Raw genomic sequence first — 57,671 nt, 5'->3', positions numbered from 1 at the left:
TCCATGTGATACTGTTCCCGAACCTCTAAATAGCCAACCTCCTGTACCAAATGCTCAAAATGTGCCTAGTGCAGTTGAGTTAGATAGTCGATAAACTGGTAAAAACCTGAAATAATACACACAAGGTAAAAGTTTTCCTAGGGGAAAATTGTTATTGAAAATTATTTGTTTTTACCTCTTAATTTCATGAATCCATGCCATCCCTGAACCTGGCGATCGCCCGTCTCATCAACACTGGCACAGATAACTTCGCTATTTGGGTGGTCAAAGCTCCCTATCCCAGTGGTTATGTTTTACATGACTGTGTATGGCCTTTTGAACTCACCCAAGTTTGGCAAGAATGGCAGCAGATGTTTACTGGCCACAGTGGCTTAGATATTTCTACAGGCTCAACTAGCAAGCGAGGAAACGCACTGCCAATAAATTTGGTTTCACCCCCTTCAAATCAAGGCTCTGGTTACAGCAGTCGTCTCATGCAATATTTGGGGATGAATTTGTGGCGTTGGGTATTCGATGGGCCAATTCTGGGTAGTTTAGAACGCAGTCGTGGTATTGCGATGGGTCAGCATACGCGTTTGCGTTTTCGGCTAGAAATTCGTGACCCAGATCTCATCGCTTTACCTTGGGAAATTATGCAGCGAGAGCCTGGTCAATCGGCAATGTCTCTCTCGCAAGATTTGCTATTTAGCCGTACCACTAGCGAAGTTGAACCCCTACCTTATTTACGAACCGATCAGGCTTTAAACATCTTGCTGGTTTTAGGACATGATGAGCATTTGCAATTGGCACAAGAAGCCACCATCCTAGAACAAACCCTCTCAAATGAAAATTCTGTCGGTAGCAATTATCAAGGATATGCACCTTGTATAGTGAAAACGCTGCTGCAACCAACTCCTCAAGAATTGATTCAAGAACTCGAAACTAAGGCATACAACGTCTTTTTTTATGCTGGTCACGGTCTACCAGGCCCAGATGGCGGCTTATTATTTTTGCGTCCCAGCATGACATTAAATGGCATAGAATTAGCACAAGTATTAACCCGTAGTGGCTTGAAACTGGCAGTTTTCAATGCTTGTTGGGGAGCGCAACCCGCCGCTATTAATCACCAAGCTATCCTTGCCAGCAGTTTAGCAGAAGTATTGATCCGTCATGGTGTACCTGCTGTTTTAGGAATGCGCGATGAAATTGCTGATCACGAAAGCCATAGTTTTATTCAAGCCTTTGCCAAAGCTTTGCGATCGCGTAAACCAATTGATGAAGCAGTGGCGGAAGCCAGGCAAGAGCTGCTAACAATATATAAGTTCAATCAACCTGCTTGGACTTTGCCTGTTCTTTATCTGCATCCTGATTTTAATGGTGAACTCATTAAAAGCTTTGATGAAGGTATTACCGAATTACCAGATACTGCTATCCCTAACATCAATTTTCCAGTTACTACAGCTTGTTTGCGATCGCTTTTACCAGGAGGCAAAATTTGGTCTTTGCGCTCTGGTGTGACTCGCATCGGCCGCACGAAAGATAATGATATTGTCATCCCCGAACCATCAGTTTCTAAGCGTCATGCCGAAATTTTATGCCGGAATACCCTCACAGGTACTACTCCGGTACGAACTTATTATCTACAAGATTTTTCTACTTACGGTACAACTTGGTGTTTAGGCCCTAACGGTTGGCAACAAATCCTCCGCGAGGAAGTTCCTTTGAAGTCGGGAATGCAATTAAAGTTTGGAAGTTCTAGAGGCGAGACTTGGGAATTTATTATTGAAGATTCCTAAGCTGAAGTATTCAATGAAGAGATAGCTTTGACAATGAAAAAAATAGAGGTTATGTCCGTGAAATTACTTGCATCAATACCAATCTGAAAAACCCAATTTTATCATTAGACAAAATTAACTTTTTTACGGAAATTTAATTACGACAGGTGTAGCTGTCAATAGCGTTAATTAATTCATCAGGAGATCACAAATGGCTAATAAAATCAACACTTCCGACACTTTAGCGTCTCAGATGGAATTAGAGCTGTTAGAGGTATTACTAGAACCAGAAGATGCTACTTATCCTTGGAATCCCGCTGATGATGAGTCTGAAGAATATTTTCGTGAACTAGAACAGCAGTTTGTGACGCGGGATTTACTCGATGAAGAATTAACTACACGATCGCAAAATTTTTATGAACAACTAGATACACTTTGGTCAGAAGTTTCAACTTCTTCATACTACAACTGTAATACGATTTGTGCAAGTGTAGATAGCCTTAAAGAAACTTTACATACAGCTTTTGTTGCTAGTGTACCTCAAGGTTGGCTGAATGCGATCGCCCAGAAAGCTACTGACATTTTTGCATCTCAACAATCTATGGGTGAGCAACTAGTGCAATGCGTTCAAGCTGTAATGCCCACCTGGGAAGCCGATGACTTGTTTGTTTTAGCCCGACCATTTGCATATAGTATGCGTAGCAGCGAACCGCAAAACCTCAAATCTATCATTAGTAATATTGAGAATCGGGATTGGACAAATTTATCAGAAATCGAGCAAGCTAAAATTAGTATCGCGATCGCTTACTACGCCTTGAAACAATTAGACAGCTTTCAGACTGAAGCCTAACTTCTATTTTCTGTCTGTGTCGTATCTTTTAACTTTGGTGAAATTCCACTGGCAATTAGTTTTGCTGGCAGTAATACTTAATATTATGAGTTTTGCAATAGCTCAATTTTGTGATTTTTAGGTAAAGACACCCTACAATAATCTAACCATAGATTGATTGCGAGGTTATGCCATCTATCTCCAGGCATAAAAAACAATCTTAGTTTCGCTCAAATTTATGAAGTTGGGTAGAAGCAACTGGCTGTCTCAACAACAATTTTTCTAAATGTTATTTCACTCCACGGGAAAAGCCTAATAAACAAAAGGCTGTTTTTGAATTTTGACTGTCGCTAAAAATCCATACTTATTTAGGGCCGAGAAAGCGGGTCGCAAAATTTTGCGATCGCGTCGGTGATAATGCCCGTGCCTTGAGAATTGCTGCCATCAAAAAAGCATAAGATAACACTCCAACTACCACCAACAGTAAAGCATTAATAGATCCTGTAGCGTTCCATAAAGCGTGGAGGGCGGCAGCACTCAGATAGCCAACGGCGAGAATTTGCCAACTCCGACGGGGCTTGAGAACAGCTAACCCAATAAAATACCCCAAATAACCGCTATAAGCCATGTGCCCTGCCACGGAACCGAGAATGCGTGGAATCAGCAGTTGTAAACCCACCAATTGACTAACAGCCCCCACACCCACCTGTTGGGCAACATTACGAGTGATGTCTGGTACATACTGCCCCAAAGTTTCCAATAAAGTGAAACCTACAGCAGAAGCTGTTCCCAAAAGAATGCCATCTAGAGGTTCCCAAACACCAATGCGTTCTCGCCAAGGTGAGGGTAAGCCGTTACCAATGAAATATGCCCCAATTACAGGCAAAGCCTTGAGTAATTCTTCCATCAACCCAGCCCCAAAAAACATTCGCACCAGTAATTCTGTGAAGGTGATAGATTCGTCAGGTGAGGGTAAGCTACCAGGCAGAATACTGCGAAATACAAAGATAAATAAATCCAATACAGGACTGAGCAAAATCAGCGCTGTACTCAAAGCCGCACCTATTAGCACCCACCACGGCTTTTGTTTCCCGCAAAGTTGGTAAACAAAATAGTAAGCAGCAAACGCTATGTAAATTGCCACGATTATTTGATTAGCTTGGGGCTGACCTACCGTAGCAAACATCAAGACTACAAATACTACAGTCAGTATTCCTGGCACAAGGTAAGCTTTGCGAGTTAAATCTTTGCCAGTGGAAATAATCGGAAATAGTTGAGTGAAACTGACCGAATCTGGTGGCTTTAAATAGGTGTGGTTTTGATAGTTCCTTGCTGAAGGTAACGCTGCGTCTTGATTACTCAACACCGTAGCTTGAGATATAGATTCATGCTCAAAAATAAATTGCGGCCCATCAGCACCTAAAGAAATGCGATCGCCTGAGTGCAATTCCTGACATCCATATAAACGTTGTCCATTTAAGTAAGTGCCATTGGCACTATTTAAATCACAAAGTAGCCAGCTAAATTTGCTATCTGGAGATGAAGAAAGGGGACGAACCACAGCATGACGACGAGATACCATCCGATACATCATGGCATCTAAGACAACTTGGCAACTGGGGTCGCGTCCAATTACTACCTCTTTACTGGTAAACAGCGGGTAGCGAGATTCCGTCCCCAAAGCTGCTCCATTACCAGACACCAGTCGCAGAAATGCGTTATGTCTTGCGTTTTTGCCTGTCATCGAGTTAGAGTGTCTTTCCAAACTAATTCATAAGATACTTTTGGCAGTAGGACTTGACCTTAGCCACACCAAGAGCAGGATTGCTAAATACACTATAGCTTTACTCCTGGCAAAGAAATTCAAATTTCGCTGATTCAAAATTTAAAATTGTCTAACCCAATTTTGGCAAGCATTCTGGCTAGGGTGAGTATTTTTTGTGTCTTATTTATCAGACATAGTAATCCGATTTGATTCCTGAATCTCTCATAAGAGGAGGGAACAGGCAACAAAGAACAATAAAGAAGGAATAGATGTTTACTGACTTTTGTTCAAAAATCAAATAAGAGTCCTATATCTTAATTCAGAGTACCTCACTGATGTACTTTTGACATTTTACTGCAAGTTTAATGGATAATAATTAGTTAAATATTTAGTAGTGTTTGCCACATTTATTAGCATTGAAAAAATATAGAATTGCCAAACGTATTTAATCCGAACTTTGGCAGATCACCCTCTGGTGTAAGTTTGGGAAAATGCAATCTACTGAGGTCAAATTTGCACCACAATTTTAGCTTCCTCAAGTTGTTGCTTTAACCAAGCAGAAAGCAAGTCTGCTAAAATCTGACAGCGCAGTGGTTCGTTTAATTGAGGTTGAATGATTTCTTCAACCCAAATGAGATGGACTCCTTTGTGTGTGACAATTGGCTTGAGTATCTGCGGTGGATGGGCAGTAAAGACACAAGCTGCAATCTGCGGGCTAAAATTGCTACGGTATCGTATCCCGCAATATCCGCCTACACGGCGCAGTTCTGGTTCTTGTATATATTTGTGGGCTATATCTTGGAAACAGATTTCGTTTTTTTGCAGTGCATAAAACAGTTCTAAAGCTAAGTCTTGGTCATCTAAAACAACTTCATACGTAACAGTTGCAGTATAATTGAGCCTATGTTCAATAAAGAAGGGTTCAACTTGCTCGGCAAATAAATAATTTGCTAATTTTACAGAGAGTAAGTAAATCTCTGCTAATTCTTTAAAGTCATTGAGAGAAAGATAATGTTTTTCGAGCCACGCTCCAGTATCTTTAGCTTTGACAAGATTTCTTGCTAATCGTATGTCGTCTGCCGCCTGTTGAAGCTCTGATTTTTCAACTTTTATACCTGCTTGAGCAGCAGCATCGGCAATAATTTTACGAATCATTATTGCTTCAATTATATCTGGAAGTTGGCAAGAAAGCTTGATTTGATAAATGATATCGTCAGGAGAAAGAATAAAATTTTTTATCATACTTCAATTCCTATGAATTAAAGATATTTATTATTTATTACTAAATTAATTTTTAGGAAGTAATGATCGGGAGTATCCACTCTTTGAAGAAACACCGAGCGATTGGAAATCGTGCGCCAGTTGCTACCCTGCGGGTTCCGCTTTAGCGGTACAAGTCGGCAGAGCCCCAGACTTCTGGTCTGTTCGCGTAGCGGGCTATCTGTCCAACCAGGATGCTCCCTAATGATCTTCGTAGATTTATATTAGCCCTCTTTTATCACTTTGGGAGAACCCAATCGCTGAAAGCCTTTCGAGGCTTTAATTTCTAAGTTTTGGCTATAAATTTTAGTTACTGTTAGAAAATAAAGCCTCAAAGCTTGGCTCAATCAAAGTTTCAGAATATTGCTTCGATTATTGTTTTCCGAGAGTGACAGAACAGGGTTAGTTTCAAAACTCGGCTAGTTCTGTTTATGCAAAAGTTACATCTAATACCATTTCACGAAAAATTTAATACAGATATAAACCTTGAAAAGTTTACTGTATCTAGGTTTTTTAATTGCGAATTGCGATCTTCGCAGCGTAAAGCCTGCGGCATAGCTACGCTTAGAGCGACGAAGGAGCGTCATTGCGAATTGTGAATTGGTATAAGGTTTTGCTAAATTGAGACACTAACTGTTGATGTAAAATTCAGGGGGTATATACTCTGTTTTACAACAAAATTAGTGATTGGCATTAATGAAATTAAGCGGCAATTGAAAACTATTAGATTCACAACTCAATTGTAGATCATCTATCATAATTTCAAAATCCTGATTATCATCAGTTTTTTGTTTAAGATTATTGTTTGTTTGTCTTGTAGATAATCCCATTTGTTTGAGCAGACGACTGATATGGCGATCGGTAATTTCAATCCCAATTTCACTGGCTAAATGTTTACTTAACCATTGCGCCGTCCAGTTTTTAAAGGGATAGCCATACTCACGAGGGCTATGGCTTACTAATTCCTTTAAGCGTTCAAGATACTGCTCGTTAACACTCTTTGGTCGACCTATTTGTTGCTCTTGCCATTGGTGAGCTAAACCAGCTTTTGCTAAACCACTCCAATATCGCGCCATATGGTAAGAACAGCCTAATATCTTACAAATTTGGGTTGGAGATTTACCTTGATCTGCCAACAACATAATTTCGATGCGACGGCGGTATTCTGGCTGTAAATTTGCTTGTACATTTTTCAGTAGAATTTTTTTTTGAAAAGGTGTTAAAAAATGGCTGGTATTAGCTTGATAGTTTTCAGGAGTTTGAAAAGAGTTAATATTTTTTGACATAAATACTGCAAACCTCACCCAACTAAAAAAAGTAAAAACTGAGATTTTGGTAATTATTCAAGTAGCTTCAATATTAGTTAAGTACTTTTGACAATTACAGCCATAAATAGTAGTAAATTAATTCCTTGATATTTTCTTTTGTTTATATCCCCAGACAGATTTAATTCCCAACTAGACCAAATAGATCATTTAATACTAAAAAAGCCTTTAGTATAAAATTAACAGTTTATACCAAGGGCAATGTAGGCTAACAATCATAAAAAACATGCAATTTAATCAGTTCAAAGATTTATAACTTTAAGGGTGTGTAAACATCCTGAGAGTTGGAATTGAGGTAAGGACAGTGCAATTCAATTCCCCGCAACGCGAATTGTTTAATAATCAAAGCCATCCGATTTTTTGTTGATTCATCTCCTTGTTGCCAAGCTTCTAGCAAACTACGAGTAACAATCTGGCAGCGGTTCAAACCAAAACTTTCTTTAGCTATAAATTTATTATTTGGCTCTTCTGCTAGAGCAAGTCCTGGTGCTAGAAATTTTGTAAATAGTAACATCTGCTCCCTAAAATGCGGCTTATACTTTACGTATAGCGATCGCAGCACCTGCCAAATAATTGGATAGTTGCTTTTGTCAAAGTAAAGCACGGCTGTATCATAACGGTCATAATCCGAAGGATTGTATAGTGCTTTGAAAGTGAAAGGAATAAACATAGTGTTTAGTTGGCATGTTAAACTGCCCATGACAGCAACCGCACCTTCAGGACTTACATTAAAGTAGACACGTACAAGTTGTGAATCGATGGCTGTATCAGTATGATTTGACAAGCCAGCATTACCAACTGCCATATAAAAACCGTTTTGTACTAGATTCGGTGGCATTTTGATGGCAACTAAATCATTAAGAGCCCATTTTTGTGTATTTTGAAGATGGCGTTTTGGCTCGATCTGTAAAGTCAACTCATCTTTTTTGACTACTAAATTACCATTGCTCTTTTCTCCAAGTACTTGCCAACCAGTTTCAAAATAACCTTCACCTTTATTAGACAAATGCAATTGATTATAAAAGTCTTCATCAACTCCCATAAAAGTGTTATTTTCTAAATTTTGACTGTTTTTTGAATGTGTATCCTCTGTATTTATAGCTAGAATAGTTCGTCCAGCGCCATTATAATAGATACTGTAGAGAAAATTGCACAGTTGAAAATTAAGAAATTTGTGTTGGAGATTTAATGGTAATCGCTCAAAGCGAGATATTGCCTCATCTGGAAGTTTTAAAGGTTTGTAATCTGGATGGTAAATACAAAAACGAGATTGAATCTCAACCTTACTAGCTATATCTTCTAAAGTTGCTAGTAATGGCTGGCTTGAAATGTGCGATGTATATGAATTTAGCAATTGCATAATTTTTTTACTTGTAATAAATTCACTTAGATAACTACAAAGCTGCCATACCAAATACAGTCTGGATGGATTGTTGTGGACGGCACAACAAAGTTTTAGCAATCTGAAGCATACAAATCTCTGAATTTCCGAAGGTTTTTTGATGCTGGAGTGTTGCTAAAATTGCCTGAATTAAGGCTAGTCCAGAAAATTGCATAACTCGCAACCAAAAATTAGGATGGCGCTGCAAAATTTCAGGAAAGTTACTTAAATAAGCATTTGCTATAGCAGCTAGCGAAGGTTGGAGGAGTTCTAAAGGAGTTGTGGCTAGATGTAAAGACTCTTCAATGGCTATATTTTTACTAGTAATCAAGCCATACAACCAGATTTGCAGATAACTAGCAATGAGCGCTCCTAAATCACTAGCCGGATCTCCCCAACATGACATTTCCCAGTCAATCAGGCGAATGATACTATTAGCTGGTTGTGATGTTTGAGAAAGTGCTTCTTCCCAACTATTGGATAGTAGAATATTATTCAGTTTCAGGTCGTTATGAATTAAACAACAAGGTTCCATAACATTGCTTAACTCTGCAAGCGCCTGTTTCAAACTAGAGTAGCGCTGATAAAGTGCAAAGAATTTCAAAGCATCATCAGGATACTGACCAAAAATTTCTGGAGTCAGTTGTTCTAAACTAAAAAGCATCTTAAAAGCTGCGTTACTAAATGCTCCTGTCTCAGATTCAAACAATTCTTGATAGTCTCGACGGTCTAAAGTTAAGCGATGAATTGAGGCAACTATTGCACTACTTGCGGTTGCAACAACAGGAGGAAAGACGTTATCTCTACTGTAGAAATCTGCCAAATCACAATAATCTTGGAGATAATCAAAAACAATAATTGAATTCTCAATATCAAAGTAAATTGCTTGCGAAAATGAGGAACGAATATCTCTAAATTCTGAAAAATTTTGTAGCACCTTTTGAAATTGCCACTCTTTCAACAAGTTACCTGCTGCTTTTCCTTGACGATTGTGAGGCTCTTGCTTAACTAGAAATTTATCACCTTCTGGCAAGGTAAGTAATAAATTAAAGTTTTTAGCAGGTTTTAATTCAACTTTACTTCTAGACTTGCTCTCTTCAGTACATATACCTTTGTCAAACAGATATTCAAAAACATTTTTATTACTTAATAGAAATGTCATATTTTTAAGTCTCATTCTAGCTGGAAAAATTGTGAAAAAAAATTAACCTCTCACTGAGGTTGAGGCCGATTAATAAATAATTTGACTAGTGAGACAATGTTATAGATAGCAAATCCCACTAATGCATACTCCAAAGCTTTTGTGCCAAAATCAATATTTTCATTCAATACATTGTTTTTGCCACCATGTACAAGCATGGATTCTATATCGGATAATTCTTGTAAAATGTGTTCGGTATCTTGTAATCTTTCAGGAGATATATAGTGTAAATCAGCGATAGAACTTTTAGCCATTTCTTCTACTCCTTAAAAAAATTATTAATGTTATTTATATACTGGATTAATTGAGCAAGATTAAACCCTTATTTTTTATCCTGTTCACTAACAAATTTGAGTAGGATTCAGCTTTTGATAACTGAATCCTATTCAAAAGTAAGATATAAACTATTGACGTTTGCCTAAATCAGCGCTGAACTAAATTGGTCTTTAGCCCGGATCAGCCACCCTCTTCGCCACCAGCACCACCACCTGGAGCAGCACCGCCACCTGGAGCAGCACCGCCACCTGGAGCAGCACCAGTAAATGTCTTCACTATGGAGACAATATTATTAAGTGCATACACGTTTATACCAAACTCAAGCAACTTATTGATGTCGGGGCCTTCTCCTCCCTGCACAGCCATAGCATCTGTATCAGATAGGTCTTGTAGAAAGCTCTCAGAATCCACAAATAGTTCAGAACCAGCAGAATTCAGTGCAGAATACTTGATATTTTTCATTGATTTCATCTCCTATGAAATTTAGAAAAACAGTAGCATTTGTGTAAGATTAAGCTTTGATTGCTTAACCTTACATTTGCAATTATTAATTGCTTAAACTTAATTTTCAACTCTGTTTGGTTGATTTATTCGACGTTAACTGAATAATTATGTCTTTATCAGTTTTTTCAAAAATAGCCGATAAATTATAGTTAGATTTTTATTTTGTGAAATTTTGATTAATTAATAAAGCTAGGTTAAATCTCGGTCTTGATTTCGGAGAAAATTTTACCATCAATAAATTTATTCGAGTAATTTTTAGGAATTTTTGAGATAAATGGTTAGTTTTGTCATCTTAATTATTGATTCCTAAAATATTATTCATAGGCAAAGAAGGTAATATTCTCAAAAACCAGATTCCACTGATATATCTATCCTCGTATCAAGTGCCACCACCCGCGATAATATTATGGAAATGTGTCACAAACACATTCTCCAATTTGATGAATATTAAGCCGAAATAGACATAAAAACCTGATAAGACTACCAACATCTAGCTTTTGGTAAGCTGTGTATATTGCAGATAAATTTTAAAGACATAATTAGACAAGTTTTGTCTTTAAAATGGTCAGATAGCACAAACTCGCTAGGTAAACAGCATTAGCAGAACTGTTTCATTCTCGCAAAGCCTAACAGGCTTCCACTCTAGGACTACAAGAACGAAGCCTATCTCTGTAGGCTAGAACGATTTTCCGTTATTTAGTCAGCTTGTGCGGCGATACTAGCGCTGTGGAAGGATTAATAGGTCTTAAACTTTTGACTTCAAACTCTTAACCATGTACTAAAGCAGATGAAATTCTGCTAGAGCTAGGGGAAAGTTTTTATTTTCATGTCCAGAACGACTAAGTTTAATCAGAGCAAAACGCTGTAAGGGAGTTAGAGTCTGCCACTGTTGCAGTGTGAGGTTAACATCTATTTCTTGAATTTTTTCTTGGAGACTAACTGGCACCTTGCTAGAGTCCATCCATGCGGGACAATCCTCAATGGGCAACTTTGAAGCTGGTATACCCGTGCGTTCTAAAATTAGCTGTTGAAGATATTCTTGATAAAGTTTAACTTCTGCTTCCTTTGTGCAAGGTAATTCAACTAAAGTTTCACGCTCAGCTTGAGTCATTTGGTTCCAGTCAGACAGTTTTAGCTTAATACCGCAGGTATCTAGTTTGTAACGGACTTGCATAGGTATGCAACGCAGAGAATTGACAAAATCTGCTTCGAATTCAAAAAAACTAGTCATATTAAGTAATTCAAGAATACATTGGCAAATATTTTTATATCTTTATATAAATTTAAAACTTTGCTCAAAATTGAAAAATTAGCGCGAGCGACTGGAACTACTACGAATTATCAAATAACTGATTGATAAAGCCAAAATAGCAATACCTAATCCAATTATATCAATACCAGAAACTTTTTCTAAATCAAGAATAATAATTTTTCGGGCTACAGCAATTAAAGAAGTGACAATAACTAGCTCGACTTGAAAAACATGTTTTCGCAAATAAGCTGTAATGTTTTCTAAAATTTCCAAGGCAATTAAAATATTTAAAAATAAGCCGAATATTTGAAATAAAGTCGTGTTGAATTTGCCGTAAGGCGTATCAAATAATTCCTTAATTAAGAAGACTGCTAAATCTCCAATTGCAACTATAATTACCAGCACCATTAAAAGTGATAAAACTTTAGAAACTATTACTTCAACATTTTCAATAGCGTGCATAAAGTTTTCATCTTTGCTAGCTCCCAAGATTGTTTTAATTAATTTTCTCATCTGCTGCACCCTGATTTTAACGAAACAAAAAATTAGTAATAAAGCAGAGGTAATAGATAACTATCAATAATTAATGGTAATGATTTAAAAATCTAATCATCACCATTGAGTCTAGGCTGTTAATTTAATAACCAAATACCAAGTATTAATTACCAATTTCTTGTTTAGTTTAAGGATATAACAAGCAGATCACCATTGTGAGGATTGGAGTTGATAATTTTTGATTGGAACTTCTGCAAAAACTGGAATCAGTTGCACTGCACAGGCTTTTAATTCTGGTTGCAGAGAATCAGGACAAGATTCGGGATGGGTAAGGGCGTTGGCTTCGGCATCTTTTGCCCACAGCGCCCCCCAGTGCATGGGGACAAATACTGTACCAGGAGCGATCGCCTTTGTCACTTTCGCCGGGAAATTTGCTTTTCCTCGGCGCGATCGCACTTCCACCAACTGTTTATCAATAATTCCTAAAGTAGCAGCATCACGGGGATGAATCTCAATAAATGGTTCGGGGTGCATGGAGCGAATTTTTTCAATGCGGCCAGTACGTGTCTGGGTATGCCAGTGTCCGTAAAGCCGCCCATTAGTTAGCACAAATGGATAATTGGGATCGGGTGGTTCTGCCAATCCCTTTGAATAATAAGCCCCAAATCGAGCGCGTCCGTCAGAGGTATGGAAGCGTAAATCCGTATAAAGACGCTTTGTGTCTCTCTTACTTCCTTCTTTGTGTGGCCATTGAATTGGGCCTTGATACTGTAATTGCTCGTGATTAATACCCGTCATATCACAGGGGCGATCGCCTGTTAATTGGACAAACTCGGCATAAACCTCAGCCGAATTGGCAAAGGCAAATTCTTTGGTAAAGCCTAGCCTACGTCCCACTTCTGCAAAAATTTCCCAATCTGCTTTTGCTTCTCTTGGTGGTTGGCGGAAGGCTTGACACAGAGTTACCATCCTTTCGGAGTTTGTCATCACGCCAGTTTTTTCACCCCACTGAGCAGCTGGGAGCAGAACATGAGCATAAGCTGCGGTTTCTGTGGGGTAATAAGCATCTTGGTAGATCGTAAAAGGCGATCGCAATAACGCCTTTTTAGTCCGTTCTAAATCTGGCATACTTACAGCTGGGTTAGTAGCAGCAATCCACAGTAAGCCTACATCGCCAGTTTCCAAGCCAGTAATCATATCCCAAGCAGTTAAACCAGGATTGGGGGAAATTTGGCCGCGCTTTAATCCCCAAAAATCTTCAACTTCTGCACGATGCTGAGGATTTTTCACCACCCGATAACCGGGTAATAAGTGTGCCAAACCTCCAGTTTCTCGTCCTCCCATCGCGTTCGGCTGACCTGTGAGAGAAAAAGGGCCGGCTCCAGGTTTACCAATTTGTGCAGTCATCAGGTGCAAATTAATGATTGTTCTAACCTTAGCTGTACCTTCCGATGATTGATTCACCCCCATTGACCACAACGACAGTACTCGCTGCGATTCACCCCAGTAGCGGGCCGCTGTTTCTAAATCTTCAATACTGATATCACATTGACGAGCTACCACTTCTGGGGAGTAGTGACGGATCACTTCAGCATAAGCTGGGAAGTTACTAGTACAGTCGTCAATGAACAGCGTATCAATGTAGCCCCAGCGCATTAACAAATGGGCGATGCCATTTAACAAGTCAATATCTGTACCAGGACGAATCGCTAAATGTAGGTCGGCGGCTTCGGCGGTTGGTGTGCGACGAGGATCGACCACAATCATTTTGACTTTACGGTTTTTTCGGTGGTATTTCTCTAGTCGATTGAAAACTATGGGATGACATTCAGCGGTATTCGTACCAATTAAAAACGCACAATCAGTTAATTCCAAATCTTCGTAGCAACAAGGTGGGCCATCAGAGCCGAAGCTTTGAATATATCCAGCCACAGCACTAGACATACATAAACGTGAGTTGGCATCAAAGTTATTGGTTCCTAGACAGCCTTTGAAGAGTTTTTGGGCGGTGTAGTAGTCTTCAGTTTGAAACTGACCAGAACCATACATACATAAGGCTTCTGGCCCTTGGGTGAAGCGTACCGTTTGAATACGTTGGGTGATCAGATCAAAAGCTTCATCCCAACTAACTTGCCGAAACTCCTGATCTAAAGAGTCTCGGATCATTGGGTAGTGTAATCTGTTTTTATCTAAAGATTCTGCGATCGTTGCACCCTTGACACAAACCATACCCTGACTGGATGGGTGGGCTTTGTCACCCCGCACGCGCCAAATCGGATTTCCTTTGCTATCTCGATTGGTGGCTTTGTTAGGCTGTGCTGGGGGTGAAACTTCTAGACCGCAGCCAACACCGCAGTATGGACAAAGAGTTTTTGTAAATTCACTCATAAGGGAAATCTTAAAGGTCTCTGCTATTTGTTAAAGCTACGCACTTGAAGTTTGAAGCGCTAAAAAATGCAAAACTTATTTTTTGTAGGGGATTGACACAATTAGAAAAGTTATGAAATAAACCGCCGAAAAACACCGAGAAACGCCGATATAGACAACAGCGTTATGCACTAAGTAAGTCAGTGGGAAAAAACACAATTATGTTAAGTAAGAAAGATAAACAAGACTAAAACCCTCTTCTCTCCTACCAAATCCCCTTGTGGGTGGGGCATTTGACTGAGGATGCTTTCGGTATGTATGTTTAAAAAAGTTAGGTTAAAGAGAAAATCAATCCCTTTAACCTTCCCCTATTGTTATTCTTCAGTTATGAAAGGAAACGCTTCTGCTGAATCCATCGCCAATTCTGGTTCTTCACCTTCATGGTGTTCAGCAAATGAGCCTTTGGGTTCTTTGAGAAAGAACCAGCAAAGGAAAGTAACAATCAAGGCACTAACTCCCAGAGTTTGGAAGAAGATTCTGTTACCGATATCACCCTCAGGTAACAAACTGAAGAGAGTCAAATAAGCCACTGCTCCCACGTTGCCATAAGCACCGACGTTACCAGCAATCTGGCCTGTAATTCGCCGCTTAATTAAAGGTACGATCGCAAAAGTTGAACCTTCCCCAGCTTGAACGAAGAATGAGCAAGCCATAGTTAACAAAATTGCTATGGGTAGCCACCAATTGCTGTTAACGCCGCCCATCAACAGATAAGAAAGACCCATACCACCGGTAAGTACAGTCATTGTCCATCGGCGGCTACCTAAAGTATCAGAAATCCAGCCTCCACCAGGACGAGCTACTAAGTTCATAAATGCATAGCTAGCTGCAATCATCCCTGCTAAAACTTTACTGAGGCTGAAGGTTGACTCAAAAAATGCCGGGAGCATGGAAACAACTGCTAGTTCCGAACCAAAATTCACAAAGTAAGTTAGTTCTAATAAAGCCACCTGAGAAAATTCGTAGCGTTCTTTAGGGGGATATTGCTTCTTACCTGTCATCAAATCCCGATTGACATCCCAGCATTTGTAGGCTTGGAAAACATACAGACCAGCTAACAACAGGTAAACGATTAGCAGTTGAGTCTGATTCAGTAAACCAAAATTACTAATGCGCCACGCTAGTACAGCTAATATTCCAACAAGGGGAATATTCATCAACATCAACAGCCAAAAGCTTCTTTTGCTGGTTACTTCTATGCCGCCGTGGCGGGTGGGTCGTTGATAGACTTTGCCAGAAGGAGTATCTTGGGCACTGAACAAATAAATAAATCCGTAAACAGCAGCGACGATTCCAGTCAGAGCGATTGCTAATCGCCAGTTAATTTGACCAGCAGCCACAAAGGCAGTTGCCGCAGCTAAAGAAGGTAAGGTAAAAGCCGCAGCAGCCGAGCCAAAATTACCCCAACCACCATAGATACCCTCAGCGATGCCAATTTCTTTCGGTGGGAACCATTCGGCAACCATGCGGATACCAATCACGAAACCAGCACCCACAATACTCAATGCCAAACGGCTAATCACCAACTGAGTAAAGTCTTGTGCCATTGCAAAGGCGATACAGGGAATAGCAGCATAAATCAGCAGCATTGAGTAGGTAATTCGTGGCCCATATTTGTCTAAAACCATGCCAATAATGATGCGAGCTGGCACAGTAAGGGCAACGTTACAGATCGCAATGGTTCTGATTTGTCCTGGACTTAAACTAAAAGTTTCTTGAATCGCTGTAGAAAAGGGGGCAAAGTTAAACCAAACTATGAATGATAGAAAGAACGCAAACCAAGTCAAATGCAAGATACGGTAGCGTCCATTAAACGAAAATAATCCTTGGAGCATGAAGCCTTCCTCACTAAAAATTCAAAAAATTGCATAGAGAAATCTATGGACAATGATGCGATCGCCCAGATTGGGTATTAAAAAACTTTTCTTTAGTCCCTAATCCCTAGCCCGTAACTGTGACTACTTCTCGCAAGCGTGCGCCGAAGTTTTCAATGAGTAGTTGTCGCAATACTGATTGCAAGTCTTCGCAGGGAATGCCTTTAGTAACACAAGTTCCTAAATGAGCGTCTTTACCCACTTTGCCACCCATGTAAATGTCAACTCCTTCAACGGTTTTGCCATTTTTACGAGTTTTAGTCCCCATTAAACCAATGTCTGCAACTTGCGGCTGTCCGCAGGAGTTAGGACAACCTGTCCAATGAATGCGTACTGGAGAAGTGAGTATTAACTCGGCTTCTAAAGCTTTAACCATTGCTAGGGCGCGGTTTTTGGTTTCTATAAGGGCAAAGTTACAAAATTGTGCGCCTGTGCAAGAAACAAGCGATCGCGTCAGTAAATCAGGATTTATTGAAAACCTTTCTAGAAGATTTTCTGTCAAAAATGTTGCTAAGCGTGAGTCAGGGATGTTGGAGATGATAATATTTTGTTCAACAGTTAGACGGATTTCACCACTGCCGTAAACTTCTGCCAGACTGGCAATTTCAAACATATCCTCGGCATATAACCGACCAACAGGAATGTGCAAGCCTACGTAATTCAATCCTGGTTGTTTTTGTTTATATACCCCAATATGATCGCGTTTTTCCCAATCAATTTCATCTTTTAGCGCTGCGGGTAATAATGACTTACCTAAACGTTTTTCTATTTCCGAGCGGAACTTTTCTAAACCCCATTCATCAATTAGCCACATCAGCCGAGATTTTAGCCGATTTGCACGTAAGCCGTGGTCACGATAAACTTCCAAAACTGCTCTACATACGCTGACCACCTCTTCTGGAGACACCCAAGCATTGAGAGGAATTGCCGCCTCACAGCGTTTAGCTGAGAAAAAGCCACCAACTAAAATGTTAAAACCGAAGACTTTATTTTCTTCTTTAAACGCTGGAACAAATGCTAAATCGTTGATTTCTGCATGAACTGAATTGTCTCTGCCACCAGCGATCGCAATGTTAAACTTTCGTGGAAGGTTGGTAAATTCTGGGTTGCCTTCTCCTTTGTTGGTGAGCATATCCTGAATTTGTTGTACTAACTTTTGCGTGTCATACAACTCATCCGCATCTAATCCCGCTATAGGATCGCCTGTGATATTGCGGACGTTATCCATCCCCGACTGAACGCTGGTTAACCCTACTGCGTGTAACCGATTCAAGATATCCGGTAAATCTTCAATTCTGATTCCCCGCAATTGGATATTTTGTCTTGTAGTAATATCAGCACTGCCGTCATCTCCGTAACGTTGCACCACTGCCGCTAAAACACGCATTTGATTGCTAGTGAGAATACCATTGGGTATCCGCATCCGCATCATAAATTTACCTGGGGTAACTGGGCGAAAGAACACACCCATCCACTTCAGACGATGATCGCGGTCTGTTTCATCCATTGCTTCCCAGCCTAAAGAGGCAAATTTGTCTATCTCCTCCTTGACCGCAAGTCCATCTTTTTCGGCTTTGAATTTCTCGAACTTATTCAGGCTGGTTTTGGTGGTAGTTGCTGTATCTGTCATGATCTGACTAAATAATTCGTAATTTGTAATTTGTAATGACGCTCCTGCTGCGCTAACGTAATTCGTAATTCGTAATTTTAAGAGGGACAGAGCAACCATTAATTGCAACTACGAATTACTAAACTACATTGACTATCCTAAGCTGGTGGTGATTTCGTAATTAATTTAGAGGAAAGTTGTAATTTTTTGCATTTGCAAGATTTATCAAGATGACTTAGTTACTGTTTATGTAACAATTTCGATACTTGCAAGGTTAAGGTGATATTTGAGGTAAAATCGTATAAATAGCTACGAAATTTTAGTAAAATTGCTGGAAGTGTATCAAGTTAATGCGTTTTACGCATGATATAAAAAATTAGTTACAACTTACACATAATTTCATTAGCTATGAAACGTCGTGATTTCATCAATTGGGTAGGTTTGGGTTGGATAGCTAGTAGTCTACCTGTGGCAATTGCTGCCTGTTCTTCTCAAACAAACACACCTACATATTCTGGAACTAACACTCCAACATCCTCAACATCTGGAGATTGGCAAACAGTAGGTACTGCGGCAGAATTAGATAAGACTGGTCAATTGCTGACTAAAAATTCGCCTGTTGGCCCTGTTTTGGTAATTGGTACATCTAAAACTGCAAATCTCATTGCTGTTAACCCCACCTGTACTCATAAAGGGTGTACGGTAGGGTGGGAACCCTCAACAAAAACATTTTTATGTCCCTGTCATGAATCTGAGTTTGAGGTTGATGGTAAAGTGCAAAAAGGCCCAGCTACAAAATCCCTGACAACTTACACCGCCAAAATTGAAGGCAATTCGGTTGTAGTTAAGCAAACCTAAGTTCAAAATTGGTAATTTAAGCAAGGTATTGTGAATAATATCAAGCAGCTTTTAGTGCAAGCACAGGCAGCACATGATGCAGCTGATTGGTCATTGCTGATTCAATATTTGCAGCAGTTGATTCTGGCAGAAGACTCTACACTCTTAGAGATAGTTAATCCAGAGCAACTGCTAGAATTAGCAATCTCAATTTTAGAAAGAGGAGATTTTCAAGAACGTTGGGAAATTGCCAAAATATTGACTCGCTTAGGAAATATTGCTATTCCAGCGTTGATTGAAATCTTAGAAGATGAAGAAGCAGAAGTAGAATTGCGCTGGTATGCAGCGCGGACTTTGGGCGAATTTCAGCACCCAGATGTGATGATTTCTTTGTTGAACTTGCTAAAAATTAGTGAGGATGAAGAACTCAAGGTGATCGCAGCAGCAGCGTTAGGGCAAATGGGTACTATTGCTATTACTAAACTTGCCGAACTTTTAACACAGCAAAATACCAGACTTTTGGCAGTGCGATCACTTTCTTATATCCACAGCAGAGAAACTATCACACCTTTGTTGAGCGTAATCCAAGATTCCCAAGCAGTAGTACGTGCTACAGCCTTAGAAGCCCTCAGCAGTTTTGATGACGAACGTGTACCACCAGTACTTTTGAACGCTTTAGATGATGTAGCTGCTACAGTCAGACGTACAGCAGTTTTGGGTTTAGGTTTTCGCCCTGAGTTATGTACAGAATTAGATTTAGTCACAAAACTGCAACCTAAGCTTTATGACTTGAATCTTGAGGTTTGTTGTGCTGCGGCGATCACTCTTTCGCGAATAGGTAGTGATGAAGCTACAAAGCACTTATTTGAGGTATTAATATCACCTCACACACCGCAACCACTACAATTAGAATCCATCCGCGCTTTAATCTGGGTAGAGACACTATCTGGTTTGGAATATTTACAAAAAGCACTTGATCGAAGTACATCAGAGACAGTGTGGCAGGAAATTGTCACAGTTTTGGGGCGAGTACAAAAGCCGCAGTTAAGTGTACCAGCAACAGAAATTTTAATAGATGTACTGCGATCGCAGCATCCAGCCGCCAAAATTACCACTATTAAAAGTGCGATCGCCTCGTCTTTAGGGCAGTTAGGCAATACACAAGCAATTAAACCATTAATTTTGTTGCTGGCAGATGCAGATCAAGTAGTAAGATTACATGCGATCGCAGCACTCAAAAAGCTGGATAGGGATGTCGCGTATCAACAATTGCAGGAGTTAGCAAGTAACACTACAATTTCACTAGATTTACAACAAGGAATAGCGATCGCCCTAGCAGAATGGTAAATTTTCTCTTTCCCATGCCCCATGCCCCATATTTAGATTTACCGAGACTCTGGAAAGATAGCTTTTTGTTGTAACCAATCTTTACCTATTTGGATAGTGATATCCGAGTCGAGATTGCCAGTGCTTTCTACGCGAACTTCTCCGAATCCTAAAGAATTGCGAATTGATTCAGCACTATCACCATCTCCTTGCTGAGCGATAATATTACTAACTTCTAAAGGTTCACTCCAAGGTTTAGATATATAAATATTACGATAGCCAGCTGTTTCCAAAGCTCTCAGTAAGGGTCTCAGTTCAGAGCGATCGCTACCTGTGCTATCTTGGATTGCCACTCGCAAAGAGCCTGGGTCAGTGAAATTTGGTGCGTCGTTGGATGATTCTAAAGATTCTAAGCCAAAGTGTTGAGTCATGAGTTTGGCAATACCACGTCTGCTTGGCAGCCAATAGCTAGCATTATACTCGGTCTTCTCACTAAAGCGGCCTGGCAGCATTAACATCTGCATATTGGAGCGATTAGTTCGCACGCCAAAACCCACTAGCGCCACTAACTCCTCAACTGTCAAATTGGTATCAATGTGTTCTTTAACTACATTGAGAATTTTGGGTAATTGAGCCACAGTCACGGGGTTGAGGGTTTGATCCATTAAAGCCCGGAGTACCATTTGCTGGCGCTGAATCCGACCAATATCTCCTAAGGCATCATGGCGAAAACGTAGTAATTGTAGTGCCTGATCGCCGTTGAGGTGCTGCTTACCTGCTTTTAAATTAATATATAGATGCTGGGAATCATCTTGGTACTTCATATCTTTGGGTACGTAGACTGTCACTCCACCCAAGGCATCAATCAGTTTGCCCACTCCCAAAATATTAATCCGCACATAGCGATCAATTCCCACTCCGCCTAAGAGATTACTGACAGTTGTGGCAGTCAAAGCTGGCCCGCCTTCCAAATTGGTAGCATTAATCTTTTTTGTGCCATGTCCCTCAATTTCTATGCGGGTATCTCTGGGGATAGAGAGCATAGCTACTTTTTTTGTCTCTGGATCAAATTTGAGCAAAAGCATCACATCCGCAAGACCATCAAAGGAGTTCACCTGAGGGAGATAGCCAAGGTCTTTGGTTTCAGGGGGAGGATTTTGAATATCTGGCGGTAGTACGCTCATCCCCATTACTAAGAGATTGACGGGGCGAGTTAATTCTGAAAATCGCAACCCACCGCCAGAAATGCGATCGCCATCAAAGACTGCTTCGTCTTTGGGACTTAACTGGGCTTGCTGTAACGGCGTACTAGTCAAAGAAACAGCTAACAGCGCCCCCGCCGTTGCTGATACCATTGCAATACCACTCATACCCACCCAGAACCAAAGCCAACGTCCGGATTTTGAGTTATGAGAATTTTTGTCCTTGGAGTTGGGGGGTTTTGATGACTGGTTTTCTTCTGCCGAAGTTCTTTGAATGGTCACAGAATTCCTCACACTTAACTGAATTAAATTCGGTAAATTTGCAGACTAAATAATATGCAGACAAATTAACTCATAGTAGTTAACTTTTAATAAATCGTGCTGAGTTTTTCATTATTTTGTCAACCACAACACTTATAACAGCATTTTTCCTTCTTTGTGGCAAATCTGGAGATGTTGTATTGCAGTATGACAACAATAAAGTGATTTGACCAGATCTGGTAATAGGTAATCTGTTATTTTTGAGCATTTAAGTAAGAATACTAACTACGCATCGTTTTTAGAAATTAAGGTAAGTATTTACCCAGGATTCGCTCAGCAAAATTGCTCAAACCCGGTAAACGATTAGACTTACCCTGGATGATGCAAAACATTAGCCAAATACTCACTAAAAAATAACTAGATGTGAGAAAGCTATTAAGAATTAATAAACGCAATGTGAAAAATGCTGAATTTTCTGCACCTGTTGCTAACAAAAAGTAACCCAACAACCAAGTAAATGCCAGAGTAATAGACAGACGACTAACTCCTAGTTGTTCCCGACTGCTTTGACGGCGATAGAGAGTCCACAAAGATGGGAAAAAGCCAATTATTGGAATTAAATACAAAAGTAATTGTCTTTTTGATGTAGCTGGTTTTTGGCTGGATATTAGAAATTCAAAATGGGAAAAACTCTCTCCTAGTCCCTGTGTCTGTTTGTCTTCTTGTCCTCTTTTTTCCCTGTCCCCTTGTTTTCGTGTCTCCATTTCCCTAATGCCTCAATTGCCAATTAATTCAAAATTGTCCATTTGGATGAGTCTAATCCTAAACTAGAGGGATGAAATTTGGTGATGTAGTTAGAGATAATAAGCTGTAAATCAGGATTTTATTTAGTTCTATTCCGCAATCGGCTAAAGATGCAGACACGCAAGCTAGTCAACTGGTGGCAGACACTCAAACCAATAGCTCAAATTGGGGCGATCGCTTTATTCGCTCCACTGTTAGTTCTCAATGGCTGGGCTATTTCGGCAATTTTTCATTACTTCCACTCTCTGATAGTCATTTTAGTCGGAGCTTCAGTTCTAGCATTTCTGCTCAATTACCCTGTTAGCTGGATGGAGCGTCAGGGTGCAAGACGAGAGCAAGTCGCTATTTTAGTCTTTTTATTAGCTTTATCGGTTTTATTGGCGCTGGGTGTGACTCTGTTTCCCTTAGCCCTTACCCAAGCTCAACAATTGGTGGCTCGCTTACCTGAATTGATTGACTCTGGACGCTCTCAGTTAATGATGTTAAACGAGAAAGCAGAAATTGCTGGCTTACCGATTAATCTTGATGCTCTGGTAGTGCAAATCAATGATCGCGTCAAAGGACAATTGCAAGCGATCGCTGGACAAGTTTTAAATCTGGCTGTTGTCACATTCACAAGCTTGTTAGATTTTCTCTTGACAATGGTTTTGACTTTTTACCTTTTGCAGCATGGAGGTGAACTTTGGCAAAGTATAGTAGAATGGCTCCCTACTAGATTTCGCGCGCCTTTCTCTCAAACAGTACGTCTAAGTTTTCAAAACTTTTTCATTACTCAGCTGATTTTGTCTACTTGTATGGCATCAGCGCTCATTCCTACCTTCTTATGGTTGAAAGTGCCATTTGGTTTGTTATTTGGCTTAACTATTGGCATTATGGCCCTGGTTCCCTTTGGTGGTTCTGTGGGTATCGCTCTCACTACTTTGTTAGTGGCACTGCAAGATTTTTGGATGGGAACCAGAGTATTGTTAGCGGCAGTTATTGTACAGCAAATTTTAGAGAACATCATTGCTCCACGTATTTTAGGTAGTTTTACTGGCTTAAATCCAGTTTGGATCTTGATTTCTGTTTTGACTGGAGCGAGAGTTGGAGGGCTTTTAGGGGTAATTGTGGCTGTACCAACAGCTGTAATTATTAAGACTGCCTTAACTGCTCTACGTCCTCAGAGGTTAAGTAGCGAAGCAGACGAAAACATCGCCACCGAAGAGATAGCTACACCCATAAAATCAGAAGAATCTCCCAAAGCTGAAGCTAAAAATAACATAAGTGTTTCAGAACCAACATTACCTTAAGCAAGGATCAAATTCATAAGGTTAATCTTTCATAATTACGAATTACGAATTACGAATTGGTATAACACCTTACTTCGGCTTTACTATTCCACCCATAAACAAAACGCTCCCTGTCTGATTATCCCGAATCGCGCAGAAGAAAGGACGGTCAACAATCATCCGGAATGGTTCTGGTTTTTGTCTTAGAGATGTCATCACTACTCCTACTGAGGTAGCTGCTGCTGCTTCGGTACCTTCTTCATTCACCTCAACAAAAGTTTTGTGCTGCACCTGGCTAAGGCTTAAATCTTGACCTATGCCGGTAAAGTTGGCTTTGTTGGTAAAAGCCTCCTCCATACCCAAAGCTTTTAGCGCGTCATTGAGTGTAACGTTGTAGTCGGTTTTAAAACGGGGTAAACGAATAAAGCCTTCCTGCTTCTTAAATTGAGCTATCCATTTTTCCCAGTTCTCAAGATTTAAGTTTTGGTAGAAGGCTTTGAGATTCGACTTTTGTTGAGGCAAAAAGATATAGAAGCTAATTTTGCCATCTTCACCGTAAGGTAAACTAATCGCCTGGAATTGCTCGTTTTCGTAGTATTTGTAGTCACCCTTTTGCGACATCATTGGGTGTTGCTTCTGCTGACCAGATATGGAATAGAAGGGATATTCAGCAGTTTGATTGCGATCAAATTCGTTGCTCCATTTCCCTTTGAAATATATGGCGTTAATCAAAAATAGCACTTGGTTGCTTGGAATCGTTTCAACTATTTTGTTGATTTTGCCTTGTGTACTCTCATTAACCCAGTTATTGATGGTGTTGGGAGCTGTAGCATCTTGAAAGTCTAAATTTGTCACCTTAGCTTTGTAGAAATCCTGAGTTCTGTTGAGGAAGGCCGGCTGTAAGCTAGCATTTTTGTTTACCCACAGCGAGTTAGCAATAGTCAGTTGCACTTTTTCGTCAGGATTTTCTAATAGCTTTTGTAATGCCGCATAAGCAGAGTTGATTTCTTGGAGATTCATACCCTGTAGTTGCAGGGTTTTAGCCATTGCCTGTTGAGTAGAGCCATTAGAACCGTTGTAGGCTATGGCAAGGGCGATCGTTACACTAGAAGGTGAAACAAAAATGTTATTTTGACCACTGTCATTTTTGAGGATTTCTGAAAACAGCTTGAAGCTAAATTGATTATTAGCGTTAACAAGCCTTGTATCAGGAGTCATTTTTTTTTTGCAACGGAGACTCCGACTGAGGTAGTTCAGATTTCACCAGCGCATTCATACTCGTACTATTATTGACCTGAGAACATCCTAATACGCCTAATAGAACAACACTAGCTGCGGTCAAAACGTAACGTCTTCCCAGACTCACACCATAACGTCTTTGCAAAAAGTTTTCTCTGACACCACTCAACTTTTGCCGATTCATTCTGCCACCTCGCTTACAAAACGTTTTTAGCTATTTGTAAAATTTGACGCTAATGATGTGTCAATTGTTAAATATTGCCTTGACAACAGCCAAAATATTCGATGGTTACAGTTTTGGTAACAGTCAGCAGTTGGAGGTAATTCAATGGAACTTAATATAGGTTGCTAATTTTGGCTCATTAAGACTTAATTGGTAAGTGATTTAATTTGGAAGAATAGCTGAAATTTTTAATAAATGTATTTTAAACTACTTAATGCTTAAATGAGCCATTTTTTTATGTTTCCAGTTATAAATAAATCTAATATTTTTTTAATGCATTTTGTGCTTATTTTGCTATCGGCTAGGGAATTCCTAGATAATGAAATCTGCAATACATTTTTTGTAAGAAAGTTCAAGTAAACTTTGTTTGTAATTTTGAGAGAGTTAGTAACCGTTTCTCGTTACTATGCACATAATAACGAGAATAGAATGCGGGGTTTCACCCTGCATTCAGGTAGTAAGAAATGTTATTTATTTGCTATCTGAAATTTTTGCTTTAATTAACAGGAACACTCCACCAAGCTAAACCATAGGGTTGAGTTGCTTCGTTGACTTGTTGGCGAAACTGAACACGAATTTTGTAATTGCCAGTAGCAGGAACGGGGCAAAAAATATGTTCCACACTATCAATTGGACTGATGGAAGCACAAACAGTACCACCATCGGTATTTTTAGCATCAGTTTTTACTAAATAGAGATCGAGATTATTTAAACCGCGATCGCTAAAATTTTCGCCGAGATCAAATTGTTGGTTTTTATTTTTATCGTTTAACTCAACTAACCTATCCCAACTCAAGGTAACAGCGACAAAACTTCCTTGTTTTAACGGTTTGGCTAATAAATATTCCGCCGATGCTCCGGCATTCACTGTGCGATAATCCCAACCAATAGCAGGTACAAAAACTGATGGCTGCCATTGACCAGAACTAAATTGCTGATAAGCACGAAATGCGTTTAAATGACCTGTTCCCATTTGGGAATCTAACGGAATTGTAGGATCTTTGTAAGCATCAGAAGCTAACCAGTCTTGGTTTTGTTTATCAATTAGTGTCCGCATCATTCCCAGACGTAAACCATCGCGGCTATCTTGAATTTTTTCTGCTGAATTCAGTAATACAGCTTTCATGACTTGATGACGGCGACCATCGATACTCCAATTAGGTTTTTTTGTCCGCATTTGTCGGTCGCCAAATTCTTGTAATAAGGCAACAGTTGCGGTAACTTGGGGTGCTGCAAAACTTGTACCTGTGACTTTATTTAATTTGCCATCTGGATTGAGTAAGGGAATGTTATTGCCAGGTGCTACTAAACTAATGGCACGTCGCCCACCAAGATTAAACTCCTTACCAGCTAATCGGCCACTGACTCCTTGATTAGCACCCGCCAGATTAGAAACGTCAACTTTATTAAAAATCCCTCCTCGGCGAGATGAAAAAGCCACGTTTATGCCGTTAAAATTATCTGTAGGAATAGGAATACCTCCTTTACCCTGGTTGCCAGCGATCGCATACACGACATCATGAAAACGACTAGACCAGTCAACACATAATGTTAGTAAAGCTTTACCATCTAAAATAGCTTCTGGTCGAGGGTCACGGTTAAGAGATTCACCAAAGCTAAAGTTAATCGCTCGAACATCACCGCTATTTTGTAACGCTATGTGCTGTGCTGATATACACTCTTCTGGTTGACCCATATTTTTTGTAGAACCCACAGCAGATGAATAAAGTCGCGCTCCAGGAGCAACTCCAGGTACAGCTTTGTCTTGGCTGACCATGACACCAGCGACATTGTAAGCGTGAGAGTCAACACCACTATCAGATTTAGCTGGCCCATTACGTAAAAACACAGCGGCTAAGGATATAGCACGATTTTTAGACACAGCTTTATCCCAACCGAACATTCCCGGACGACCAATTTCTACTTGACCAATAGCAATCTTACGACCAGTTAAATTGTAAGGAGGTTGGTGTAGTTTTAAAGCATCAATACCGTTATTTCCTAAGAAAGTTTGTAAAGCTGAAGCCAGTACTGGCGCACTCAAACAAGAAGCACTCAATCCCCAAATTATCCAGCTTAGTTTTTTAGTCATTTGATTAGTAGTTAGAAATTATTATTCTCCCTCATCTCCTTAATCTATTACCTCTCTCAAAAATCACGGGATCAAAGTTATGAGCGATCGCTCAATGTTTTGTTACAATGCTCACAGACGAGGACGCTTAAAAACCCACTAGCCATGACCCAAAACCTATCTAAAAAGCCCATTGTGATTGCTCCATCTATCCTATCAGCCGATTTTAGTCGTCTGGGCGACGATATTCGCGCCGTAGATGCAGCGGGAGCAGATTGGATTCATGTTGATGTAATGGACGGTCGTTTTGTACCTAATATTACGATAGGCCCTCTGGTTGTGGAGGCAATTCGTCCGATTACGACAAAGCCACTGGATGTCCACTTAATGATTGTGGAGCCAGAAAAGTATGTAGAAGGCTTCGCTAAGGCTGGTGCTGATATTATTTCTGTACACTGCGAACACAACGCTTCGCCACACCTGCACCGCACCCTAGGGCAAATTAAAGAGCTTGGTAAGAAAGCGGGAGTTGTACTTAACCCCGGTAGTCCTCTAGAACTTATTGAATATGTTCTAGAGCTTTGTGATTTAATACTGATTATGAGCGTCAACCCTGGTTTTGGCGGTCAAAGCTTTATTCCCACTGTAGTGCCCAAAATTCGCAAGTTGCGTCAAATGTGCGACGAACGCGGCCTTGACCCTTGGATTGAAGTCGATGGGGGACTGAAAGCAAACAACACTTGGCAGGTATTGGAAGCAGGAGCTAACGCAATTGTGGCAGGTTCAGCTGTATTTAACGCTAAAGATTATGCTGAAGCAATTACGGCCATTCGCAACAGCAAGCGTCCCTCGCCAGAACTAGCAAAGGTTTAATAGGTTGTAGTCATCTAATATAAACCAAATACAGCAAATTTCATGTGGATGAGGTACATTACTCTTGCCTCTAGTCCCTTTCTTCTTAGAGCGTGTTTGAAAAGTCTAATTTAATACCAGCCCAGGCGACTGAAAGTCGCGCGCCACTTGCTTCTACCAAGGGGAGACGCTGCGCGAACAAGTCGGGGAACCGCAAGAGCGCAGTGGCTTCCCTCCGAGAAGGCCACCGACCTGGGTTGAAAACCTTGATTTTATGTTAGTCCGCGCAGGCGGAATTTGTTTGTGTAGTAGCGAATTATATTCGTCTAAAACTTTTCAAACATCCTCTTAAATAGGTGTCTACACCCAAGCGAAAAACGCTGTAAATAAAGGGCAATCAACGCTAAAGATTGCCCTTTTTCAATTGTCTATTTCAAGTTAAGTTTTCTATCTACCTATTCTTGCCCATTGGGTTAATTTCCAAATTGTAAAAAACAAAGTCGCAGAAATCAAAGCTCCGAGATTCCATTTCACAGAATTTTTGAATAAATTCAGCCGCTGAGTCGATTGATTGGCTTGTGCTTGATTTTTTATTTGTTCCTTAGCTTTAGAAACTTCTGACAAAACTTGGTTTTTCAATTCTTGAGGATTTTTAGCATTTGTTGAGCGTCCTTGGCTTTTTAAAAAATTATCTATTTGTTGGGGTGTAGCTTGCTTTAATCGCTTTTCTACCTGTTCAGCCTGAGACATTTGTTGCAGGGATGCAGTATTGATTTGAGTATAACTTTGCCTGTTGAGCCTGACAGTATTCACAATTCCTAAAGGAATCATGAATAAAAATAATGCAGCCAGCAATAAACTAAGCCAAGAAAAGAATTTTAACGTCAGAAATTCCCATCTTGCTCGTGCGTGTAGCTCGCCATAAAAAATTAATGTTAACCCAATCAAAGGTACAGGTACTCGTTCAACTAATGCGCCGAAAGTTTGAAATTCCCAAGACGGATTCATCAGTCTTAAGGGAATTAACATCTCTATGATGTCAAATAAAGCTAGTAGCAACAGACCATAACCCAAAATTCGCAAAAGAGCCATTGAGCTTACTTGGCTGAAGGTAAACTCCTGTAGCTCTTGTATTAGGGGGATAAATTTATCACTACTTGATTTTGTCATGTTCTTAGAAAAATATAAAAAATTTGGATTGATTGAGTTAGGACTTACGCACTATTTACGGAATAACGTAGACACGCTAGTGGTTTGCCGCAGGCTACCGCAGAGGCACAGCGAAAAATTGTCAGGAGGAGCCACTGCTTCGGGCGGGTTTCCCAGGCACTCCGTTGGGAAGACACTGCGTTGTGGTGCTATCCATTAGTCACATCTTTCTTTACAATCTTGAAACGCTTGTTTTGTAAGCATTTTAAACACTGAAGCATGAGACATACTTGACAAATTACTTTTTAATACTCTCGCTAAAATTGGGTTTTTATTGAGAATTAAAGACGAACGAATCAGGGTTACAGAAAGCGTGAGTGAATACTGTCGCAAATGTTGAGAAAGATCCGGGTAATGGATAGGTTGTGGTGAGGGGGTCGCAGTCTTGGCGGTTCCCGTCGATTGCGAACCCCCGAACCTGAAAGGGGGTTCCCACGCCACTTGCTCTACTTGGGGAAACCCCAAGACCGCAGTGGCTCCCCGTTGTAGCAAGTGTCGTCGGCTATGCCGACTTGAAGGAAGTGCCGCCGACTTGTAGCAAGTGGCGTTGGTTTCCCTCCGTAACAAACTTTTCAAGACAGAGGGCACTGAGGAATGAAAGTTTGAGAGATATTTTGCGTAAGTCCTGTGAGTATTAAAAATTGGGCAAAAAACGCTAGATAACTAGATGAAAATTGTGAGATATAGAAAAAGCAGGTTTACATATACAAACCCTGTATATTCGGGAGCATTTAAGTTTGTAAGAAATCCCTGGCGATTAAAAATCGTGGCTATACAAACTAAACCCGCACAGGCGGGTTAGATGGTTCGTGTAGCGTGCGCCTTAGCGCAGGATGATTCGTCAAAACAGGATGTTTCCGTATAGTGTTTACTTTTACAATCTCTTTGATACTAAGAAACAACATCCATCATAGTTTCTCATTTTAGGGGAAACTATGCAAACGCTATTTTCAAAGCGTCTAGTTTCTTCTGATTCGGGCTTGTTTATAGTCTTAGTTTGTAAAACCCTCATAAACACTAATACAACGCTGCCTAAGGTTATAGCTAAAAATATAATTCGTAGTTTTTGCCATAGATGCATAGCCTTTATGATTCCGCAATATCTTGGTTTTTTGCTTCCTGTTGTCGGAGCATAAAAAGGTAAAAGAAACCAAACATCAATACCCCAAATATTCCAAATAGTCGAGAGCCATCACCTTCATGCCAATAATCAAATGCTGCTGTGTTTTGATTGGCAATGATTATTGCTAAAAGAGCAACTCTTACCCCATTGATAATAAATGCTGAAGTGATAGCAACAATTGGCACAAAAATTCCCTTCTTTCGTTCTAGGGGAAACATCAGTAAACAAATTACGGCTATTCCTAATAAATGACTAATTAACTCTGCACCAGAACAACCGCTATACACTTTGATACTCCCTGTTGGCAAATTTATATAAATTCCTCGAAGAGATACTTCAAAACCTGAGTACCAAAGTAAGAAAGCCGAAAATTTTGCAGTTAATGGAGATATATCTATCGGATAAGATAGTAATAATTTTGGTATACCCAGAAAAAACATTATTGTTAATTCTTGCCAAAATTGTTTTAATCCCTTAAGTCCAGAAGCGATTAAGGCAAGACCTAATGCAGAGATAAATGGTGATATGTGAGTGAATATTCCCAGTAACTTACCGTTAGCTAAAGTGGCACTTTGCCATAATACAAAAGCAATAAGTAATGCACCTAAAAAGCTAGATAAAACACCACTTTCTAAGGTTAAGCTTTTGTGTTTTTCATTAACCATAGAGGCTACAGCTAATAAAAACAAGATACTCATGCCCAAATGAGAAGGATCTCCAGATCTCCATGTTATGGTCAGGAGAATTGCAATTAAGCCCCCTCCTATTCCTAGTAGCCAGAACTGGGTATTTTTTAGTGGTTTAATTGCAGATTGTGCAGCTTTCATGTAAATTTATTTGAATTAAATTTTTACCAAAAATAAATTTTAATGTAATTTTTTTAGAACAGTTTTGTTTAGCAACTCAGAGCTTATACAAGCGATCGCTAACCTCAAAAGTTTACTTATTTATCTCCAGTTTTGCTTTTAGCTACTAGATAATGTTAGTGCGTCACAGTAATTTTTACGAAAATCATTAGTACCCAATATTACTAGCTACGTAAGTTTAATCAACTAATTTCATTAAATATTAATAAAGTCTTCAATGTCATTAGCTTTCTACATCTGTTTTAAATTCAGCCAAAATCTAGATTCAACAAGGGTTATAGCTAAATGTTGATGACCTAGTTATATGAAGATTATATAAACTTTATTTTAAAAATACGTAAATGTAGTGTTATTTTTGTATTAAAAGCATACTAATATTTCAAGATATACTTAGAGTATGTTTTAAAAGTTTTGAGCGAATATCCTTGTTTTGTCACTTTCGGTAAACAATAATCGTAGCCAGACTCTGGAACTTTGAAAAAGAGGCAAGGGAGTAGGGGGGACAATAAAAAAGAGGGGAAATGTTATTTCCCCGCATTCAAAAAATCAACCCAGCTTAATTAACTTCGATTGTTAACTTAAAGCTGTAGCAATCTTCTCTACAAAACGCTATGTAAATAAATTCAGTCACTACATTAAGAGAACACGAAGTTATTTGCGGTGAGACTGGTTGATGTAATTCCTAATAATGAAACCAACTCAGTGCTGCCTGTTTTCACCAAAGTATCGTTACCTTGTTGTAGAAGTGTGAGGTCACTAAATTGAGTAGCTCCAATACCACCAACACCGATCACATCAATGCTTGCTGTAAAGTCGGTAATAATGTTCTTGCTAGTTGGGAGACTTGCATTAGCAATCCAGAATTGATCAATACCATTACCACCAGTGAGACTGTTGCCACCTTTTTGACCGGCAAATAGCACATCATCACCATCGCCACCAACCAAAGTGTCATTTTCATTGGCGAAAAGTTTGTCATCACCAGAACCGCCATAGAGACGGTTATTGTTACCGCCACTCTGGAGAGAATCGTTACCTGAGCCGCCAAACAGAAATTGACCAGAACCTTCAACTACTTGGAGGTTGTCACTACCTGCTGCACCGAATACATTATTACTTCCACCTGCTTCGATGACTTGGAGGTTGTCATTACCTGCGCCACCATCTGCATTGATATTTTGAGCCGGGCCATTTTGACCAATAAAGATCTGATCATTGCCGTCATTTGTGGACACTGAAGAATCGTCGCCTACCAGCACTGTGTCATCGCCTTCTCCGGTAACGATTGTGCCATTTTTCGCAGACTCTACAAAGTCTGCTCCGTTACCTGTGAATAAGGTTTGATCTGGCTGAACTGTAACAGCATCGCTGCTATCAGAACCAAACTTGATTTCTTCAGCTTTGGGCTGTCCTAATCCAGGAGCTAAATTCAATGGCTGCTCCAGTTTCAGCAGAATTATTTCATTGTTGTCTATAACTGGATTCTGCGGATCATTGCCAGGACGACCAGTTGAGAAGGGATAGTTGTTGTCATTAGCTACCAAAATGGTATTTTTGTCAACAACTATTACATCTTCAATAGTGACAAATGGGAAATCAAAAGTTGTTTTGCCGTCCCCATTTAAGTCGTTAGGGTCTTGAATGTTGAGGAGGTCAACTAATTCCACTTTCTCAACAAAGCCGTTGGCATCTACTTTGGAGATGTCAATTTTGAAAATTTTCTTGAATTGAGCAGACTCTCCCTGACCATTATCTCTCTCAATTACTAAAAATTCTTTGTCATTGATAGGAGTAAAGTCACCAATAGCATGTCCAGCAACTGCGGTGGGATAATAACCTACTAAGCCAGTGTACTCACTCTTAGCAACATCAAACTCGTAGATTCGCAGAGCGTTGGCTGGATCACCCTTAACTGCACCTTCCAATAAAGGATACAACTTGGTGCGATCGCTGTTATATGCCATACCCTCAAATCCGCGAGAACCAGAAAGATTAGGTAGGTATTCATCAACTACCATCCGTCCAGTTCTAGCGTAGTCAGTGAAGAAACCATCCAGTCCCAACTCAATTAATTGACGGAACTCATCTTCAGGAGTTTGAGGAGTACCATCAGGATTAAGGGTGAGATAACGTTCTTCATTCCTGAGAGTATATGGGTGAACTTGCATTCCTGCATCATGGGCCCACTCAACAAAGGGACGTACTTCTCCAGTAAGTTGAGTTGTGATTTCAGCTACGCCATCACCATTACCATCTACAGGGGTATCTAAAGGTTCCCGCAGGATGAAACTATTTTTCCAGGGGCCTATACCTTCAGCATAAGCACTGCCAATGTAATCGAAGACTTCTTTGGTGGCTAAATCTTGGTAATTTGTATCGGGTATACCGTCACCAGTGATATCTTGACCGAAATCTGGAACAATATCGACCAAATCACCGTAAGTGGAACGAGCAGCAGCGGCATCAAAATCTGGCTTGCTGAAATTCGCAATGATGTCGTAGGGGACAGAGAAACCACCACCAGAATCAGAGTTAGCAGCTTCTACATCTCCGTAGAGTTGTACTAGAGGCAAATCTGCCAAACCATCAGCAGGAAGCAGGTTGTTCTGTAAATCAATCAGGTTGGCGACCTCGAAGGACTGAATAAAGATCCGATTGGGATCTGTAAAGCCAGTTTCTTTCAGGACTGCAATTAAAGGTTCTTCTAGTGATAAGCCTTGGTCATCAAAAAAGGTAGGGTGTTTAGTCTCAGGATAGATACCAATTTTCTTGCCTGTTTCGGCTTCTATCTGCTGTACGAGTTCGATAACTTCTTTGAAGGTAGGAATTTCATACAGACCATCAAAGGCAGGATCGCGAAAGCTAAGAGGTTGAATCGCACGCAGTTGTTTGATTTCTGCAAGGGTGAAATCTTCTGCAAAGTAGGCAGTGACTTCTACTCCATCAAGCAGCTTGGTAGACTTGCGATCTGCACCAAAAACTTCTGCTACGTTGGTAGTGCCATCCAGGATGGGTTCATGACGAGCAATTAAAACACCATCTTTAGTGATTACTAAATCAGGCTCAATAAAGTCTGCACCCCCTTCAATTGCAACTTTATAAGCTTCTAAGGTATGCTCTGGGCGATCGCCACTAGCGCCTCGGTGAGCAATAACTAAAGGAGGATTGCCAGTTAAGGTGTTGAACTCGACAAGAGTGGGGTTTTGAGGCGATCGCACTTCTGTTCCACCGATGATGGTATCTTCTTTAGAAAGATTAGGAGTAACAATAGGTGCGTCAAGTAACTTGCCACTGGCATCGAAATGTAGCAGATAAGGGCCAAACTCTTCCCCAATCCAGATACTACCGTCTTTGTCTAAGACTATTGACTCTACATCGAAGTCAGCACCCGTTAGTAATCTATCGGTAGTTCCTTCATTAACAATTGAGAAAGGAATCTTGTTATTGGGGTCAGATAGTTGAATGAAATCTAAAATCTTAACACTGCCATCTCCATTCTCTATTCCCTTAAAGTCCGGGTCTGCACGATAAATACGCAGTAAATAGTCGGCACTATTATCTTTGCTACCGTAACCATTATCTGATAAGAAGTAGAGAGTGTTACTGTTGGCAAATTGTACACCGCTAAAGCCTTGAACTGGCTGTCCTGGGAACGGCCCTGTTCTGCCATTGCCTGAAATGTCTTGACCAGAAGCTGGCCCATCACTAAAGGTGTCAGCAGGTAAAGAAGCAAAACCCACTAGCTCAACTTTTGTTGTTGTTCCGTTCTCAATTGTCATAGCAGGATGTTTTTTCTACTTGAATTTAATTTTTCACACGCTACTTAAGTTCTTTTTTCATTAATTAGGTAATAAGAAATCTCTATTTTGAGAAACCGTAATCACCAAAAAATTGAGGATTCAAACTTGATTTGCAATTTTTCATTGGCGTTAGTGATTAGGGATATAGAGAATCTAAACCCCAAATGGGAACTTAAAGTAAGTAGTATGTGAAAAGTTAGATGGCATTAAAAATATTTTCATTGAAAGATTAAGAAAAAGATAACTTAAACAAAATAATTGGTTAAGATACATCAAAATAAAAAATATTTATATTGGACAGAACTTAGTTATCAGTTAGTAGATTTACTTTTATTTAAGTTGAACAATTTAGCTACTATCTAGGCAAAATATGGTAAAAATGCACTATTAATGCGATCCAAGACAAAATCATTCTTATTACTTGAATTAAAATAACTGTTAAATGCTTGATAATAAAATTAGATTTTATGAGTTTTGTATAGTTGATAAATTAATAAAGTCTTAGTTAATATATAAAGTAAAAATATTACTAAAGATGATATTTATCTAAAATGATACGATGAACTGAAAGGCAATCAGAGCAAAGCTTTCTATGAGAAGCTTGTAGTGAAGATTTCAGCCAATATTTGTTCCTATTTACATTCAATAATGTCTAAACAAGCTTGGTTATCACATCTGCAACAATACCGAGCGATCGCAGTCATCCGCGCCTCAGAAATGAAATTAGCCCAAAAAATGGCAATGGCGGTAGCATCTGGAGGAATGCCGTTAATTGAGATTACCTGGAATAGCGATCGCGCCCCAGAATTAATTAGTCAACTACGTTCGCAATTACCTAACTGTATTATTGGTACTGGTACATTATTCAATGTCCAACAATTGCAAGATGCGATCGCTTGTGGGGCACAGTTCCTCTTCACACCCCACGTTGAACCGATAATGATTCAAGCAGCGGTAGCAAAAGATGTGCCAATTATACCAGGAGCATTAACTCCTACAGAAATAGTTACTGCTTGGACTTATGGTGCAAGTTGTGTGAAGGTCTTTCCTGTGTCAGCGGTGGGTGGTGCTGACTATATTAAAAGTTTACAAGGCCCACTAGGTCATATTCCTTTAATCCCCACTGGCGGCGTTACTCTAGAAAACGCTAAAGAACTTTTACAAGCAGGAGCAGTAGCTGTGGGGTTGAGTGGTCAATTATTTCCCAAACATTTGGTAGCTGAGGAAAATTGGCAAGCGATCGCTCAACAAGTAAGTAAATTGATCGAGCAACTAGCATAATTGGGGATGTAATTATTTAAAACACATAGTTATAACAGCAATAGGCTACAAATAAAACTTTAAATCTCAACGTCATTTGAGTGTATTTACTATGAAAAGTCTGATTTATTCTGACTGGGTGCGTCACTTAAAAATCTTACTTGCTGGTACAGCACTGTCCTTGAGTGTAATGGGAGGTGGAACATCTGAAGTTTGGGCAGATTCAAGCAACCAGAAGATTAAACAAACTGTTGAAACATTACAAAAATCTGATCAACGTTGGATTCAAATTAATCTTTCAAAACAACGATTAATAGCTTGGGAAGGTGGAAAACCTGTATATGCCATCTTGATTTCCTCAGGCAAAAAATCCACACCCACTCGCATTGGGAAATTTAAAATTCAATCGAAGCACAAATCTACCCGGATGCGGGGAAGAGATTATGATGTTCCCAACGTTCCTTATGCGATATTTTACCAAGGCAATTATGGTATTCATGGTGCCTACTGGCATCGAAGATTTGGTACTCCAGTCAGCCACGGCTGCGTCAATATCGCACCAGATCATGCTAAATGGTTATTTAATTGGGCATCAGTAGGGACACTAGTAGTTATCTCTAGGAGTTCGATTTGATTTTTGAACAACCAAATTGGCTAGCTAGAGAAATATTTTGAAAAAAAGGTGCTAGTCTGCGATCGCCCACTTCACATAAGGTCGAGAACCTAATATGGCACGAGTGCTAAATTCAGAAGGGTTGCTAGGAGTATCCTTGGGTAAATCTACGCGGAACAAAACCTGACCGTTTTGGAACGACAGACGATATGGCAGCTCTTTATGAATAGCTCGACCAACACAGGAAGTATAAGTTTGTTTTAAAGGCGCTGTATATTCTACAAATTTTTTACCTGCTGATTTCAACTTGGTAACACCTGCAATTGGGTAAGTGTCGGCAATTACAGTATGTTCCCCACCACCTTCGTAGTAACGAAAATTTGTCCAAACACCTATTGTTTTTGGACAATTGCCCTTTTGAATTTCTACACTAAGCAAAGTATTTGGTGGAGTTGTTGGCAGTTTTGGTTTTTGGATTTCAGCAAATGCGATTATGGGTGCTGTAACAAATAGAGGGCACAAAATTCCGCCAAAACCAATGATTGGTACCAGATTTTTCATAAAAAAGTTGTCAAATTTCAACTATTTCAAAAAAGTTGACTGTCATAATTTTGTGAAAGTGCCATATTATTTGTAAATTTTCGTGTTTTAAGCTACAGCTTTGCTAAAGCAAAGTAGTTATAAATACTGTTAAATAACTTCCCTTAATCACTTTAGGCATAAAATCAAGCCAAACTGCTTGTGAAATAAAGATATTGACCAACAATAATGATTAACAACATTGTCTGAGAAAATAAGGGTTTAAATCTGCGTCTTATATCAGGTTTAAAAGTTCGCTGCGATTTTTAATTAGCGAGGATGACAAAAGAGCATTACAAACCCTTAAAACTAGCTTGACAAATTAGTATATCCGGCATTGTTGGCCCCAATTTTACTTTAGTAATTAATTTCCTGCTTCGGCAAGCGCTTCTAAATGAAAGGCAAGATTATTGAGCGCTAGCTGAATTTCTCCACTGTAAGAAATGCTTCTCCATTTTGGGGATGTTGCATTGTCCATCGCGGTTGTATCCAGATATCGCGCAAAAACTACTAGTTTTTCGGGGTCTGTTTCAGCTGTTGCCAAATTTTCTAAAAATTCTTGAGGTGTCATGGGTTTCTAAAGAATGGGTAACAGTGTGAGAATTTCCATTGATGCTATGAGGATAACTGCTACACCACAATCAGTCTGTTCACAATACTCATGTTTCAACTAAACCTGCAAGTCTTCAAATTATTGTGGTTCTTCTGCTGTTTGTACATGCTGGTTTATTATCATTTCATCTGAGTTTTAATATTTCATGGGATTATTCCATAATCCTTTTCAAAAATAAAACCGCATTGCTACAGTAATAACTACCAGTATGACCAATTTCCTCCAACCACCAAGATTACGTATTGGTGAAGATAGCGAAGAAGAACGACGCGCCACTTGGCTTGAACTTTTTTATGATTTGGTATTTGTGGTTGCAATCTCTCAATTAGCCCATAATCTTAAAGAGGATATTTCGTTTTCAGGGTTTTTTGGTTTTGTAGTTCTTTTTATACCAGTTTGGTGGTCATGGATTGGTGCTACATTCTACGCCAACCGTTTTGATAGCGATGATGTGTTACGTAGGCTATTTGTAGGTCTACAAATGCTGACAGCAGCAGCAATGGCTATTAATATCCATCACGGTCTAGGTGAAAGTTCCCCAGGTTTTGCCCTTGCTTATGCTCTTGGTCGTGCGGTACTTGTAGCTGAATATGTGCGTGCAGGAATACACATCCCCTCGGCGCGACCTTTGACTAATCACTATGCTATGGGTTTTGCGATTGCGGCGTTTTTCTGGCTGATATCAGCTTTTGTACCTATTCCTTGGCGATTTGCGCTCTGGACATTGGGAGTTATCATAGACTTTGCCACACCCCTAACAGGACGTAAGTTTCAAATAAAACTACTTCCTCACGCTTCCCACTTACCAGAACGTTTCGGGCTGTTTACCATAATTGTTTTGGGTGAAGCGATTATTGGGGTAGTGAATGGTGTCTCTGAGCAGAAATGGGATATTTTAACAGTGATTTCCGCCATGTTTGGTCTAATTATAGCTTTTAGCTTTTGGTGGATATATTTTGATAATTTAGGTGGCACACCAATTAAGACAGCACGACAAGAGGGAAGATTAGCTATTGCCAATCTGTGGCTTTACACCCATCTACCGCTAGTGATTGGGATTGCTGCTACTGGGATTGGAGTAGAACAAGTCTTGTTAAGTCAATCAAAACTAGCACTACCCGACCCCCAACGATGGCTGATCTGTGGTTCTGTTGCTTTGTGCTTGCTGGCTATAAGTATCCTTCACCGTACTGGAGTAATCCGCTATTGCAAAATTCGTTCTCAGTATAGACTTGTGGGTGCAGTTGTGCTATTGGCGATCGCTATCTTTGGCAAAGGATTCTTACCCATTGCAGTCATCACGATTGTAGCTGTAGTCTCTGCTGTACAAGTCGTTCAAGATTTGTATCAAAGCCGTCCTACTACCCGCTTAATCGATCCAGAGATTTAGAAATACGTTCTCGATTGCACAATCAGTAAATATGGGTTGAAAGATATACAGCGTTTCTTGGTTGAGTGTAGTACACCTTTTACGAAGAAAGGGGCTAGAGGCTAGAGGCGAAATTAATGTACCTCATCCAGATGAAATATGCTGTATTTTGTTGACACAATGAAGTTATGGTTCTTTCTCCTGCATAAACAAACTGATTTAGCGGTCAGTTCTCAACTATATAAATACTCTGCATAAATACTCTGCTGATGAACTCATGGAATTCTCCCTTGAAGGGAAAGTAATACCTCTGTGTTCAGTTCAAGCGATTACACAAGAGAACTGCACTAACTCTGAGAGTTTTATTGCCAGAGAAAGAACCCGAATTGGTTGTTAGAGTTTTGGATTCATAGAGACGCTAAATTTAACAACGTCTTTTGCATCCCAAATTTACAGACGACCAATATTAGTCAGTCCTAAAACGATACCAACGCCGATAATATGACCAAAAGCCATCGCAGCAACGAATGTAGGAACGCTAATTGGTAGGACAGGGAACTTGGGCCCAACTAGAGGACGCTCAATTCTGGTAGAAAGCAGAACTATTACTAAGCAACTAATGCTAATAATGATTGCTACTGTGGGATTCCATGCGGGAGTTGGAGGAACAGTGGCTTGGACTGCTAGTAAGGTTGATGAAATCAAGTTTGTATCTCCTTGATGGCAAAATTAATGTAAACCTCCAAAATTATAAAGTTACTCAGCAGACAACCGAAAATTATTAGCAAAAATTTGATCTTTTTTTCAGTTCCTAATATATTGAATTTCCATGCGAGTAAAAATTTGCGGAATCACTCAACCACAGCAGTCTGTTGCGATCGCAACTCTTGGCGCAACGGCACTAGGATTTATTTGTGTGCCTACTTCACCTCGATACGTCACCACACTGCAAATTAAGGCAGCAGTAGCCCAACTACCAGAAAATATTGACAAAATCGGTGTATTTGCCAATAGTGGCATTTCTGAAATCAGTCAAATAGTCATTAATTCTGGTTTAACTGGTGTGCAATTACACGGTGATGAATCTCCCGAATTTTGCTACCAATTGCGCCAATCTCTACCCCAAGTAGAAATTCTGAAAGCCCTGCGAATTAGCAGTCTTGAGGCTCTAGAACAAGCGAATAGTTATACTGAATACGTAGATACTTTACTACTGGATGCCTATCATCCCCAACAGTTGGGCGGTACTGGTCAAACTTTAGATTGGCAAATGTTACAACAATTCTGCCCCAGTTGCCCTTGGTTGCTGGCTGGAGGACTAACACCAGATAATGTTTTGACAGCCTTAAGTCAAGTCAACCCCAACGGTATAGATTTATCTAGCGGCGTAGAACTTAAACCCGGAGATAAAGACTTAGATAAAGTAACGCTGCTGTTTCAGAAATTGGCAAGCAGGGAGTAAGGAGACGGAGAAGCAGGGGAGTCAGGGGATGAACAATAATCTTAGGAAAAAATTAAAGGATGAAGAAACAAACCCTTTCCCCCTTACCCTTTTCCCTTTACCCTTCTTCCCCATGCCCCATTCCCTAAAAGAATGCTGGTTGGTGACGAATCAAGTTAAAAAACTCTTCACGGGTTTTCTGCTCGTCTTGGAATACACCAACCATTGCACTGGTGACTGTCCAAGATCCGGGTTTCTGAACACCCCGCATCACCATGCACATATGGGAAGCTTCCATAACAACTGCAACACCTTGGGGTTCCAGAATTGTCTGAATTGCTTCGGCTATTTGGCGGGTTAGCCTTTCTTGGACTTGCAAGCGGCGAGAATACATCTCGACAATACGAGCAAGTTTACTAAGTCCCACAACTTTCTGGTTAGGGATGTAAGCAACGTGCGCTCTACCCATGAAAGGTAGCATGTGGTGTTCGCAGAGACTAAAAAAGTTAATATCTCGAACTAGTACCATCTCGTTATGTCCTTCATCAAAGATGGCACCATTTACGAGTTCGTCTAAAGATTGATTGTAGCCACTGGTAAGAAACTGCATTGCTTCTGCTACACGCTTTGGTGTTTTGAGCAATCCTTCACGTTCGGGGTCTTCTCCAACGCCTACTAGTAATGTCCTCACGGCTGCCATCATTTGCTCTGTGTGTTCCTCTGAAGGTGTATGCAAATCTGGCTCCCGTCCATCATGGGTGTTGCGATCGGGTCTGGTGTTGATGGCTTCTGCCAAGTCGGAAATTAGAGGAGATTGAAAGCGATTGGAACCGTTGGAACTAGCAATAGTCATGATGTAAGTTTTGGTTAAGGTTTGGTCATTGGTCATTTGTCGTTGGTCATTTGTTACAAACAAAAAACAAGGACAAAAAACTAACTAATTAATTAAAGAGCGCCAGCACTAGGCATTAAAGTTAATTCATCGATTACTGCCTGTGGTGGTAGTAAAACAGTGTGGAGAATGGATTCAGCTACAATTTCTGGAGTTAGCATTTTGGAACGGTCGAGATTAACATTGACCGTTTCTGTATCCCACAGTTCGGTATTCACAGCTCCTGGACTAATAGCCGTGACACGAATGCCGTGGGCACGTTCTTCTTGTGCCAAGGTTTGAGAAAGAGCTACTAGACCAGCTTTACTGACGCTGTATGCTCCCCAACTGGGAAATGGTTGTTTGGCAGCAATAGAGGCAATGTTGATAATTGTGCCTGTGCCCCGATCGCGCATTCCGGGCAAAATACCCATAATGCACTGAAATACACTGGTGAGATTTAAGTTAATTACTTGCAGCCAGTCTTCTAAGGGTGTTTGATTTAAAGCGGCTGTATATGCTATGCCAGCACTATTTACCAAAATGTCTATGTCCCCAAAATCTAGGGCGATCGCTTGTATCTTTTTTTCTACTTGAGATACATTAGCTAGATCTACAGCGTAGGCTGTTGCTTCTACCCCAGTGTGCCTTGCGGCTTCTGCAACCGCCTCCAGCTTATCTAAAGATCGACTCACTAAGGCGACATTTATCCCGGCTTTGGCAAATGCCAAAGCCGTTGCTTTCCCAATTCCACTACTCGCCCCGGTAATCAGGGCGCGTCGTTTCCAATCGACACTCATGCTCTCTCCCAATTTTTTGGCTGTTCCGAAAGCTCCTTGCAAGCCAATTATCAACATCCTTCGGAGGGGATAGATTAAACTAACCTTAAATTCCGATGATTGTTTGTTGATGACTGCTATAGTTTTCCGTCAATATTAGGTGTTTTTCCCGTCAATAGTTTTCCTGGTGAACACGACGTATGTTCACCTGGTACGATTAATTCATGTACTCAAAATTGATTACTAAAATACTACATAGTCAACTCATAAGGTTGAGTTGACTTGTCTCAATTCAAATGCCTATGGCTGAGAAGATTGTTAAAAATCTTTAAGCACATAGGCAATTATAGCATTGCTATTAAGTTAATCAATTATCTTCTAGCGTTGTTAATGGGCAACTTCTGTGAAAACGCCTATTTTGCGGAATTTGTCATAGCGTAGTTGACGGCGTTCTTGAGATGTAAATCGGTTAAGTTCATCCAAATTATCTAACAGCGCTTGCTTGAGAATCGTAGCGGCTTTTAGGGGGTCGGAGTGAGCGCCACCAATGGGTTCAGGCAATATTTGGTCTATAATACCCAGGTTTTTTAGATCGGCGGAAATAATTTTTAGGGCTACTGCTGCTTGGGGAGCCTTGGCAGCATCTTTCCACAAGATGGCAGCACAGCCTTCAGGGCTAATAACGGTATAAACGGCGTGTTCAAACATTAACAGGCGATCGCCGATACCAATACCCAGCGCTCCACCAGAACTGGCTTCACCAATAACTGTGCAGATGATGGGTACATCTAGGCAAAACATTTCGCGCAAATTATAGGCGATCGCTTCTCCTTGACCTTGATGTTCTGCTGTTACTGTCGGCAAAGCACCAGGGGTATCAATAAAAGTTAAAATCGGCATCCCAAACTTGTTGGCGTGTTCCATCAATCGCAGGGCTTTACGATAGCCTCCTGGGGCTGCCATACCGAAGTTACGGGCAATATTATCTTTGGTGTCACGGCCTTTTTGTTGACCTAACATGACCACGGGTTGACCGCCTACGCGACCCACACCACCAACTAAAGCCGGATCATCACCGCCGCAGCGATCGCCATGTAACTCCATCCATTCATCACTAATTGCTTGGATGTAATCGAGAGTGCTAGGGCGACGGGGATGACGAGCCACTTGCAATCGCTGAAATGGCGATAAACTACTGAAAATTTCCTCACGCAGTTGCATGGCGCGTGCTTCTAGTTGACGAATTTGACCAGATACATCAACGCCATTTTCTTCTGCAAGTTGCCGAATCTGATCAATCCGGGTTGCGAGTTCTGCTAGGGGTTTTTCAAAATCCAACAGTAGCGGTTTGCGCTCGGTAGTTGCCATAGTTAGGGGTTGGGGATTAGGTACTGGGAATAAGAGGTTGGATACTGGGGACTGGGCATTGGGAATAAAAGATTAGAACTATTAGGAGTTAGGGGTTGAACATCAGTTCAGTGGTTAAGAACTAAGGATTATAGATTGAAGAATTGGGGGCAATGGAAATTATATCCTAGTCCCCAGTCCCCAGTTACTAAACCAGCAATGGTCTAAATCCGTGCTTTACTGATGCTTGACCAATCTGCTCCATTTTGTCTACGGTAATCTGATTGCGCCCCCAAGAAAAGTTCGTGTATAACTTCTCAAATTCCAGCAGCATTGATTCGGCAAAACAAGCAAACAATTGGCGTGCTGGCACATCCATATTGACTATTTTCATAATTTTCCAGTCAATATCCAGAGAATGTTCTACAATTCCACCGTTTAACACATATATGTCGGGATGCTGAATTTTTGTAGCTAAGTTTTTAGGATAGCCACCATCAATTAGTAGACAAGGCTTCTGCAAAACAAGGGGGTCGATTTCCATTCCTTTGGGCATACTGGCAACCCAAACAACAATATCAGCTTGGGGTAGAGCCTCATCCAAAGCCATAATTTTTCCGCGTCCCAGTTCAGCCTGTAACTCGTTGAGACGTTCATGGTTACGGGCTATTAGCAAGAGTTCTTTGACATCTGTTTTGGCATCTAGCCAGCGTGTGACTGCACTACCAATATCTCCAGTTGCTCCACATACAGCGACTGTCGCGCTTTTTAAATCAATTCCTATTTGTTTTGATGCTTGTTCCACCTGTTGACAAATAATGTAGGCAGTATGGGTATTGCCTGTGGTGAAGCGTTCAAACTCCAGTTTGATGTTGCGAACTTGGTTAAATTGCTCTAATTTAAAATTTTCAAAAATAATTGAGGAAAACCCGCCTAGAGCAGTGATATTGATGCCATGCTTCTGAGCATGGGCCATGGCGTTGAGGATTTTGCGGGTTGCTGCCTTGATGCGGCGATTGGCCAACATTTCAGGTAAAAAGCAAGATTCTACATACCGTCCTTCAATTGTCTGCCCCGTAACACTGGTAACAGTGATGTTATCGACAATTTGCGGCGGGGCGCTGCACCAAAAATCTAGCCCTTGATCGGCATATTCTGGGTATCCCAATTCTTTAGCTACCGATTGAGCGTGTTCTAAACTAGTCAGATGTCCAATTAGACCAAACATGTAGTGATGTATTAGGCGTATGCTTTGTCAAAAGCGTGGAATAAAAACTCCGCCACAAGGGTATGGAGTTTTGTCAGTGGTTAGTAGTTAGTAGTCAGTAGTAAAGATGTTTTAAGACCATCCACTTTTGGGTTGGGGTATTAAACTAGATCAAAACCAACTGACAACTGACTGTTGACAACTGACCCGCGTAGCGTGAATAAGTGGGTAAGAGATAATACCTAACTCTTAAAAATACTATACAAAGTGTCAGATTCATCCTGAAAGATGAAGTGTGAAGTATGTTCGCTTAGTGTCTTTGATAGGAGAAGGGTGAAGTCAGAAATTTTTCATCCTTCATCCTTTACCCTTTATGCTTTTCTACGCACCTGTGAGTCCGTAGGCTGACAAGCGCATGATGTCTCTGGTCGTGAAGCCAATATTACTTAATGCTTCACCGTACTGAATCATGAAGTCTTCCACCAAAGCTTCTTTTTCCATTGCCAAAACTTGGGCATCGTCTGCTACTTCGTTGAGCATTTTCCAAACAATGGGTAGATTTTGGCGATTTGCAGCTTCTAATTCTGCTTTAGATTCGGTAAAATGTTCTTTTAACCAAACTTCTCCAAAGTTAAGGTGGCTATACTCGTCTTTGACAACTCCCTCAGTAATTTTACGAGCAAAATCATCGGCAACGGGAATATAAATGTTGTATGCTGCTATAGCAAAACATTCAATAATCAAAGATTGGATGAGTAGACAAGTGACAACCTTACCTTCTGCCGCTGCGTTTTGGAAGTTTTCATGCAGTCCCAAGAAAAACTTCTTAGCAAATTCCATGTCCGGTGTTACCTGAAGATTGCGCCCACAAGCTTCAAAACCTTTTTTGTGGCGACTTTCCATTTTGGATAAGCGAATCAATTCTTCTTGACTTTTGGGCAGCAGTTGGGCCAGTGTAATGTAATTTTCATGGGCTTCTTGTTCCCCTTCAATTACGATCGCATTTATACGGCTATATGCATCTTTGTACTTTTCGCTGTTAAAATCAATTTCAAATTCGGCTGCAAGCTGCTGCATAGAATCGTTACTCCTGTAAACCTGAATCATTTGATACCAGAACTTTATTTACCCTATGAATTTAGGGTAACAATTACTGTGATTTAATTTAACTTAACTAGTTCCTATGTTATAGATTAGCTGTTGCTGGGGGCGATGCTCTAGTACCAGAAGAACAAATGCCCTGAAATTCAACTAATGTCCAAATTAAACTGGAATCTAAAATCAGCCAATTTTTTGAGCCTAGGAGTGCTACTGCTGGGGGCATTGATTGTTTTACTACCGCTGTTTGTGGTCTTTCTCACCTCTTTTGCACCTCCAGGAGCGAATGTCGAACTTTTTCCCAAAAATAATTGGTCTTTAGCTAATTATCGCAATGCATGGGAGCGAGGCAAATTTTTGCTGGCGTTTGCTAATTCTACCTTAGTGGCGATCGCTGTGACGGCTTTTCAAATGGTCACTTCGGCATTGGCAGGTTACGCCCTCGCAAGACTGAAATTTCGCGGTAGACAAGCATTACTATTGGTTGTACTAGCAACTTTGGTGATTCCCTTTCAGTTATTAGTGATACCTATTTTTTTGGTATTGAAGTGGGGACACCTAATAAATACTTACTGGGCGCTAATTTTACCAACTGCTGTTAATGGCTTTGGTATTTTCTTGTTACGTCAGTATTTCCAGACAATTCCTGTCGAGTTAGAAGAAGCTGCAACTATAGATGGAGCAAACCGACTGCAAATTTTGTGGCGGGTGATGTTACCTTTAGCGCGTCCAGCTTTGGTAACGCTGTTTTTGTTCACCTTTATTGCCGAATGGAACGATTTATTTAAACCTTTGGTATTTACAACACGACCAGAATTGAGAACAGTACAACTGGCGTTGGCAGAGTTTCAAGAGCAATTTACCAATAATTGGCCTTTGATGATGGCTGCGGTGACAATTGCAACTGTGCCAGTAATGGTACTATTCCTCATCGGTCAGCGTCAGTTTATCCGAGGGATTGCCGCTACTGGGATTAAAAATTAGTGGGAAACTGGAGAGAGTAATTTATAGCAGTTGCCACTTAAGTAGGTCGGTGTGAATATTTAAGCTGATGCACGTCTAAAGTATATAAACACTCTTGATGGTCGTTAACTGTTGACTGTTGACGGTTAACAGTCATCAGTCATCAGTCATTCTTCCCTGCTATATTAATTGGTTTCTTGAATTTGCAGGCGGATGGTGTGTTCAGTCGCACCACTTAGTTGTAGTTCCATAACTTCACCTCCAAGAGGTTCTATGCAAGTGAGGAGCGATCGCAAGTTGGGTGTACTTGCACCAGTATCTACATATAGCCGATCTGCTAAGTTGCCGATGCGTTTCCAAGTCATATATAATTTTGCGATCGTTTGTTCGATTTGGGATGCTTGATTTACTAAGTCAGCGGCTACGCTTAAACAGCCGATTCTTTGAGCTTCTTCTAAGGCTGTTTCGATATCTACATCTTCTTGGGTTAATGCTTGAACTTGAGCCGCAGATTTCAGATATTTTGCTAATTGACGTGCTTCTGTAGTTACTTGTTTGAGGGTATCAACATCGGGGTTAGCTGCAATTTCTTGTTGAATAAATTTTTGATGTGATTCTGGCAGCTTTTCCATTTCCTTAACTAGAGGAGCAATGTAGCGCGGGGGTAGAGTATTATCTGCTGCTTTGAGTTTAACTGGTTCAGGTAGCAAATCTGAGGACATAGCAGTCCATTCATCGGTAAGTTGACGCACTTCGCGCCTAGTAATGCGATCGCCTTTTTGGGCGGATTCACTCACCATTTGTTGGACTTCTGGAACTGCTTTGGAAGTTTCAATAAATGCCCGTTTGCTAAAGTTATTGACTGCGCTGGGGTCAAGTTTGCCTTCTTCTAAGAGGGTATCAGCGCTGTTAGCTAGTTGAATCCAGGCGTAAGCTTGACTTTTGCTGATTTCTCGTTCTTTGAGCCATTTCAGAAAGCCTGCACCCCTTCCGTCACCACCAATTTTTTCTCTGTCGCGGATTGCTCGTAAAATGCGTCCTCGCCAAATTTCAGTTTGCAGATCAAAGCGATCGCATACTTGCCAAGCTACATCTAGCTGTTGTTGAAAATCTGACTCCAGAATCTGTTCATCTTCTGGATCGGGTAGTTCAAAGGTAAGATCTGCTGGCTGTTGTAAAGCAGCAGCAATGTCATTCATGGAGTCGGTATCTTGCACGATGGATAGCTAGCTAGGGTGTGCGATCGGCTTATTATGCCACAATCTGTATGCTTCGGTGGAGAGAAGAACTCAATTTTTTGTTAGTTCATTTGTATTAATTGCTTAGCACTGTTTTCACTTAGTACAGCACCACAAAAATAAACTACCCATAACAAATATTTGTAACCCTTACAAAAAAACAATTACGAATTACGAATCAATTACGTTACTTCCATATAAATATGCTCCAACCGTACAGGTTGACGAGCAATAGAATCAATTGCTATGCCTTCAAAGCGCGAAATAATTTCCTTTAATTCCAAAGTTTCTGGGAGCCAAAATGCTAGATCGTTACCATAATATCTATGGGTGAAACCATAAATTTTAGCTCGTGCGATCGCTTCATTTTCTTGTGCAGTTTGTACTACTACAATTTCTTGGGCTGGAATCAAATTGCGTAACTCTGCTAAACTACCCTCAGCCAAAATTCGCCCATTTTTAAGAATGCCAATTCTCTGGCATAAACGCTCTGCTTCATCTAACAAATGAGTTGTCAGCAAAATTGTTATGCCTTGATTTTTGAGTTCCCGAATTAACTCCCAAATTTCGTATCGCGCTTCAATATCTAATCCTGTTGTTGGCTCATCTAAAATTACTAACTTCGGCTGATGGACTAAAGCCACTGCAATATTCAACCGCCGTCGCATTCCACCACTGAGGTTTTCTACTGGACTTTTTGCTCTTGCTAATAAATTGACAGCCGCTAGAGTTTTTTGTACTTGTTTTTGGCGTGTTTCTCGATCTAAACCATAAATATCAGCAAAAAATTTGAGATTTTCTTCACAAGTTAATGTTTTATAGAGCAAGTTTTCTTGAGGTGCAATGCCAATTATTTTTTTGCTGGCTGCGGAAACTGGTTGATCGTTGATTTGAACATTACCACTATCAGCCTTAAGTAAATTACAAATAATATTGATTGTTGTCGTCTTTCCCGCTCCATTTGCCCCTAGTAAACCATAAATTTCGCCTGAATCAATGTGTAAAGTCAAGTTTTGTAGAACTTTTATATTTTTGTAAGATTTATTTAACTTATTAATTTTTAGCATAAATTAAACTCTAAAAATTGCCTACTAATACTAATTAACTCCCGGTTCGTTCATTTTTTTCTGAGTTAGTCAAAAAAGTATACCTAAAGACATATTCCAAAACTCAACAAGTAGGTATATCTTTGGGTTCAAAAGAACCCATAATTACAAACGAACGAGTTTTTTCAATCATCCAAATTCTAGACAAGAAGCAATGAATGATGAAAGGTGATTATGGAGAAATGGAATTATGGGACAACCTAACTGCTGCTCAAGCAGAAGTAAAAAAATTTAATCACAGATATCCCAATCTTTTCTTTCAGCAGTCTCATTGACTGCTGGTTAAGGTATATGCCTGTAGTTCTAATCAAGCGGACTACGAACAGCCTTACCACCCCGGTTAAGAACATGGGTATAAATCATCGTCGTTTTGACATCCTTGTGTCCCAATAATTCCTGTACCGTGCGGATGTCGTAGCCGTTTTGTAATAAATGGGTAGCAAAACTGTGACGAAACGTATGACAACCCACCTTTTTTTGAATACCCGCTTGGCGAACCCCTTGTTTTAACGCTTTCTGTAAACTACTCTCGTGCAAATGATGACGACGAACTTCTCCACTGCGTGGATCTTTAGAAATGCTACCAGAAGGAAAAACAAACTGCCAAATCCAATCATACTTTGCTCTCGGATATTTTCTTTCTAATGCGAAAGGTAAATAAACCGAACCATAACCTTTCTGTAAATCTTGTTGATGTAAAATTTTTACACTTTGCAAATGAATTTTTAACTCTTCAGCGATACTTTCAGGTAACATCGTCACCCGACTTTCATTTCCCTTTGTATCACGAACAATAATTTGTTGTTGAGCAAAATCAACATCTTTAACGCGCAAGCTCAAACCTTCGTTTAACCTTAAACCCGTACCGTAAAGTAATTTAATTAAAAATTGATGTACTCCAGATAACTTTTGAATAATTGTGAAAACTTCATCCTTTGTTAAAACTGTTGGTAAATATTTAGATTTCTTTGCACGTACCGCATCTACTTTTAAATCTAAATCTTGTTTTAAGACCTCGTTATAGAGAAAAAGAACAGCATGAAGTGCTTGGTTCTGCGTTGACGCAGCCACATTTTCATTGACAGCAAGATGTGTTAAAAATTCTTCAATCTCCTTACTTCCCATATCTTTAGGATGGCGCTTATTATGAAAAAGGATATAGCGTCTAATCCAGTAGATATAGGTTTTCTCTATTTGATAAGAATAGTGCTTAAGCCTGATAACATCTTGCACCTGTTCAAACATCCTCTTAGGGCGTTGCTCCATAGGATGTGTTATTCAGAAAAATTCCGTTTAATACTCTAAATAAGGATGTTATACGGAAAAATTCTTGATAACACCAAGGGATATACGGAAAAATTCCATATAATCCTCCCATGAAGGGTGGTTATACGGAAAAATTCGGTATAGTACCCAGATAGGGATGTAAAAAAGAAGTTTTCCGTATATTCAGACAGAAGTTCGTTGTAATACTTGACATATTAAGGTTAGGAAAAAGATTATACGGAAAGTTTCCGTATAATAAATAGTTATACTGCCTCAGCTACTGGTGAGGGCGGTTCTCAGAGGTTACTTGTGGGGTATTTACTAATGCCTACTTTAAAGATGAGAACAAACTTCAGAGATCAGCAATCGCAACCAACCATGTGCTGCGTCTCTCTGTTTTCGGTCATGCCACATCATACGGACGTGAATCGGATCGTGATCGAGAGGTAATTCTGCTAAATGCAGCGATTTGGCAAAAGGACTATGTTTTACACTGCGGTAGTTGATCGCCGCAATTAAATTTGAATCAGCCAAAATTGCTGGCGCAAGGGCAAATTGATTCACAGTCAGCGCAATTCGACGTTGTAATCCTTGTTCTCGTAGAATGCGATCGACAAACCCCGTTGGTTCTCCAGTAAGAGTGATGAGTAGATGATCGGCACGAACAAACTGATCTAGTGTTAACTTTCGTTTGGCAAGCGGATGCCCCTTTCGCATTCCGCAAACATAGTGATCGGTGAATAAGGTTTGGGTTTGCAATCGCGGTTTTGAGGCAGAGAGTGCACCGATCGCCAAATCAATTTCGCTTTGTTCCAGTAAATCAGGCGCATCAATATTCGTACTGGGAATGAAGCGGAGATTAATATGAGGTGCTTCTTTGGACAATCGCTGAACTAACGGAACTGCAAATAAGCTTGCAATATAGTCATTGAGGGCAATCGTAAAAGTCGTACTAGAAGTTGCTGGCTCAAAAACGATAGGCTGGGTCACTTGGCGAATATCTGCAAGTCCGTTGCGAACCGGAGTCCAAATTTCGATCGCCTTAGGTGTAGGCTTTACACCACTAGGGATTTTGATAAACAGGTCATCGTTAAAAGCTCGACGCAGGCGATTCAAGGCTTTGCTGACGGCAGGCTGAGTCATTGAGAGCTTATCAGCAGCCCGCGTCACATTCAGTTCAGCCATCACTGCATCGAAAACGACCAAGAGATTGAGGTCAATGGCTATGTCATACTTCTCAGGCATGATGGATATATTAATCATTCATTAGACAGCATAATAGATTCCCCTTACCTTGAAGACATGGGGAAACAAAACAACAAACAACACCCCAACCATAAGGCATCTCGAAAACTGAGGAGGTTGTTATGTCACTTCAAGGTCAAAACATTGTGATTGTAGGTGGTAGCAGTGGGATCGGATTTGAAACAGCACGATTAGCACTTCAGCAAGGCGCAAATGTCATAATTGCAGGGCGTTCTGAAGAGAAACTCTCGAAAGCCAAGTTTCATCTAATTGGCAATGTACGAACAGTGATTGCAAATATTGTGAATGAGGCAGCAGTCAAGCAAATTTTCACGGGACTGCATCAAGTCAATCACGTCTTCATTCCAGCCGGTGGACTAACAACAGGCAACATTCTAGAGACTGCTCCCAATGCCTTTCGCCAGGGATTAGAAGAACGTATTTTTGGTGCATTATATGTGATTCGAGAAGCAGTTCCTCGAATGTCTACAGGATCAATTACTTTGATGTCGGGCAAACTTGCCGATCGCCCGACTCCTGGAACCACCATGACCACAGTTGGTGTGAGTGCCGTTGAAGCTCTGACTCGCAGCTTGTCTCTAGAGCTTGCTCCGATTCGGGTCAACGCCATTGCACCTGGTTGGACAGATACCCCCTTAGTCTCTAACATCTTGGGGACACAGTACGAAACGGTGATTCAGACGGTAATTGACAAAATTCCAGTTAAACGGATTGGTACTCCTGAAGAAGTCGCGCAAGTAGCAATACTGCTGATGAGCAATGGTTTTATCAATGGCGAAATTCTCCACATTGATGGCGGTGAGCGACTTGTTTAGTTAAAAGCTTCAGGGTTTGCAACGCTCTGATAACGCTTTCGTAAAACGGAATCTACTTTAGCTTGATTTTGTCGGAGACAACGATGATTAACGCAACAGAAACAACACTTGCTATTCGAGAGGTAACAATGAGCAATACAACAGAGACTGCAACGGTTTTAGTGATTGGGGCAACTGGACAGACTGGACGGCTGATTGTTCAGGAATTAGAACGCGATCCTGGAGCAACTCAAGTTCGCATTAGTTCACGTCGAAAAGATCAGGTTGAACAACTGCGTACTGAAGGGCGTGATGCGGTATATCTAGATTTAGACGATCCTCTCACTTTTCCAGCCGCTCTAGAAGGAGTTGATCGGTTGTATTTGCTCACGGGCTACACGGTCGCCATGTTAGTACAGAGTAAGACAATCGTGGATGCGGCGAAAAAAGCAGGAGTTCAGCATATCGTTCACCAAGGGGTGTTCAGTGATTGGGATACGACTGATCCTCACTTTGCTTGGCATGAAATGATTGAGCGCTACATTGAGGCAAGTGGAATTGCTTGGACTCATCTGCATCCCAATATTTTCATGGAGGCTATGATTGGCACTTTCTCCATTCGTAACGATATCTTTCCTTGGTACATGGGTGAACCGCGAGTTGGTTGGGTTGCCTTGAAGGATCTAGCAACCGTAGCAGCTACCGTGTTACGCGAAGGTTCCCAACGGCATGGAGGACAGAACTATTGGTTATCAGTCGAATCACTGAATGCAACAGAGGTTGCCTCTATCCTAAGCGATGTTCTCGATCGCCAAATCCGCCATGAATTGAAGCAACCCAGCGACCTTTTGAAAGATTTTCAAGAGAGTAGCGTTCGTGCTGAACCACTTTACGCTGCCAGTGCCGTAGAGTGGGCAGAGCAAGTTTCAGATGGTCGTATGGCATCAATTGGGATAATTAGAGATGATGTAATGCGAGTCACTGGGAAAAAATCAATCCGTTTTCGAGATTGGGCAGTTGAAAATCGTGACCAATTGTTAAAGATTGGTTAGGTTTATCGTTAATTTGGCAAGCGGGTTGAATACCTGAGATCGCAAGCGCAAGAGGGAAAGCAATCGCGGCAGTATAACAACGCAGTGGAGCGGACGGTGAGAGACTTCGTGCTTCGTTCTAGTTCTCTAGCCGCCGCTCACTTTAGCCGTTAGCTGGCTCCGCACAAAGGTCTTGCACTCGTGGTTGAGGGCGATCGGTTTCATCCAAAGAGTCCATTGAACAATAGGTGGTAGCGATGGATGGGGTGATCGGTTTTTCTGAGCAGTCACAGGAGCGATCGGTGGTGACGGTGGGTGGGGCGATCGCTGTAGGATGTTAAGGTTGATTCGCCGCCGCTGACTTTTTCCGTTAGCAATCAGGAGAAGCTATGACACCAGAAGAAATCACTCAACAGATATGCAATAAACTTTCGGGTGTAGTCCCGAAAGCCAGTTGGGGCGAAACGTCACTGTTTTACAATCCTGGTCGCGTGTTGCCCAATGGCGCTTATTTTTGCACAATCAAGCAAAATAATGGCGAAAACGACAAAGCATCAAATCTTGATCGAGAAGGTGTATTTAGAGTTGCTATAGGACTTAATCCCAAAACCTACGTTCGTTTATTTGGTCAGAAACCAGCGCGCCCTGGTAAGGGTGGTATTGTTGCAACGGGTCACGACTTTACAAAGTTAAATGAGCTTATGCCGCATCCAATTTACGCTTGGATGTTCTGGGCACAAATACTTTCCCCTAGCCGAGACAAGTTTGAGAACGTTTTTCCTCTAATTGAGGAGGCATATCACGAAGCAGTCAAAAAGTTTGAGAAAAAGACAGCTAACAATTCGGTTGCAGCGGAACAATGAATTGCTGTAGGTGAGGTCGCAAAACCCGTCTGCGTCCGCTCAACCGGAACGTTGGGCGGCAGTTGTGGTATCCCTTGTGTTACTGAGTGAGAAATTATTCTTGACAGGCATAGTTTAGGGAGAATACTCTGTATGTCCAAGTTTGGACTCGAAGTAACGCTGCGCGAGATAACTAAGGAAAACTGGCGTGATATCGTCCGCTTAAAAGTAGCTCCGTACCAAGAACAGTTCGTGACCTCCAACGCCATGTCCATTGTAGAAGCGCATTTTAATCCAGAGGTTGCTTGGTTCCGCGCAATCTATGCTGGTGATGTGCCAGTTGGGTTTTTGATGTTGGAAGATGACGTAGCTCAGCAAGAGTACTTTCTGTGGCGCTTTATGATTGGTGAGCAATACCAGGGGCGTGGGTACGGGCGAAAGGCGCTGGAGTTGTTCTTTGCACACGTCAAGACGCGCCCTAGAGCGAATGCGGTCGAAACAAGTTGTGTTCCAGCAGAAGGTGGTCCCGGACCGTTCTACGAGAAGATGGGCTTTGTTTACACCGGAAAAGAAGAGAACGGCGAACTTGTGATGCGACGTGAATTGTAATCTAGAAATGGTAGGTGGGTAACGAGCCGCCCAACAATTCAAATGCAGGCGGACGGTTGACAGCCACTGGTGCTGAGTTCAAAGGTATTAGCAACCGCTGACCGCAACCGTTAGACCACTGAGGTATCTGTCAGGGCGCAGTCAAAACTTGTCGGTGGGGTGCAATAGATGTGCATTTGCAAAGTCATTTGCAAGGCAGGTCTAGTTGTTGCTGGTTTCAATAGTTGAGTGAATTAAATATGAGAAAGATAGGTTCAGGATTCTCTGTGTTCGCCGATAGCTGTGTACTTTTAGGAATTTGTGCAGAAGAGTCACAAGCTTTACCCAGTTTTAGATGGTCACAAGCAGGTGCTATTTCCGGTATGACCTGCGTCCGCATTCATGAAGATGCTGATCCCCATGCTTGGAGTGATAATTTCCTATGTTCCAATGAAAATTTGGGGCTACGCTGGTTACAAGCAGGTGCAATTAGTGGAATGAGTTGTACACGAGTTCATGAGGACGCTGATCCTGCTCCTTGGGGTGACAACTTTTTGTGTGCGCCTGCAAACGCTTCATTTGCCTTAAGCTGGACGCAAGCAGGAACCCCACGCGAAGGATGCACTCGAATTCATGAAGATGCTGATCCTCATGCTTGGAGCGATAATTTTCTGTGTGTTGGAGTGAAATTTCCGCTTACGGGCAATCGTGATGATGCTGTTGCAAATGGTCGAATGGGCACAGCCTTTACCCTCACTAACGATGGAAGGCTTACAGCCGTCACAAATACGCGCACTGGAGTTAGGTTAGCTGGTTTCACTGGAGCCGTAGGTATTGTGTTTCTTGACGGAAACAGACAGCCAATTTGGGCTTCCAACACACAATCTTACGGCGTTGATGGTTGCACCATCGGTAGATGTAATAGGAACGATAACTGGAGTGCAACTGTACCTGCTGACATTATGCAACGGGTTAGAGGATACACTATCATCCACCGTCATAACCCAACTTGGTTAAGTAGGGTAGGCGCAAGAGGAGATCAGTTTTTACGATGGTTGGGTTCTGAAGAGGGACAAGCGACTGTTGGAGCTATTGTAGCGATCGCTGTCATGTTGTAAACCGATGCTTAATGGTTCTAGTACAGCGGTTACTTTATGGCAAATTTCAGCAGTCTGCTGTACTAGAATTGTTCTACTAAGGCAAAATTTGAGCTAATAACTCTGGTGCGATCCGAAATCCAGCTTTATTTATCAAATCGTCAATAACAGGCTGTAGTGATTCGATTTCGTCTGCCTGTTTAGCCCGCAGCAAAACTCCCAAAATTCCTGTTACCTTTAACCCTAAAGATTTGGCGACTTTTCTACCTTCACGTTCGTCTAGGAGCGTCCAATCTGCATTAAGCTCAATTGCAAGAGCGATCGCCTCAGCTTCCCCTCGATCTAGTGTTTGCCTCAATAGTTGGGCAAGAGGTTCGTTGTTCACCTTTTGAATATGAATCCATCCCGATGCAATTGCTTCACGAATTGCTTGAGAACCGGGTCGTTCTTCATCAGTTTTCAATTCATCTAATACCGCATTAGGAATCAGAATTTCCCTAAATTGCTGATGTAGGAGGTCAAGCTGATCCACAATTGCCAAATTGAGTATCGGTGAAGTGTTACTCACTACGGGCATAGCTTAAGTCATCATTTAATTCTGCCAAACCATAATGCCGTTCCACACCACGACGAGAGAGCAACTGTCCAAATTCGTATTTGTCCATCTCAGCTAGTTCTCGCGCTTTCCCAAAGGAGAGAATGTCTTGCGTATAAAGAGCGACGGCTAATTCCCTACGCAATTCCTGCTCAATCCGCTGCTCAGGTAAGCGAAGAGCTTGCACAATAGAGTCAGAAATCGAGATTTGCAGTCCCATCTTAAACTTAAAGTCAGAACGATACTGTTTGCCACTATCATGATACACTCACCAACCTAGCGCGGTCTAACAATTCAAATGCAGCGGACGGACGAAAGCTGCTAGTGCCGAGTTCAAGGTCACTTGCCGCCGCTGATTTGAGCCGTTCGACCGCTTTGTTTAGTTGCTATAGCGATTTTCACTTGGGTAGAATACAAATTCATCCGCGTTTATCTGCGTCCATCTGCGGTTAATTATTTTTTTCTGTACCTCACTACTCGGCGTTCGCTTATTTTGAAACTCTAAGTTGAATTAAAGCCTTAATTTAACGTGAGTTCGATGAACTTTAAACTCTAAAACCTTTGACTAGCATAGTATCCAGTAAATAGCTGTTCCTAAAAATAGTTGAGCTTATTGAGAATAAAATCAGTAACTTCTATATCAGTCAATTATTGACTTTATTCTCAACTAATGGT

48 protein-coding genes and 2 pseudogenes (1 of these 50 running past the window's edge) are annotated in these 57,671 nt (G+C 40.8%); 17 read left to right on the top strand and 33 right to left on the bottom strand.

What is annotated here, in order from left to right; translation table 11 throughout:
- The 3 genes from I8751_RS11100 to I8751_RS11090 form a co-directional block, all read left to right on the top strand.
- Nucleotides 1-94 carry the end of a protein phosphatase 2C domain-containing protein gene (locus I8751_RS11100; RefSeq protein WP_214439218.1) on the top strand. The gene continues 2,189 nt to the left of window position 1, outside the view, so the window shows 94 of its 2,283 coding nt (coding positions 2,190-2,283); its start codon lies off the left edge, out of view; the stop codon is at nucleotides 92-94.
- Between the two features lie 100 nt (nucleotides 95-194).
- Nucleotides 195-1,775, top strand: a complete 1,581-nt coding sequence (locus I8751_RS11095) for a CHAT domain-containing protein (RefSeq protein ID WP_214439217.1) — start codon at nucleotides 195-197, stop codon at nucleotides 1,773-1,775.
- Between the two features lie 190 nt (nucleotides 1,776-1,965).
- Entirely contained in the window at nucleotides 1,966-2,604 is a 639-nt protein-coding gene (locus tag I8751_RS11090) for a hypothetical protein (RefSeq protein WP_214439216.1), read from the top strand.
- Between the two features lie 343 nt (nucleotides 2,605-2,947).
- Here I8751_RS11090 and I8751_RS11085 read toward each other — a convergent pair whose 3' ends face one another.
- The 12 genes from I8751_RS11085 to I8751_RS11030 all read right to left on the bottom strand — a co-directional run bounded on the left by I8751_RS11085 (nucleotide 2,948) and on the right by I8751_RS11030 (nucleotide 17,973).
- On the bottom strand, nucleotides 2,948-4,327 hold the full coding sequence (locus I8751_RS11085; RefSeq protein WP_214439215.1) for a PrsW family glutamic-type intramembrane protease: 1,380 nt from the start codon (nucleotides 4,325-4,327) through the stop codon (nucleotides 2,948-2,950).
- A 528-nt stretch (nucleotides 4,328-4,855) separates the two neighbouring features.
- Entirely contained in the window at nucleotides 4,856-5,590 is a 735-nt protein-coding gene (locus I8751_RS11080) for a peptidylprolyl isomerase (RefSeq protein WP_214439214.1), read from the bottom strand.
- Between the two features lie 698 nt (nucleotides 5,591-6,288).
- Nucleotides 6,289-6,894 carry a helix-turn-helix domain-containing protein gene (locus I8751_RS11075; protein WP_214439213.1) on the bottom strand — a complete coding sequence of 202 codons (606 nt, stop codon included), beginning with the start codon at nucleotides 6,892-6,894 and terminating at the stop codon, nucleotides 6,289-6,291.
- A gap of 289 nt (nucleotides 6,895-7,183) precedes the next feature.
- Nucleotides 7,184-8,293 (bottom strand): T3SS effector HopA1 family protein, encoded by a 1,110-nt coding sequence (locus I8751_RS11070; protein ID WP_214439212.1) that lies wholly within the window; start codon nucleotides 8,291-8,293, stop codon nucleotides 7,184-7,186.
- Between the two features lie 34 nt (nucleotides 8,294-8,327).
- Complete coding sequence (locus I8751_RS11065) at nucleotides 8,328-9,476, bottom strand: phosphotransferase (protein WP_214439211.1); 1,149 nt, start codon at nucleotides 9,474-9,476, stop codon at nucleotides 8,328-8,330.
- Nucleotides 9,477-9,526: 50 nt separating this feature from the next.
- Complete coding sequence (locus I8751_RS11060) at nucleotides 9,527-9,769, bottom strand: hypothetical protein (protein ID WP_214439210.1); 243 nt, start codon at nucleotides 9,767-9,769, stop codon at nucleotides 9,527-9,529.
- Nucleotides 9,770-9,971: 202 nt separating this feature from the next.
- Nucleotides 9,972-10,253 (bottom strand): hypothetical protein, encoded by a 282-nt coding sequence (locus I8751_RS11055; RefSeq protein ID WP_214439209.1) that lies wholly within the window; start codon nucleotides 10,251-10,253, stop codon nucleotides 9,972-9,974.
- Nucleotides 10,254-11,073: 820 nt separating this feature from the next.
- Nucleotides 11,074-11,526: a nitrate reductase associated protein gene (locus I8751_RS11050; RefSeq protein WP_214439208.1), complete on the bottom strand. Its 453-nt coding sequence runs from the start codon at nucleotides 11,524-11,526 to the stop codon at nucleotides 11,074-11,076.
- Nucleotides 11,527-11,604: 78 nt separating this feature from the next.
- Nucleotides 11,605-12,060, bottom strand: a complete 456-nt coding sequence (locus tag I8751_RS11045) for a phosphate-starvation-inducible PsiE family protein (RefSeq protein WP_214439207.1) — start codon at nucleotides 12,058-12,060, stop codon at nucleotides 11,605-11,607.
- 189 nt (nucleotides 12,061-12,249) lie between these two features.
- A complete protein-coding gene (locus tag I8751_RS11040; RefSeq protein WP_214439206.1) occupies nucleotides 12,250-14,430 on the bottom strand; it encodes a molybdopterin oxidoreductase family protein in 2,181 nt (726 codons plus the stop codon).
- A gap of 353 nt (nucleotides 14,431-14,783) precedes the next feature.
- Entirely contained in the window at nucleotides 14,784-16,304 is a 1,521-nt protein-coding gene (locus I8751_RS11035) for an MFS transporter (RefSeq protein WP_214439205.1), read from the bottom strand.
- Nucleotides 16,305-16,410: 106 nt separating this feature from the next.
- A complete protein-coding gene (locus tag I8751_RS11030) occupies nucleotides 16,411-17,973 on the bottom strand; it encodes a ferredoxin--nitrite reductase (protein ID WP_214439204.1) in 1,563 nt (520 codons plus the stop codon).
- A gap of 387 nt (nucleotides 17,974-18,360) precedes the next feature.
- Between I8751_RS11030 and I8751_RS11025 the strand changes: the two genes are divergently transcribed.
- Nucleotides 18,361-18,810, top strand: coding sequence for a QcrA and Rieske domain-containing protein (locus tag I8751_RS11025; RefSeq protein ID WP_214439203.1), 450 nt, complete (start codon nucleotides 18,361-18,363; stop codon nucleotides 18,808-18,810).
- A gap of 27 nt (nucleotides 18,811-18,837) precedes the next feature.
- Nucleotides 18,838-20,136, top strand: coding sequence for a HEAT repeat domain-containing protein (locus tag I8751_RS11020; RefSeq protein WP_214439224.1), 1,299 nt, complete (start codon nucleotides 18,838-18,840; stop codon nucleotides 20,134-20,136).
- Nucleotides 20,137-20,174: 38 nt separating this feature from the next.
- Here I8751_RS11020 and I8751_RS11015 read toward each other — a convergent pair whose 3' ends face one another.
- Together I8751_RS11015 and I8751_RS11010 are read right to left on the bottom strand one after the other, a co-directional pair.
- Entirely contained in the window at nucleotides 20,175-21,599 is a 1,425-nt protein-coding gene (locus I8751_RS11015; RefSeq protein WP_214439202.1) for an LCP family protein, read from the bottom strand.
- Between the two features lie 284 nt (nucleotides 21,600-21,883).
- On the bottom strand, nucleotides 21,884-22,342 hold the full coding sequence (locus I8751_RS11010; RefSeq protein ID WP_225894092.1) for a hypothetical protein: 459 nt from the start codon (nucleotides 22,340-22,342) through the stop codon (nucleotides 21,884-21,886).
- 150 nt (nucleotides 22,343-22,492) lie between these two features.
- Here I8751_RS11010 and I8751_RS11005 point away from each other — a divergent pair, with 150 nt between their 5' ends.
- Entirely contained in the window at nucleotides 22,493-23,671 is a 1,179-nt protein-coding gene (locus I8751_RS11005) for an AI-2E family transporter (protein WP_214439201.1), read from the top strand.
- 69 nt (nucleotides 23,672-23,740) lie between these two features.
- On the opposite strand, the pseudogene I8751_RS11000 reads toward I8751_RS11005, so the two are convergent.
- Together I8751_RS11000 and I8751_RS10995 are read right to left on the bottom strand one after the other, a co-directional pair.
- Nucleotides 23,741-25,073: pseudogene (locus I8751_RS11000) on the bottom strand (serpin family protein).
- Nucleotides 25,074-25,608: 535 nt separating this feature from the next.
- Complete coding sequence (locus tag I8751_RS10995) at nucleotides 25,609-27,204, bottom strand: S8 family serine peptidase (protein WP_214439200.1); 1,596 nt, start codon at nucleotides 27,202-27,204, stop codon at nucleotides 25,609-25,611.
- Nucleotides 27,205-27,348: 144 nt separating this feature from the next.
- On the opposite strand from I8751_RS10995, the gene rpe reads away from it, so the two are divergent.
- On the top strand, nucleotides 27,349-28,056 hold the full coding sequence (gene rpe, locus I8751_RS10990; protein WP_214439199.1) for a ribulose-phosphate 3-epimerase: 708 nt from the start codon (nucleotides 27,349-27,351) through the stop codon (nucleotides 28,054-28,056).
- A 426-nt stretch (nucleotides 28,057-28,482) separates the two neighbouring features.
- Here rpe and hpsJ-A read toward each other — a convergent pair whose 3' ends face one another.
- The 3 genes and pseudogenes from hpsJ-A to I8751_RS10975 all read right to left on the bottom strand — a co-directional run.
- Entirely contained in the window at nucleotides 28,483-29,205 is a 723-nt protein-coding gene (gene hpsJ-A / locus I8751_RS10985) for an HpsJ-like protein, cyanoexosortase A-associated (protein ID WP_214439198.1), read from the bottom strand.
- A 1,125-nt stretch (nucleotides 29,206-30,330) separates the two neighbouring features.
- Entirely contained in the window at nucleotides 30,331-31,194 is an 864-nt protein-coding gene (gene crtA, locus I8751_RS10980; protein ID WP_214439197.1) for a cyanoexosortase A, read from the bottom strand.
- 674 nt (nucleotides 31,195-31,868) lie between these two features.
- Nucleotides 31,869-34,991 (bottom strand): annotated as a pseudogene (locus tag I8751_RS10975) (esterase-like activity of phytase family protein); the annotation flags it as partial.
- A 690-nt stretch (nucleotides 34,992-35,681) separates the two neighbouring features.
- Between I8751_RS10975 and I8751_RS10970 the strand changes: the two are divergent.
- Complete coding sequence (locus I8751_RS10970; RefSeq protein ID WP_214439195.1) at nucleotides 35,682-36,314, top strand: bifunctional 4-hydroxy-2-oxoglutarate aldolase/2-dehydro-3-deoxy-phosphogluconate aldolase; 633 nt, start codon at nucleotides 35,682-35,684, stop codon at nucleotides 36,312-36,314.
- 91 nt (nucleotides 36,315-36,405) lie between these two features.
- Nucleotides 36,406-36,927, top strand: a complete 522-nt coding sequence (locus I8751_RS10965) for a L,D-transpeptidase (RefSeq protein ID WP_214439194.1) — start codon at nucleotides 36,406-36,408, stop codon at nucleotides 36,925-36,927.
- Between the two features lie 51 nt (nucleotides 36,928-36,978).
- On the opposite strand, the gene I8751_RS10960 is transcribed toward I8751_RS10965, so the two are convergent.
- Both I8751_RS10960 and I8751_RS10955 read right to left on the bottom strand, forming a co-directional pair.
- A complete protein-coding gene (locus I8751_RS10960) occupies nucleotides 36,979-37,467 on the bottom strand; it encodes a hypothetical protein (protein WP_214439193.1) in 489 nt (162 codons plus the stop codon).
- Between the two features lie 382 nt (nucleotides 37,468-37,849).
- Complete coding sequence (locus I8751_RS10955) at nucleotides 37,850-38,056, bottom strand: hypothetical protein (RefSeq protein WP_214439192.1); 207 nt, start codon at nucleotides 38,054-38,056, stop codon at nucleotides 37,850-37,852.
- Nucleotides 38,057-38,306: 250 nt separating this feature from the next.
- On the opposite strand from I8751_RS10955, the gene I8751_RS10950 reads away from it, so the two are divergent.
- Nucleotides 38,307-39,488 carry a low temperature requirement protein A gene (locus I8751_RS10950; protein WP_214439191.1) on the top strand — a complete coding sequence of 394 codons (1,182 nt, stop codon included), beginning with the start codon at nucleotides 38,307-38,309 and terminating at the stop codon, nucleotides 39,486-39,488.
- A 429-nt stretch (nucleotides 39,489-39,917) separates the two neighbouring features.
- Here the strand turns inward: I8751_RS10950 and psaK are convergent, their stop codons facing one another.
- Nucleotides 39,918-40,169 carry a photosystem I reaction center subunit PsaK gene (psaK, locus tag I8751_RS10945; protein ID WP_214439222.1) on the bottom strand — a complete coding sequence of 84 codons (252 nt, stop codon included), beginning with the start codon at nucleotides 40,167-40,169 and terminating at the stop codon, nucleotides 39,918-39,920.
- A 127-nt stretch (nucleotides 40,170-40,296) separates the two neighbouring features.
- Here psaK and I8751_RS10940 point away from each other — a divergent pair, with 127 nt between their 5' ends.
- A complete protein-coding gene (locus I8751_RS10940) occupies nucleotides 40,297-40,929 on the top strand; it encodes a phosphoribosylanthranilate isomerase (RefSeq protein WP_214439190.1) in 633 nt (210 codons plus the stop codon).
- 124 nt (nucleotides 40,930-41,053) lie between these two features.
- Here the strand turns inward: I8751_RS10940 and folE are convergent, their stop codons facing one another.
- The 5 genes from folE to I8751_RS10915 form a co-directional block, all read right to left on the bottom strand.
- Nucleotides 41,054-41,761, bottom strand: coding sequence for a GTP cyclohydrolase I FolE (gene folE / locus I8751_RS10935; RefSeq protein ID WP_214439221.1), 708 nt, complete (start codon nucleotides 41,759-41,761; stop codon nucleotides 41,054-41,056).
- A gap of 92 nt (nucleotides 41,762-41,853) precedes the next feature.
- Nucleotides 41,854-42,579 carry an SDR family oxidoreductase gene (locus tag I8751_RS10930; protein ID WP_214439189.1) on the bottom strand — a complete coding sequence of 242 codons (726 nt, stop codon included), beginning with the start codon at nucleotides 42,577-42,579 and terminating at the stop codon, nucleotides 41,854-41,856.
- A gap of 366 nt (nucleotides 42,580-42,945) precedes the next feature.
- Entirely contained in the window at nucleotides 42,946-43,926 is a 981-nt protein-coding gene (locus I8751_RS10925; protein WP_214439188.1) for an acetyl-CoA carboxylase carboxyltransferase subunit alpha, read from the bottom strand.
- Between the two features lie 187 nt (nucleotides 43,927-44,113).
- The gene (locus tag I8751_RS10920; protein ID WP_214439187.1) at nucleotides 44,114-45,133 is read right to left on the bottom strand and encodes a long-chain acyl-[acyl-carrier-protein] reductase; all 1,020 of its coding nucleotides are present in this window, start codon (nucleotides 45,131-45,133) and stop codon (nucleotides 44,114-44,116) included.
- A 360-nt stretch (nucleotides 45,134-45,493) separates the two neighbouring features.
- The gene (locus tag I8751_RS10915) at nucleotides 45,494-46,189 is read right to left on the bottom strand and encodes an aldehyde oxygenase (deformylating) (protein WP_214439186.1); all 696 of its coding nucleotides are present in this window, start codon (nucleotides 46,187-46,189) and stop codon (nucleotides 45,494-45,496) included.
- A gap of 177 nt (nucleotides 46,190-46,366) precedes the next feature.
- Here I8751_RS10915 and I8751_RS10910 point away from each other — a divergent pair, with 177 nt between their 5' ends.
- Nucleotides 46,367-47,194, top strand: coding sequence for a carbohydrate ABC transporter permease (locus tag I8751_RS10910; protein WP_214439185.1), 828 nt, complete (start codon nucleotides 46,367-46,369; stop codon nucleotides 47,192-47,194).
- Between the two features lie 164 nt (nucleotides 47,195-47,358).
- On the opposite strand, the gene I8751_RS10905 is transcribed toward I8751_RS10910, so the two are convergent.
- From I8751_RS10905 to I8751_RS10885, 4 genes are all read right to left on the bottom strand, one after another.
- Nucleotides 47,359-48,390 (bottom strand): hypothetical protein, encoded by a 1,032-nt coding sequence (locus I8751_RS10905; RefSeq protein WP_214439184.1) that lies wholly within the window; start codon nucleotides 48,388-48,390, stop codon nucleotides 47,359-47,361.
- 203 nt (nucleotides 48,391-48,593) lie between these two features.
- Entirely contained in the window at nucleotides 48,594-49,478 is an 885-nt protein-coding gene (locus tag I8751_RS10900) for an ABC transporter ATP-binding protein (protein ID WP_214439183.1), read from the bottom strand.
- A 342-nt stretch (nucleotides 49,479-49,820) separates the two neighbouring features.
- Entirely contained in the window at nucleotides 49,821-50,783 is a 963-nt protein-coding gene (locus I8751_RS10890; protein WP_214439182.1) for an integron integrase, read from the bottom strand.
- Between the two features lie 333 nt (nucleotides 50,784-51,116).
- Nucleotides 51,117-52,046 (bottom strand): LysR family transcriptional regulator, encoded by a 930-nt coding sequence (locus I8751_RS10885; RefSeq protein WP_214439181.1) that lies wholly within the window; start codon nucleotides 52,044-52,046, stop codon nucleotides 51,117-51,119.
- A 104-nt stretch (nucleotides 52,047-52,150) separates the two neighbouring features.
- Between I8751_RS10885 and I8751_RS10880 the strand changes: the two genes are divergently transcribed.
- From I8751_RS10880 to I8751_RS10860, 5 genes are all read left to right on the top strand, one after another.
- Nucleotides 52,151-52,864: an SDR family oxidoreductase gene (locus I8751_RS10880; RefSeq protein WP_214439180.1), complete on the top strand. Its 714-nt coding sequence runs from the start codon at nucleotides 52,151-52,153 to the stop codon at nucleotides 52,862-52,864.
- 83 nt (nucleotides 52,865-52,947) lie between these two features.
- Entirely contained in the window at nucleotides 52,948-53,895 is a 948-nt protein-coding gene (locus I8751_RS10875) for an NmrA family NAD(P)-binding protein (RefSeq protein WP_214439179.1), read from the top strand.
- A 368-nt stretch (nucleotides 53,896-54,263) separates the two neighbouring features.
- Nucleotides 54,264-54,737: a DUF6194 family protein gene (locus tag I8751_RS10870; RefSeq protein ID WP_214439178.1), complete on the top strand. Its 474-nt coding sequence runs from the start codon at nucleotides 54,264-54,266 to the stop codon at nucleotides 54,735-54,737.
- Between the two features lie 132 nt (nucleotides 54,738-54,869).
- The gene (locus I8751_RS10865) at nucleotides 54,870-55,325 is read left to right on the top strand and encodes a GNAT family N-acetyltransferase (protein ID WP_214439177.1); all 456 of its coding nucleotides are present in this window, start codon (nucleotides 54,870-54,872) and stop codon (nucleotides 55,323-55,325) included.
- Between the two features lie 239 nt (nucleotides 55,326-55,564).
- Nucleotides 55,565-56,422: a hypothetical protein gene (locus I8751_RS10860; RefSeq protein ID WP_214439176.1), complete on the top strand. Its 858-nt coding sequence runs from the start codon at nucleotides 55,565-55,567 to the stop codon at nucleotides 56,420-56,422.
- 76 nt (nucleotides 56,423-56,498) lie between these two features.
- On the opposite strand, the gene I8751_RS10855 is transcribed toward I8751_RS10860, so the two are convergent.
- On the bottom strand, nucleotides 56,499-56,978 hold the full coding sequence (locus I8751_RS10855; RefSeq protein WP_214439175.1) for a DUF3368 domain-containing protein: 480 nt from the start codon (nucleotides 56,976-56,978) through the stop codon (nucleotides 56,499-56,501).
- Nucleotides 56,962-57,216, bottom strand: a complete 255-nt coding sequence (locus I8751_RS10850) for a UPF0175 family protein (RefSeq protein ID WP_214439174.1) — start codon at nucleotides 57,214-57,216, stop codon at nucleotides 56,962-56,964. The genes I8751_RS10855 and I8751_RS10850 overlap by 17 nt, the downstream gene beginning before the upstream one ends.
- Nucleotides 57,217-57,671: the final 455 nt, after the last annotated feature.

It is taken from the genome of Atlanticothrix silvestris CENA357, assembly GCF_016056295.1.
Classification (GTDB): Bacteria; Cyanobacteriota; Cyanobacteriia; order Cyanobacteriales; family Nostocaceae; genus Atlanticothrix; species Atlanticothrix silvestris.
The sequence above is the reverse complement of the archived record's forward strand: the minus strand, read 5'-3'. Positions and strand labels throughout refer to the sequence as shown.

What these genes read in the sequence shown, in the direction of transcription:
- I8751_RS11095 (WP_214439217.1), top strand. Translation starts at nt 195, where the DNA reads ATGCCATCCCTGAACCTGGCGATCGCCCGTCTCATCAACACTGGCACA.
- I8751_RS11090 (WP_214439216.1), top strand. Translation starts at nt 1,966, where the DNA reads ATGGCTAATAAAATCAACACTTCCGACACTTTAGCGTCTCAGATGGAA.
- I8751_RS11085 (WP_214439215.1), bottom strand. Translation starts at nt 4,327, where the DNA reads ATGACAGGCAAAAACGCAAGACATAACGCATTTCTGCGACTGGTGTCT.
- I8751_RS11080 (WP_214439214.1), bottom strand. Translation starts at nt 5,590, where the DNA reads ATGATAAAAAATTTTATTCTTTCTCCTGACGATATCATTTATCAAATC.
- I8751_RS11075 (WP_214439213.1), bottom strand. Translation starts at nt 6,894, where the DNA reads ATGTCAAAAAATATTAACTCTTTTCAAACTCCTGAAAACTATCAAGCT.
- I8751_RS11070 (WP_214439212.1), bottom strand. Translation starts at nt 8,293, where the DNA reads ATGCAATTGCTAAATTCATATACATCGCACATTTCAAGCCAGCCATTA.
- I8751_RS11065 (WP_214439211.1), bottom strand. Translation starts at nt 9,476, where the DNA reads ATGACATTTCTATTAAGTAATAAAAATGTTTTTGAATATCTGTTTGAC.
- I8751_RS11060 (WP_214439210.1), bottom strand. Translation starts at nt 9,769, where the DNA reads ATGGCTAAAAGTTCTATCGCTGATTTACACTATATATCTCCTGAAAGA.
- I8751_RS11055 (WP_214439209.1), bottom strand. Translation starts at nt 10,253, where the DNA reads ATGAAAAATATCAAGTATTCTGCACTGAATTCTGCTGGTTCTGAACTA.
- I8751_RS11050 (WP_214439208.1), bottom strand. Translation starts at nt 11,526, where the DNA reads ATGACTAGTTTTTTTGAATTCGAAGCAGATTTTGTCAATTCTCTGCGT.
- I8751_RS11045 (WP_214439207.1), bottom strand. Translation starts at nt 12,060, where the DNA reads ATGAGAAAATTAATTAAAACAATCTTGGGAGCTAGCAAAGATGAAAAC.
- I8751_RS11040 (WP_214439206.1), bottom strand. Translation starts at nt 14,430, where the DNA reads ATGAGTGAATTTACAAAAACTCTTTGTCCATACTGCGGTGTTGGCTGC.
- I8751_RS11035 (WP_214439205.1), bottom strand. Translation starts at nt 16,304, where the DNA reads ATGCTCCAAGGATTATTTTCGTTTAATGGACGCTACCGTATCTTGCAT.
- I8751_RS11030 (WP_214439204.1), bottom strand. Translation starts at nt 17,973, where the DNA reads ATGACAGATACAGCAACTACCACCAAAACCAGCCTGAATAAGTTCGAG.
- I8751_RS11025 (WP_214439203.1), top strand. Translation starts at nt 18,361, where the DNA reads ATGAAACGTCGTGATTTCATCAATTGGGTAGGTTTGGGTTGGATAGCT.
- I8751_RS11010 (WP_225894092.1), bottom strand. Translation starts at nt 22,342, where the DNA reads ATGGAGACACGAAAACAAGGGGACAGGGAAAAAAGAGGACAAGAAGAC.
- I8751_RS11005 (WP_214439201.1), top strand. Translation starts at nt 22,493, where the DNA reads ATGCAGACACGCAAGCTAGTCAACTGGTGGCAGACACTCAAACCAATA.
- I8751_RS10995 (WP_214439200.1), bottom strand. Translation starts at nt 27,204, where the DNA reads ATGACTAAAAAACTAAGCTGGATAATTTGGGGATTGAGTGCTTCTTGT.
- rpe (WP_214439199.1), top strand. Translation starts at nt 27,349, where the DNA reads ATGACCCAAAACCTATCTAAAAAGCCCATTGTGATTGCTCCATCTATC.
- hpsJ-A (WP_214439198.1), bottom strand. Translation starts at nt 29,205, where the DNA reads ATGACAAAATCAAGTAGTGATAAATTTATCCCCCTAATACAAGAGCTA.
- crtA (WP_214439197.1), bottom strand. Translation starts at nt 31,194, where the DNA reads ATGAAAGCTGCACAATCTGCAATTAAACCACTAAAAAATACCCAGTTC.
- I8751_RS10970 (WP_214439195.1), top strand. Translation starts at nt 35,682, where the DNA reads ATGTCTAAACAAGCTTGGTTATCACATCTGCAACAATACCGAGCGATC.
- I8751_RS10965 (WP_214439194.1), top strand. Translation starts at nt 36,406, where the DNA reads ATGAAAAGTCTGATTTATTCTGACTGGGTGCGTCACTTAAAAATCTTA.
- I8751_RS10960 (WP_214439193.1), bottom strand. Translation starts at nt 37,467, where the DNA reads ATGAAAAATCTGGTACCAATCATTGGTTTTGGCGGAATTTTGTGCCCT.
- I8751_RS10955 (WP_214439192.1), bottom strand. Translation starts at nt 38,056, where the DNA reads ATGACACCTCAAGAATTTTTAGAAAATTTGGCAACAGCTGAAACAGAC.
- I8751_RS10950 (WP_214439191.1), top strand. Translation starts at nt 38,307, where the DNA reads ATGACCAATTTCCTCCAACCACCAAGATTACGTATTGGTGAAGATAGC.
- I8751_RS10940 (WP_214439190.1), top strand. Translation starts at nt 40,297, where the DNA reads ATGCGAGTAAAAATTTGCGGAATCACTCAACCACAGCAGTCTGTTGCG.
- folE (WP_214439221.1), bottom strand. Translation starts at nt 41,761, where the DNA reads ATGACTATTGCTAGTTCCAACGGTTCCAATCGCTTTCAATCTCCTCTA.
- I8751_RS10930 (WP_214439189.1), bottom strand. Translation starts at nt 42,579, where the DNA reads ATGAGTGTCGATTGGAAACGACGCGCCCTGATTACCGGGGCGAGTAGT.
- I8751_RS10925 (WP_214439188.1), bottom strand. Translation starts at nt 43,926, where the DNA reads ATGGCAACTACCGAGCGCAAACCGCTACTGTTGGATTTTGAAAAACCC.
- I8751_RS10920 (WP_214439187.1), bottom strand. Translation starts at nt 45,133, where the DNA reads ATGTTTGGTCTAATTGGACATCTGACTAGTTTAGAACACGCTCAATCG.
- I8751_RS10915 (WP_214439186.1), bottom strand. Translation starts at nt 46,189, where the DNA reads ATGCAGCAGCTTGCAGCCGAATTTGAAATTGATTTTAACAGCGAAAAG.
- I8751_RS10910 (WP_214439185.1), top strand. Translation starts at nt 46,367, where the DNA reads ATGTCCAAATTAAACTGGAATCTAAAATCAGCCAATTTTTTGAGCCTA.
- I8751_RS10900 (WP_214439183.1), bottom strand. Translation starts at nt 49,478, where the DNA reads ATGCTAAAAATTAATAAGTTAAATAAATCTTACAAAAATATAAAAGTT.
- I8751_RS10890 (WP_214439182.1), bottom strand. Translation starts at nt 50,783, where the DNA reads ATGGAGCAACGCCCTAAGAGGATGTTTGAACAGGTGCAAGATGTTATC.
- I8751_RS10885 (WP_214439181.1), bottom strand. Translation starts at nt 52,046, where the DNA reads ATGATTAATATATCCATCATGCCTGAGAAGTATGACATAGCCATTGAC.
- I8751_RS10880 (WP_214439180.1), top strand. Translation starts at nt 52,151, where the DNA reads ATGTCACTTCAAGGTCAAAACATTGTGATTGTAGGTGGTAGCAGTGGG.
- I8751_RS10875 (WP_214439179.1), top strand. Translation starts at nt 52,948, where the DNA reads ATGATTAACGCAACAGAAACAACACTTGCTATTCGAGAGGTAACAATG.
- I8751_RS10870 (WP_214439178.1), top strand. Translation starts at nt 54,264, where the DNA reads ATGACACCAGAAGAAATCACTCAACAGATATGCAATAAACTTTCGGGT.
- I8751_RS10865 (WP_214439177.1), top strand. Translation starts at nt 54,870, where the DNA reads ATGTCCAAGTTTGGACTCGAAGTAACGCTGCGCGAGATAACTAAGGAA.
- I8751_RS10860 (WP_214439176.1), top strand. Translation starts at nt 55,565, where the DNA reads ATGAGAAAGATAGGTTCAGGATTCTCTGTGTTCGCCGATAGCTGTGTA.
- I8751_RS10855 (WP_214439175.1), bottom strand. Translation starts at nt 56,978, where the DNA reads ATGCCCGTAGTGAGTAACACTTCACCGATACTCAATTTGGCAATTGTG.
- I8751_RS10850 (WP_214439174.1), bottom strand. Translation starts at nt 57,216, where the DNA reads ATGGGACTGCAAATCTCGATTTCTGACTCTATTGTGCAAGCTCTTCGC.